At 66.8% G+C, this 57671-nt stretch carries 52 protein-coding genes, 3 rRNA genes and 1 riboswitch (2 of these 56 running past the window's edge); of the genes, 47 read left to right on the top strand and 8 right to left on the bottom strand.

Going from position 1 to position 57671, the window contains the following annotated elements:
* Positions 1-806: the 5' portion of a hypothetical protein gene (locus ACZZZN_RS04120; protein ID WP_463503947.1), read on the bottom strand. The gene continues 412 nt to the left of window position 1, outside the view; 806 of the gene's 1218 nt are visible here — the first part of the coding sequence; the start codon lies at positions 804-806; its stop codon lies off the left edge, out of view.
* A gap of 77 nt (positions 807-883) precedes the next feature.
* A complete protein-coding gene (lexA, locus tag ACZZZN_RS04125) occupies positions 884-1570 on the bottom strand; it encodes a transcriptional repressor LexA (RefSeq protein WP_312172101.1) in 687 nt (228 codons plus the stop codon).
* 280 nt (positions 1571-1850) lie between these two features.
* On the opposite strand from lexA, the gene ACZZZN_RS04130 reads away from it, so the two are divergent.
* The 4 genes from ACZZZN_RS04130 to hisH all read left to right on the top strand — a co-directional run bounded on the left by ACZZZN_RS04130 (position 1851) and on the right by hisH (position 4622).
* A complete protein-coding gene (locus tag ACZZZN_RS04130) occupies positions 1851-2213 on the top strand; it encodes a LysM peptidoglycan-binding domain-containing protein (protein WP_463503948.1) in 363 nt (120 codons plus the stop codon).
* A gap of 71 nt (positions 2214-2284) precedes the next feature.
* Entirely contained in the window at positions 2285-3370 is a 1086-nt protein-coding gene (locus ACZZZN_RS04135) for a histidinol-phosphate transaminase (RefSeq protein WP_463503949.1), read from the top strand.
* Positions 3367-3984, top strand: a complete 618-nt coding sequence (hisB, locus tag ACZZZN_RS04140) for an imidazoleglycerol-phosphate dehydratase HisB (protein WP_463503950.1) — start codon at positions 3367-3369, stop codon at positions 3982-3984. Before ACZZZN_RS04135 ends, hisB begins: the two co-directional genes overlap by 4 nt.
* Positions 3981-4622: an imidazole glycerol phosphate synthase subunit HisH gene (gene hisH, locus ACZZZN_RS04145; RefSeq protein ID WP_463503951.1), complete on the top strand. Its 642-nt coding sequence runs from the start codon at positions 3981-3983 to the stop codon at positions 4620-4622. Before hisB ends, hisH begins: the two co-directional genes overlap by 4 nt.
* A gap of 49 nt (positions 4623-4671) precedes the next feature.
* Here the strand turns inward: hisH and ACZZZN_RS04150 are convergent, their stop codons facing one another.
* Positions 4672-5445 (bottom strand): MinD/ParA family ATP-binding protein, encoded by a 774-nt coding sequence (locus ACZZZN_RS04150; protein WP_463503952.1) that lies wholly within the window; start codon positions 5443-5445, stop codon positions 4672-4674.
* Between the two features lie 9 nt (positions 5446-5454).
* On the opposite strand from ACZZZN_RS04150, the gene ACZZZN_RS04155 reads away from it, so the two are divergent.
* From ACZZZN_RS04155 to ACZZZN_RS04165, 3 genes are all read left to right on the top strand, one after another.
* On the top strand, positions 5455-5577 hold the full coding sequence (locus ACZZZN_RS04155) for a hypothetical protein (protein ID WP_463503953.1): 123 nt from the start codon (positions 5455-5457) through the stop codon (positions 5575-5577).
* A 707-nt stretch (positions 5578-6284) separates the two neighbouring features.
* Complete coding sequence (gene priA, locus ACZZZN_RS04160) at positions 6285-7031, top strand: bifunctional 1-(5-phosphoribosyl)-5-((5-phosphoribosylamino)methylideneamino)imidazole-4-carboxamide isomerase/phosphoribosylanthranilate isomerase PriA (protein ID WP_463503954.1); 747 nt, start codon at positions 6285-6287, stop codon at positions 7029-7031.
* Positions 7015-7839 carry an SseB family protein gene (locus ACZZZN_RS04165; protein WP_463503955.1) on the top strand — a complete coding sequence of 275 codons (825 nt, stop codon included), beginning with the start codon at positions 7015-7017 and terminating at the stop codon, positions 7837-7839. The genes priA and ACZZZN_RS04165 overlap by 17 nt, the downstream gene beginning before the upstream one ends.
* Positions 7840-8021: 182 nt before the next feature.
* Here ACZZZN_RS04165 and ACZZZN_RS04170 read toward each other — a convergent pair whose 3' ends face one another.
* Positions 8022-8420, bottom strand: coding sequence for a DUF1844 domain-containing protein (locus ACZZZN_RS04170; protein ID WP_241796463.1), 399 nt, complete (start codon positions 8418-8420; stop codon positions 8022-8024).
* A gap of 232 nt (positions 8421-8652) precedes the next feature.
* Here ACZZZN_RS04170 and infC point away from each other — a divergent pair, with 232 nt between their 5' ends.
* The 22 genes from infC (at position 8653) to argH (ending at position 32526) form a co-directional block, all read left to right on the top strand.
* On the top strand, positions 8653-9303 hold the full coding sequence (gene infC / locus ACZZZN_RS04175) for a translation initiation factor IF-3 (RefSeq protein WP_463506544.1): 651 nt from the start codon (positions 8653-8655) through the stop codon (positions 9301-9303).
* A gap of 73 nt (positions 9304-9376) precedes the next feature.
* Complete coding sequence (gene rpmI / locus ACZZZN_RS04180) at positions 9377-9571, top strand: 50S ribosomal protein L35 (protein WP_017828564.1); 195 nt, start codon at positions 9377-9379, stop codon at positions 9569-9571.
* A 32-nt stretch (positions 9572-9603) separates the two neighbouring features.
* Positions 9604-9990, top strand: coding sequence for a 50S ribosomal protein L20 (gene rplT, locus ACZZZN_RS04185; RefSeq protein ID WP_045252681.1), 387 nt, complete (start codon positions 9604-9606; stop codon positions 9988-9990).
* A gap of 101 nt (positions 9991-10091) precedes the next feature.
* Positions 10092-10904, top strand: a complete 813-nt coding sequence (locus ACZZZN_RS04190; protein ID WP_463503956.1) for a TrmH family RNA methyltransferase — start codon at positions 10092-10094, stop codon at positions 10902-10904.
* 108 nt (positions 10905-11012) lie between these two features.
* The gene (locus ACZZZN_RS04195; protein ID WP_463503957.1) at positions 11013-11681 is read left to right on the top strand and encodes a response regulator transcription factor; all 669 of its coding nucleotides are present in this window, start codon (positions 11013-11015) and stop codon (positions 11679-11681) included.
* A 7-nt stretch (positions 11682-11688) separates the two neighbouring features.
* Complete coding sequence (locus ACZZZN_RS04200; RefSeq protein ID WP_463503958.1) at positions 11689-13065, top strand: sensor histidine kinase; 1377 nt, start codon at positions 11689-11691, stop codon at positions 13063-13065.
* Positions 13066-13100: 35 nt separating this feature from the next.
* Positions 13101-14039, top strand: a complete 939-nt coding sequence (locus tag ACZZZN_RS04205; protein ID WP_463503959.1) for a TAXI family TRAP transporter solute-binding subunit — start codon at positions 13101-13103, stop codon at positions 14037-14039.
* Positions 14040-14391: 352 nt separating this feature from the next.
* Positions 14392-15141: an amino acid ABC transporter ATP-binding protein gene (locus ACZZZN_RS04210; RefSeq protein WP_463503960.1), complete on the top strand. Its 750-nt coding sequence runs from the start codon at positions 14392-14394 to the stop codon at positions 15139-15141.
* 65 nt (positions 15142-15206) lie between these two features.
* Positions 15207-16112 carry a glutamate ABC transporter substrate-binding protein gene (locus tag ACZZZN_RS04215; RefSeq protein WP_463503961.1) on the top strand — a complete coding sequence of 302 codons (906 nt, stop codon included), beginning with the start codon at positions 15207-15209 and terminating at the stop codon, positions 16110-16112.
* 62 nt (positions 16113-16174) lie between these two features.
* Entirely contained in the window at positions 16175-16822 is a 648-nt protein-coding gene (locus tag ACZZZN_RS04220) for an amino acid ABC transporter permease (RefSeq protein WP_463503962.1), read from the top strand.
* Positions 16819-17796: an amino acid ABC transporter permease gene (locus ACZZZN_RS04225; protein ID WP_463503963.1), complete on the top strand. Its 978-nt coding sequence runs from the start codon at positions 16819-16821 to the stop codon at positions 17794-17796. Before ACZZZN_RS04220 ends, ACZZZN_RS04225 begins: the two co-directional genes overlap by 4 nt.
* Before the next feature lie 49 nt (positions 17797-17845).
* Complete coding sequence (pheS, locus tag ACZZZN_RS04230; RefSeq protein WP_463503964.1) at positions 17846-18886, top strand: phenylalanine--tRNA ligase subunit alpha; 1041 nt, start codon at positions 17846-17848, stop codon at positions 18884-18886.
* A complete protein-coding gene (gene pheT, locus ACZZZN_RS04235) occupies positions 18886-21390 on the top strand; it encodes a phenylalanine--tRNA ligase subunit beta (protein ID WP_463503965.1) in 2505 nt (834 codons plus the stop codon). The genes pheS and pheT overlap by 1 nt, the downstream gene beginning before the upstream one ends.
* 135 nt (positions 21391-21525) lie before the next feature.
* Positions 21526-22491 carry an NAD-dependent epimerase/dehydratase family protein gene (locus tag ACZZZN_RS04240; protein WP_463503966.1) on the top strand — a complete coding sequence of 322 codons (966 nt, stop codon included), beginning with the start codon at positions 21526-21528 and terminating at the stop codon, positions 22489-22491.
* A 23-nt stretch (positions 22492-22514) separates the two neighbouring features.
* Positions 22515-22608, top strand: a riboswitch (TPP riboswitch).
* Entirely contained in the window at positions 22599-23447 is an 849-nt protein-coding gene (gene thiM / locus ACZZZN_RS04245; protein ID WP_463503967.1) for a hydroxyethylthiazole kinase, read from the top strand. Its footprint overlaps the riboswitch before it by 10 nt.
* On the top strand, positions 23444-25594 hold the full coding sequence (thiD, locus tag ACZZZN_RS04250) for a bifunctional hydroxymethylpyrimidine kinase/phosphomethylpyrimidine kinase (RefSeq protein ID WP_463503968.1): 2151 nt from the start codon (positions 23444-23446) through the stop codon (positions 25592-25594). Before thiM ends, thiD begins: the two co-directional genes overlap by 4 nt.
* Positions 25595-25838: 244 nt before the next feature.
* Entirely contained in the window at positions 25839-26891 is a 1053-nt protein-coding gene (gene argC / locus ACZZZN_RS04255; RefSeq protein ID WP_463503969.1) for an N-acetyl-gamma-glutamyl-phosphate reductase, read from the top strand.
* Positions 26888-28045, top strand: a complete 1158-nt coding sequence (gene argJ / locus ACZZZN_RS04260; protein WP_463503970.1) for a bifunctional glutamate N-acetyltransferase/amino-acid acetyltransferase ArgJ — start codon at positions 26888-26890, stop codon at positions 28043-28045. Before argC ends, argJ begins: the two co-directional genes overlap by 4 nt.
* Positions 28042-28962, top strand: a complete 921-nt coding sequence (gene argB, locus ACZZZN_RS04265) for an acetylglutamate kinase (protein WP_463503971.1) — start codon at positions 28042-28044, stop codon at positions 28960-28962. The genes argJ and argB overlap by 4 nt, the downstream gene beginning before the upstream one ends.
* Positions 28959-30170, top strand: coding sequence for an acetylornithine transaminase (locus ACZZZN_RS04270; protein ID WP_463503972.1), 1212 nt, complete (start codon positions 28959-28961; stop codon positions 30168-30170). The genes argB and ACZZZN_RS04270 overlap by 4 nt, the downstream gene beginning before the upstream one ends.
* Entirely contained in the window at positions 30167-31096 is a 930-nt protein-coding gene (argF, locus tag ACZZZN_RS04275) for an ornithine carbamoyltransferase (protein ID WP_463503973.1), read from the top strand. The genes ACZZZN_RS04270 and argF overlap by 4 nt, the downstream gene beginning before the upstream one ends.
* Positions 31096-32526: an argininosuccinate lyase gene (argH, locus tag ACZZZN_RS04280; protein WP_463503974.1), complete on the top strand. Its 1431-nt coding sequence runs from the start codon at positions 31096-31098 to the stop codon at positions 32524-32526. The genes argF and argH overlap by 1 nt, the downstream gene beginning before the upstream one ends.
* A 98-nt stretch (positions 32527-32624) precedes the next feature.
* Here argH and ACZZZN_RS04285 read toward each other — a convergent pair whose 3' ends face one another.
* Both ACZZZN_RS04285 and ACZZZN_RS04290 read right to left on the bottom strand, forming a co-directional pair.
* The gene (locus ACZZZN_RS04285) at positions 32625-33461 is read right to left on the bottom strand and encodes an endonuclease domain-containing protein (protein ID WP_463503975.1); all 837 of its coding nucleotides are present in this window, start codon (positions 33459-33461) and stop codon (positions 32625-32627) included.
* Positions 33462-33658: 197 nt separating this feature from the next.
* Entirely contained in the window at positions 33659-34246 is a 588-nt protein-coding gene (locus ACZZZN_RS04290) for a DUF1349 domain-containing protein (RefSeq protein ID WP_463503976.1), read from the bottom strand.
* Between the two features lie 59 nt (positions 34247-34305).
* Here ACZZZN_RS04290 and ACZZZN_RS04295 point away from each other — a divergent pair, with 59 nt between their 5' ends.
* The 4 genes from ACZZZN_RS04295 to ACZZZN_RS04310 all read left to right on the top strand — a co-directional run bounded on the left by ACZZZN_RS04295 (position 34306) and on the right by ACZZZN_RS04310 (position 38036).
* On the top strand, positions 34306-34950 hold the full coding sequence (locus ACZZZN_RS04295) for a SatD family protein (protein WP_463503977.1): 645 nt from the start codon (positions 34306-34308) through the stop codon (positions 34948-34950).
* Positions 34947-35780 (top strand): hypothetical protein, encoded by an 834-nt coding sequence (locus tag ACZZZN_RS04300; RefSeq protein WP_463503978.1) that lies wholly within the window; start codon positions 34947-34949, stop codon positions 35778-35780. Before ACZZZN_RS04295 ends, ACZZZN_RS04300 begins: the two co-directional genes overlap by 4 nt.
* Before the next feature lie 61 nt (positions 35781-35841).
* Positions 35842-37143, top strand: coding sequence for a tyrosine--tRNA ligase (gene tyrS / locus ACZZZN_RS04305; protein WP_463503979.1), 1302 nt, complete (start codon positions 35842-35844; stop codon positions 37141-37143).
* A gap of 95 nt (positions 37144-37238) precedes the next feature.
* The gene (locus ACZZZN_RS04310) at positions 37239-38036 is read left to right on the top strand and encodes a DUF4184 family protein (protein WP_463503980.1); all 798 of its coding nucleotides are present in this window, start codon (positions 37239-37241) and stop codon (positions 38034-38036) included.
* Here the strand turns inward: ACZZZN_RS04310 and ACZZZN_RS04315 are convergent.
* Positions 38021-39355: a CoA transferase gene (locus ACZZZN_RS04315; protein ID WP_463503981.1), complete on the bottom strand. Its 1335-nt coding sequence runs from the start codon at positions 39353-39355 to the stop codon at positions 38021-38023. The genes ACZZZN_RS04310 and ACZZZN_RS04315 overlap by 16 nt on opposite strands.
* 592 nt (positions 39356-39947) lie before the next feature.
* On the opposite strand from ACZZZN_RS04315, the gene ACZZZN_RS04320 reads away from it, so the two are divergent.
* The 3 genes from ACZZZN_RS04320 (at position 39948) to rrf (ending at position 45207) form a co-directional block, all read left to right on the top strand.
* Positions 39948-41470 (top strand): 16S ribosomal RNA (locus ACZZZN_RS04320).
* A 410-nt stretch (positions 41471-41880) separates the two neighbouring features.
* Positions 41881-44985: ribosomal RNA gene (locus ACZZZN_RS04325) — 23S ribosomal RNA — on the top strand.
* A gap of 105 nt (positions 44986-45090) precedes the next feature.
* Positions 45091-45207 (top strand): 5S ribosomal RNA (gene rrf, locus ACZZZN_RS04330).
* Together the 16S, 23S and 5S rRNA genes form the textbook arrangement of a ribosomal RNA operon.
* Positions 45208-45405: 198 nt before the next feature.
* Here rrf and ACZZZN_RS04335 read toward each other — a convergent pair.
* Entirely contained in the window at positions 45406-46809 is a 1404-nt protein-coding gene (locus ACZZZN_RS04335; RefSeq protein ID WP_463503982.1) for a hypothetical protein, read from the bottom strand.
* 69 nt (positions 46810-46878) lie between these two features.
* Between ACZZZN_RS04335 and ACZZZN_RS04340 the strand changes: the two genes are divergently transcribed.
* From ACZZZN_RS04340 to ACZZZN_RS04390, 11 genes are all read left to right on the top strand, one after another.
* Positions 46879-47718, top strand: coding sequence for a hypothetical protein (locus ACZZZN_RS04340; protein ID WP_463503983.1), 840 nt, complete (start codon positions 46879-46881; stop codon positions 47716-47718).
* Positions 47718-48755, top strand: a complete 1038-nt coding sequence (locus ACZZZN_RS04345; RefSeq protein WP_463503984.1) for an HAD-IIA family hydrolase — start codon at positions 47718-47720, stop codon at positions 48753-48755. Before ACZZZN_RS04340 ends, ACZZZN_RS04345 begins: the two co-directional genes overlap by 1 nt.
* Before the next feature lie 78 nt (positions 48756-48833).
* The gene (locus tag ACZZZN_RS04350) at positions 48834-49010 is read left to right on the top strand and encodes a hypothetical protein (protein ID WP_463503985.1); all 177 of its coding nucleotides are present in this window, start codon (positions 48834-48836) and stop codon (positions 49008-49010) included.
* Positions 49007-49804 (top strand): TlyA family RNA methyltransferase, encoded by a 798-nt coding sequence (locus ACZZZN_RS04355; protein ID WP_463503986.1) that lies wholly within the window; start codon positions 49007-49009, stop codon positions 49802-49804. The genes ACZZZN_RS04350 and ACZZZN_RS04355 overlap by 4 nt, the downstream gene beginning before the upstream one ends.
* Positions 49801-50715, top strand: a complete 915-nt coding sequence (locus ACZZZN_RS04360) for an NAD kinase (RefSeq protein WP_463503987.1) — start codon at positions 49801-49803, stop codon at positions 50713-50715. Before ACZZZN_RS04355 ends, ACZZZN_RS04360 begins: the two co-directional genes overlap by 4 nt.
* Positions 50712-52403, top strand: coding sequence for a DNA repair protein RecN (gene recN, locus ACZZZN_RS04365; RefSeq protein ID WP_463503988.1), 1692 nt, complete (start codon positions 50712-50714; stop codon positions 52401-52403). Before ACZZZN_RS04360 ends, recN begins: the two co-directional genes overlap by 4 nt.
* Positions 52404-52420: 17 nt before the next feature.
* Positions 52421-54118 carry a CTP synthase gene (locus ACZZZN_RS04370; RefSeq protein WP_463503989.1) on the top strand — a complete coding sequence of 566 codons (1698 nt, stop codon included), beginning with the start codon at positions 52421-52423 and terminating at the stop codon, positions 54116-54118.
* Positions 54119-54128: 10 nt separating this feature from the next.
* Positions 54129-54710 (top strand): NUDIX domain-containing protein, encoded by a 582-nt coding sequence (locus tag ACZZZN_RS04375; RefSeq protein ID WP_463503990.1) that lies wholly within the window; start codon positions 54129-54131, stop codon positions 54708-54710.
* Between the two features lies 1 nt (position 54711).
* Positions 54712-55614, top strand: a complete 903-nt coding sequence (xerD, locus tag ACZZZN_RS04380) for a site-specific tyrosine recombinase XerD (RefSeq protein WP_463503991.1) — start codon at positions 54712-54714, stop codon at positions 55612-55614.
* 137 nt (positions 55615-55751) lie between these two features.
* Positions 55752-56768 carry a hypothetical protein gene (locus tag ACZZZN_RS04385; RefSeq protein ID WP_463503992.1) on the top strand — a complete coding sequence of 339 codons (1017 nt, stop codon included), beginning with the start codon at positions 55752-55754 and terminating at the stop codon, positions 56766-56768.
* Position 56769: 1 nt separating this feature from the next.
* A protein-coding gene (locus tag ACZZZN_RS04390; RefSeq protein ID WP_463503993.1) for an efflux RND transporter periplasmic adaptor subunit crosses the window boundary here: on the top strand, positions 56770-57671 show its 5' portion. The gene runs 646 nt beyond the window's last position; only the first 902 of its 1548 coding nucleotides appear in the window; the start codon lies at positions 56770-56772; the stop codon falls past the right edge of the window.

Genomic DNA, 57671 nt, shown 5'->3' on the forward strand with positions numbered 1-57671 from the left:
CGGTTGCCGAGCACCCAGAGCCCATAGCCGGTGTCGGCGGGTGGGTCGGTGAGCACGAGCGCCTCGGCCGGGCGGCGAGCGGTGATCCCGTCCAGTTCCTGTCGGTGCAGCGTCCAGCGCCCCGTGGCGTCGTCGGCATAGTGCAGCTCGTCGTCAGCGGTCCATTCGGGTTGCAGTGCGGCACGCGTCGGCAGCGTCGTCGTGCCGTCACCGTCGGAGACCCTGAGACTCGCGCTCTGCCAGGGCATCCGATCAGCTCGCCACTCGACCCATGCCACGCGGCTTCCGTCAGGCGACAGTGCAGGATGCGCGTAGAAGTCCGGTCCTTCGACGACTGTGAGGAGGCGGTCGGGGTCGTCGCCGGCCGATCCGTCGAGAGGAATCTCGACGATCGCCCGCGCGTGGGGCTCGGATTCGAGATCCTCGCGAACCGCGAACAGTCGGCCGTCGACGAGACGGAGGCCGCCGTAGGCCGGTCCCGACGGGGTCAGCGGCAGCAGGGGGCCTCCCCGCGGCATCCGCCGGACCCTCTGATCCGAGCCGTCGACGAAGTACAGGGTGCCCTCGTCATCCGCTGCCCATGCGCCGCCGCCGTACTCATGCACCCGAGACCGCGCGCTCCACGGACCGGGGAGCATCATCTCGCCGGTCGAACTGCGCACCGTGACACGTCCGCGCTCGTCCGGAATCGACTCGCCCCACCAGATCTCTTCACCGACGAATGCCGCACCGTCGATACGCGGGGACGAGGCGGCGACGGATGCCGGGGAGAACGGTGAGGACCAGGAACCGAAAGGCGACGACATGCTTCGACCCTATGACGAAAGGGACGCTGCGTGACGGCGCCGGTCCTGGCAGGGCGTCCCTGTGCGCGGAACCGAGATCAGACTGCGCGCAGCACGGCGACGATCTTGCCGAGGATGACCGCCTCGTCGCCGAGGATCGGCTCGAACGCCGAGTTGCGGGGCAGCAACCAGGTGTGACCGTCGCGCCGGCGAAGGACCTTCACCGTCGCCTCGCCATCGAGCATCGCGGCGACGATCTCGCCGTTCTCCGCGCTGCCCTGCGAGCGCACGACCACCCAGTCGCCGTCGCAGATCGCTGCGTCGATCATCGACTCGCCGGACACCTTGAGCATGAAGAGGTCGCCCTTGCCGACGAGCTGGCGGGGGAGCGGGAAGATCTCCTCGACCTGCTGATCGGCGGTGATCGGCACGCCGGCGGCGATCCGCCCCACGAGCGGGACCAGCGCGGCATCGCCGACGGGGGTCGCGACATCGGCGGGGTTCTCGCCACTCGTTCCGGGAAGGTCGATGAGCACCTCCATCGCACGCGTCTTGCCCGGATCGCGTCGCAGGTAGCCGCTGAGTTCGAGCTGACCGAGCTGATGGGTCACGCTCGACAGGGACTTGAGCCCGACGGCATCGCCGATCTCCCGCATGCTCGGCGGATAGCCGTAGCGGCTGATCGAGGTCTGGATGACCTCGAGGATCGCCATCTGCTTGGGACTCAGGCTCTTCCGGCGACGGGTGCGCGGAGCCTCGGACTCGGTGGCGGCGTTGTCGCTCATGATGCTCCTCAGGTGTGGACCCGGCGTCTCGGTTCGAATGTCGGTGGCCCGTGATGGGGTGTTGCTATCGAAACCGTATCCGAGAAAAGCGCGGATGGGGAATATCTGTTCGAGCGTGTCTGTTGATTCGCGGTGCGGGTTTCGAAGAACTCTTGACAGATGTTCGAATTCGAAGATACCTTCGGAACGTAGCTTCGCATTCCCGGCTCCCGGCCGAGTCGCGAATGCGAACGCTACGCCAACTTCACCGCCCAGTGCGGAAGTAGCAGAGGAGCACGACATGAGCACCATCACCTTCAGTACTGCAGCGATCGCCCCGGCAATGCCGGCGACCCGCCTTCGGCTGACGGCGCGCGGTCGCCGGGTCGTGCTGGCTCTGGCTGCGGTGCCGCTCGCGGCGGGGATCGCCTTCGGGGCGCTCAGCGGTGGCAGCGCAATGGCTTCCAACGACGCAGCCGCGACCGCTTCCTTCGAGACGGTCACCGTGATGCCGGGGGACACACTGTGGTCGATCGCCGAGAGCGTCGCACCGAAGGCTGACCCGCGCGAGGTCATCGGTGAGATCACCAGGCTCAACGTTCTGCAGGGTGCGGCGCTGCAGATCGGCGACGAGCTGGCCATCCCGGCACAGTTCTCCGAGTGATCAGCGGTCCCGGCATATCTCGGGCGTCACGCTGAGCGACCGTCGTCACCATGCGGCCTACCATGGGAAGGGTGACTGCATCACTCGCCGACCTGCCCCTTCGTGACGACCTCCGTGGACTCACTCCGTATGGCGCACCACAGGCTCCGCTTCCCATCGCGCTGAATGTCAATGAGAACACGCATCCCGTGCCGGATGCCGTGGCAAGCGACATCCTCGACGACATCGCCGTCGCGCTGCGCGATGTGAACCGCTATCCCGACCGGGAGTTCACGACGCTGCGTGAGTCATTCGCGCGCTACCTCGGCCACGGCCTCGCACCCGAGCAGATCTGGGCGGGCAACGGATCGAACGAGGTGCTGCAGCACATCATGCAGGCGTTCGGCGGTCCTGGCCGCACCGCTTTCGGCTTCGCCCCGACCTACTCGATGTACCCACTGATCGCGCAGGGAACGGGGGCACGCTGGATCGCCGGTACCCGCCAGCCCGATTACACGATCACACCGGATGAGGCCGCCGCGCAGGTCACTGACGCAGATCCCGACGTGATCCTGCTCTGCTCGCCGAACAACCCCACGGGCACGCCCCTGGGGCTCGACGTCGTCGAAGCGGTCTATGAGGCGTCTCGGGGCATCGTGATCGTCGACGAGGCGTATCAGGAGTTCGCACCACGAGACGCTGTCTCCGCGCTGACCCTGATCGACGGACGACCTCGTCTCGCGGTGTCGCGCACGATGAGCAAGGCCTTCGCGTTCGCGGGCGCCAGGGTCGGCTATCTCGCTGCCGACCCGGCGTTCATCGACGCGCTGCGTCTGGTGCGCCTGCCGTACCACCTCAGCGCTCTCACTCAGGCGGCGGCGGTCGCTGCGCTGCGCAACTCCGATGTGATGCTGGGAATGGTCGACGAGATCGTCGAGCAGCGCGATCGCATCTCCGCGACCCTCGAGGCGCTCGGATACACCCCGCACGAGTCGTGGTCGAACTTCGTGCTCTTCGGGGGAGTCTCCGACCCGAAGAAGGTGTGGCAGCAGTTGTACGACCGCGGAGTGCTGGTGCGTGACGTCGGCATCCCCGGTCATCTGCGCGTGACGGCGGGAACCGAGGGTGAGACCACCGCGTTCCTCGACGCCCTCGCCTCGATAGGATCGGCTTCATGAGCAGCACCACCCACACCCCGCGCACCGCGTCACGCGTGCGCAGCACGTCGGAGTCCACGGTCGAACTCGAGGTGAACCTCGACGGCACCGGTGCGAGTCACATCGACACCTCGGTGCCGTTCTTCGACCACATGCTGACGGCGTTCGCGAAGCACTCGCTCACCGATCTGACGGTGCGTGCCTCCGGCGACACGCAGATCGACGCGCACCACACCGTCGAAGACATCTCGATCGTGCTCGGCCAGGCGATCCGAGAGGCATTGGGCGACAAATCCGGCATCTCACGCTACGGCGACGCCCTCGTCCCGCTCGACGAGGCTCTGGCGCAAGCCGTCGTCGACATCTCTGGCCGCCCGTACCTCGTGCACACCGGTGAGCCGGTCGGCTTCGAGCACCACCTCATCGGCGGTCACTTCACGGGTTCCCTCGTGCGTCACTCCTTCGAGGCCATCACCTTCAACGCCGGACTCACGGTGCACGTGCGTGTGCTCGGCGGGCGCGACCCGCACCACATCGCCGAGGCCGAGTACAAGGCGTTCGCACGTGCGTTCCGCCAGGCCAAGGCTCTCGACCCGCTGGTCGACGGCATTCCGTCGACCAAGGGTGCACTGTGAGTACAGCTCCTCGGGTAGCCGTCTTCGACTACGAGTCCGGCAACGTCCACTCGGCGGTGAAGGCTCTCGTCGCGGCGGGGGCGGATGCCGTGCTCACGCGCGATCGCAAGGAGGCGCTCGAGGCCGATGGGCTCGTGGTCCCCGGCGTGGGTGCCTTCCAGGCCGTCCGTGATGCGCTGCGCGCGCACGGCGGTGACGAGATCATCGATCGGCGGCTCGCCGGTGGGCGCCCTGTCCTCGGCATCTGCGTCGGAATGCAGGTGCTCTTCACGCATGGCGTCGAGCGCGGCCACGACTCGGAGGGCCTCGGCGAATGGCCGGGAGCGGTCACCGAGCTGAATGCGCCTGTGCTGCCGCACATGGGCTGGAACACCGTCGAACCCGGCGCCGACTCGGTGCTCTTCAAGGGGATCGAGAACGAGCGCTTCTACTTCGTGCACTCCTATGCGGCGCAGTCCTGGGAACTCGACGTCATCCCGCCGTTCCCGCAGCCCGTGCTGACGTGGACGACGTATGGCGATCCGTTCCTCGCGGCCGTCGAGAACGGTCCGCTCTCGGCGACGCAGTTCCATCCGGAGAAGTCCGGTGAGGCCGGCATCCGACTGCTGCGCAACTGGGTCGACAGCCTGCGCGCCTGATCCGACGGGCGTCGCCGCCGCACCATCGCTGCGTGCAACGCGCCCGCTGTCAGAAGCCGCGGGCCACGGCGGCGGCGGCCGAGAGCCATGCCTGCTGCGCAGGCTCTGCGAGCGCGCGCAGTCGCAGGTGTCCGTCGACCATCTCCCGATCGAACGGGATGGGCACGACCTCGCGTGCCAATGAGCTGTACCCGCCGACGACGTCGGCGACGTCGCCGGGAGTCGCCTTCGGATCCGCCTGGCTGACGATCACCACCGACTCCTGGGCGAGTCGCGCCGAGCGCTCGTCGCGATCTTCGAGGGCCTCCAGCAGCAGGGCGCCCGCTTCGGCATGATCGTCGCGCGTCGTGGTGGCCACGACGAGCTGATCGGCGAGGTCGATCATGCGCAGCCACATCGGGTCCGACTCGTCGTTCCCCGAATCGATGATGATCAGGCGGTAGAACTTGGCGGCGACGGCGTGGATCGAATCCACGTCAGCAGGGCTGAGTCGATTCTCGTGCGCCAGCCGGATGGGCTTCGACCGGAGCACGTCGTACTTCTCCTGCGGCTGGTGATGCACGTAGTGGGCGAGATCGGCGGACTGTCCCTGGGCGCCGAGCAGATGCTGCGTCTGGGGCAGCAGCTCCAGCAGGGTTCGATCATGCGCGCCGGTCTCGGTGCGCCAGCCCAGAGTGCCGCGTGTCTGGTTGTTGTCCCAGGCGAGGACGCCCGCTCCTCCGTATTGGGCGAAGACGGCCGAGAGCAGCACCGTGGCGGGGGTCTTTCCCGCGCCGCCCTTGCCGTTGACCACTGCGACCGTGCGCGGTCCCGGCCAGTGCATGCTGACGGCATGCTCATCGTCGCGGATGGCGCGTTCTCGTGCATTCGGGCCGAGCGAGAATCCCACGCGATTGAGGAATCCGCGCCCGCCGCGGCGTGCGGGTTCCTCTCGGCGCTCCTGCTGGAGGAATGACGGGCGTTCGACCCCCTGTTCGCGCTGCAGTCGACGTGACGAGGGCGAGGAAGAAGGCGGGGGAGACGAGACGGCGGGGGGAGACGAGACAGAGGGCGGAGAGACGGAGGGGCGCGGCGAGGGCGCTGGGGTGCGCGCAGTCGAAGACGCGTCAGAAGACGAAGAAGGCGCCATCGAACTGCGCGGTGCTTCGTCGCTCGTCGGGTGCGCGATCGCTGTGGGCGTCGTCTGAGGCAGCGGGGGCAGCAATGACGCGGCCTCGGCGGGGGCCACACCGGCGGGTGGCGGCGGTGTGTCGGGTCGCGGAGGCACCGGCGGAATCGTGCGTGCCGCAGATGCCGCCGCGCGGGTCGTGGGAGCCGGTGGCGTCGCGGGGGTCTGCCTCGGCGACGGGACGGAGTCGCCTCGGTCCGGTGTGAGGTCGGGCGCCGCAGGGAGGACCGAAGCGTCCGGCATCGGCGGCACGGGCGCGACGATCTCCGGAGCCTCGGGAGGCATCGGGTTCCCCCGCCGAAGGGGGCCACCGCCTCGGGGTTCCGCATCGCGCACCATGGGGCATCTCCTCACCGACCGGACAGCTGTGTCTTCGAGGCTACCGCGTGGTGCCCGGTGTTCTCTGCGGTCATCGGTTTGGAGCGGGCGGATGCGCGGGCTAATGTCGACTCTCGTGCCGACGAATCGGCCCTCCCATCTCACCTGAGGACGTCATGAACGACTTCGCGCAGTCTCCCGCTCTCACCCTCCTCCCCGCCGTCGACGTCGCCGGCGGAAAGGCGGTCCGGCTCACCCAGGGTGAGGCGGGAACCGAGACGAACTACGGGGACCCGCTCGACGCGGCCGGCGAGTGGGTCGCGCAGGGCGCGGAGTGGATCCATCTCGTCGACCTCGATGCGGCGTTCGGGCGTGGCAGCAACACCGCGATCCTCCGCAAGGTCATCAAGCAGTTCAAGAACGTGAACGTCGAGCTCTCGGGCGGCATCCGTGACGATGCGACGCTCGAAGCCGCGCTCGAGAGCGGCGCGACGCGCATCAACCTCGGCACTGCTGCGCTCGAGAACCCGGAATGGGCGGCCGATGTGATCGGGCGCTACGGTGAGGCGATCGCCGTGGGCCTCGACGTGCGCGGCACGACACTCGCAGCCCGTGGCTGGACCAAGGACGGCGGCGACCTCTGGGAGGTCCTTGACCGCCTGGAGGATGCCGGGTGCAGCCGATACGTCGTCACCGACGTCACGAAGGACGGCACGCTCAAGGGGCCGAACCTCGAGCTGCTGCGTGAGATGACCTCCCGCACGCCGAAGCCCGTGGTCGCTTCCGGCGGGATCTCGAGCCTCGACGACATCGCCGCCCTGCGCGAACTGGTTCCGCTCGGTGTCGAGGGAGCGATCGTCGGCAAGGCGCTCTACGCCGGCGCGTTCACGCTGGCTGAGGCACTGGATGTCGCAGGGCACTGACGACGCCTGCGGGCACGGCGCCCACGATCGTGGCTCGCACGAATCCGCCGCGGCGAACCACGGTGACTCCGCCGGCGTGCCCTGGGAAGGACGCAGCTTCGACGCGAACCCTCACGCGGGGGACGACGGTTCGGCGGATCCCGCGCTCCTCGACGCTCTTCTCCGGTTCCGGGCGGGTGAGGGCGCTCAGGCCGAGGTCGTGGATGCGTTCCGCACTGCTCGGGTGCTGATCCCGCTCATCGCCGAGAAGGGTGAAGAGGGTGTGGCACCCAGCGGCCTCGCAGTGGACAAGACGCAGGAGCTGTCGATAGTGACGGTGGCTGCTCCCGACGGTCGTCGCGTGCAGCCGGTGTTCTCGTCCGTCGACGCGATGCGGCGATGGGATGCGACAGCTCGCCCGATCCCGGTCGAGGCGCTGCGCGCCGCCCTCGCAGCATCCGCGGAGGACACCGACCTCATCGTGCTCGACCCGACGTCAGACACGGAGTTCGTCTTCCGCCGCCCCGCAGTGTGGGCGATCGCCCAGGGGCTTGCGTGGGAGCCGAGCTTCCTCTCTCCCGAGGTCTTCACCGCTCTGCAGGAGAGCATCGCGCACGAGCTCGCGGTGATCGACGTGGCGGTCGCTGCAGGAGATCCCGATGCGCGACTGCGGGGGCCAGAGCTGATCGTCGTGCTCGAACTCGTCGACGGCCTCGAACGCGAGGTGCTCGACGCGGTGCTCTCGCGTCTGGCTCAGCGCTGGGCGGCCGATGACCGCATCGCCGTGCTCGCCGACTCGCTCACCGTGAAGCTTCGCCGCTCGCCCTGATCCACCCCCCGCTCCACCGCAGAGGTCAACGCGCGGCGACGAAGGCCGGCCCGACGCGAGGGCGCAGGGATGGTCTTCTCGCGCAAATCGGGAGGGGCCCACGAAGTGGGAGGGTCCCCGCTCTTTGCGCGAGAAGACCATCCCGGAGCCCGGACCCAAGTGGGGCCGGGCTCCGAAGCTGTCTAGTTGACCGGCCCCGTCCATTTCTCGCCCGGGCCCTTGCCGATCGGGTCGGGGATGGTGGATGCCTCGCGGAACGCGAGCTGCAGGGAACGGAGTCCGTCGCGGAGCGACCGCGCGTGCATGTCGCTGATCTCGGGCGCTCCGGCGGTGATGAGCCCTGCCAGGGCGTTGATGAGCTTGCGCGCCTCGTCGAGGTCGAGCTGTTCGGCGGCCTTCGGGTCGTCCGCGAGCCCGAGCTTGACCGCTGCGGCGCTCATCAGGTGCACGGCTGCCGTCGTGATCACCTCGACGGCGGGAACATCTGCGATGTCCCTGGTGGCGGACGACGCCGCTTCCTCCTGCCGCGCCCAGCGCTCTTCGCGCTCGCGTGCTGCCTCGTCCGATGCCTGGTTCGTCACTTCGCCTTGCCTTCTGTTAGACTGTGTCGGGCTCCGGAGCGTCATGCTCCGGTACGAAAGAGGATTCACTTCCCACCCGCGCTTGCCGTTCCAGGCTACCGGGTCTTGCACTCCACCGGATCGCGTCGTCAGATGCATCCGGCAGGTAGGGTGCGGAGCCGGCGTCTGACAGCCGGTGGGTGGGGGACGATTCTGATTTCGCCCGGGATGCCGACAGCATCCTGGTGGCTGAATCCCATCGTCTAAGGAGTTACGCATCAGCGATCCCCGCACCAATGAGCGCATCCGCGTCCCCGAGGTCCGCCTCGTCGGCCCCGCGGGTGAGCAGATCGGCGTCGTCCGCATCGAGGCGGCGCTGCGCCTCGCGCAGGAAGCCGACCTCGACCTCGTCGAGGTCGCACCCAACTCGAAGCCGCCCGTGGTCAAGATCATGGACTACGGCAAGTTCAAGTACGAAGCCGCCCAGAAGGAGAAGGAAGCTCGCCGCAACCAGGCGAACACCATTCTCAAAGAGGTCCGCTTCCGCCTGAAGATCGAGGCGCACGACTACACGACGAAGCTCAAGCGCGCCGAGGGCTTCCTCAAGGCCGGCGACAAGGTGAAGGCCATGATCCTGTTCCGCGGTCGCGAGCAGTCGCGTCCTGAGCAGGGCGTTCGTCTGTTGCGCAAGTTCGCAGAAGACGTCGCGGAGCTCGGCACCGTCGAGTCGAACCCGACGATCGACGGTCGCAACATGGTCATGATCGTGGCTCCGCTCAAGAGCAAGTCCGAGGCCAAGCAGGAGCAGAACGCAGTTCGCGACGCGCAGCGCGCAGCGAACAAGCAGGCTGCCCGCGAAGCCAAGAGCGACACGGACGTGCCGGCCGAGGCCGCAGCGGAGTAACTCCCGCCCCACAGACTCCCGCACCGCGGGTTGACACCGTCGCCTGAGAAGGCGCCATACGAAGGAAGAGAAGATGCCGAAGCAGAAGACCCACTCGGGTGCTAAGAAGCGCTTCAAGATCACCGGCAGCGGCAAGCTGAAGAAGCAGCAGGCCGGCATGCGCCACAACCTCGAGCACAAGTCGAGCCGTCGCACCCGCCGCCTCAACCAGGACCAGGTGCTGTCGAAGGCTGACACCAAGGTCGCCAAGAAGCTTCTCGGTCGCTGAGCGCCCGAACGCAGGAATAGGAACACAGGAAAATGGCAAGAGTCAAGCGGGCGGTAAACGCCCACAAGAAGCGTCGGGTCATCCTCGAGCGCGCCTCCGGCTACCGCGGTCAGCGTTCGCGCCTCTACCGCAAGGCCAAGGAACAGGTCATCCACTCCCTGGTCTACTCGTACCGGGACCGTCGCAAGCGCAAGGGTGACTTCCGTCGCCTGTGGATCCAGCGCATCAACGCGGCTGCACGCCAGAACGGCATCACGTACAACCGCTTCATCCAGGGCCTCGGCCTCGCGGGCGTGACTGTCGACCGCCGTATGCTCGCTGACCTCGCGGTCAACGACGCAGCGACGTTCACGACTCTCGTCGAGACGGCGAAGAAGGCTCTGCCCTCTGACGTCAATGCTCCGAAGTCGGCCGCGTAAGCAGCTCTTCACGCAGAGGGCGCTCTCCTTCGGGAGGGCGCCCTCTCGCGTTCCCCCGCCCGGTGCGCAGCAGGACGGCTGCGGAACTCTAGACTGTGATCGTGCTGGAGAACCCCCGCTCCCCCCGAGTCCGTTCCGTCGCCAAGCTGACCAAGCGCAGCGCGCGCGCGGAGACAGGCCTGTACCTTCTCGAAGGTCCGCAGGCAGTACGCGAAGCGCTCACCTACAGTCCTGAGGCGATCGTCGAGCTCTTCGCGACGCCGACCGGCTGGGAGAAGCATCCCGACATCCGAGCCAAGGCGACGGATGCCGCTGTCGACGTCGAGTACGTCACCGAGTACGTGCTCAACGCGATGGCCGACACGGTGACGCCGCAGGGCCTGGTCGCCGTCGTTCGACAGACCCCGACATCGGTGCGCGACATCTTCGCAGCGTCTCCGCGCCTCGTCGCGATCTGCGAGGAGATCAGGGACCCCGGCAATCTCGGCACGATCATCCGTGCCGCCGATGCTGCGGGGGCGGATGCGGTGATCCTCACCGGACGAACCGTCGATCCGTACAACCCCAAGGTCGTGCGTGCCACGACGGGATCACTGTTCCACCTGCCCGTGTCCGTCGGCGCGGAGTTGCCCGACGTCATCGAGAAGGCGCACGCCGCCGGGCTCCGCATCCTCGCAGCCGACGTCAAGGGCGACGACCTGCTGAAGGCGCGGGCCGAAGGAGTGCTCGCCGAGCCCACCGGATGGTTGTTCGGCAACGAGGCCCGTGGTCTCGAGGACGATGCGCTGGAACTCGCCGACCGGGTGCTCAGGCTCCCGATCTTCGGTCGCGCGGAGTCGCTGAACCTCGCCACCGCCGCGAGTGTGTGCCTGTACGAGAGCGCGTTCGCTCAGAGGGCCGCCGCGCAGGGCTGAGTCCGTCGCTCGCCACGACCCGGGCGCTTCGAACCGGGCGGTCCGGTCCGCGGCTTCTGCGCTGGTAGGTTTGTCCCCTGCGCCAGCAGGAGAAGGGGACCGGAGTCGATGCGGATTCTGATCGTGGAAGACGACGAGCGCGTCGCCGCGGCACTCGATGCTTTCCTCGTACGTTCCGGATACGCGACCGCACGCGCCGCAGACGGTTCTGCTGCTCTGCAGATGATCGGCGCTGACACCGAGGTGGTGCTCCTCGACCTCGGTCTTCCCGATGTGGACGGGATCGATCTCTGCCGCCGCATCCGAGGGCGCAGTGACGTGCCGATCGTGATCGTCACCGCGCGGAACCAGGTGACCGAGCGGATCAAGGGCCTGCGCGCGGGTGCCGACGACTTCGTCGTCAAGCCGTATGACGTGCATGAGCTGCTGGCGCGCATCGAGGCGGTGACGCGTCGATCCCGGCCGGTGCGGCCCGAGACCGAGGCGAGTGTGATCCTGCACGGCGGCGCCGTGGAGATCGATCTCGCGGGGCGTCAGGTGCTCGTGGACCGGTCGCCGATCGAGTTGACGCGCAAGGAGTTCGACATCGTGGCCGTGCTCGCACGCTATCCCGGGGTGGCTGTGCCCAAGGAGCGCCTGATCCGTGAGGTGTGGAACACGGACTGGCGAGGATTCGGGCATTCGCTCGAGGTGCACGTCGGGGCGATCCGCAAGAAGACCGGGCAGCGCGGGGTCATCGAGACCGTGCGCGGCGTCGGCTATCGACTGGCGGGATGACACCGTCATGCGCAGGCGCCTGATCGTCGTCTTCCTCGTGCCACTCGTGGCGATCCTCGTGTCGCTGGGTGGCGCCGCGGCATGGAGCGCGACACGCAGCATTCAGCAGGCGTTCTACACACAGCAGCTGGGCGATCTCGGATACTTCGTCACCAGCGCGCGTCAGGCGCTGCGGTCGGGGAGCCCCACCGTCATCGACGCGGAAGTGCAGCGCTTCGGAGAGGTGTACGGCATCGACGTGGTCGTCTTCGACCTCTCGGGTGCGGCCTGGGCGACGGGTGGTGGTGACTCGGAAGTGCTTCTCGACGATCAGGCTGCGCGCGTCGGCCTCGCGCTCTCCGGGCGTCGCGCCGAGCCTCCGGCTCCCGTGCTGCCGTGGAGTGCGACACGGTCCGCCGTCGTCGAACCCGTCTTCGATGACGGAGACGTCATCGGCGCTGTGATGGTGTCGGCCGACGTCGAGGCCCCGAAGACCCAGATCGTCCAGCAGATCCTCCTTCTCTCGTCGGTGGCGATGCTGTCGATCGTCGTCGGCGTCCTGCTGGTCTTCCGCCTGGCACGATGGGTGCTCGCGCCCGTCCGGCGGCTTGACGAGGCGATGGTGGCCATCGAACGCGGCGCGATGGACACGCGTGTGGCGGAGGACACCGGACCGCCGGAACTGCGTCGCATGACACGGGTCTTCAACGGCATGGCCGACGAGATCGAACGGGTCATGACCCGCCAGCAGGAGTTCGCGGTGAACGCCTCGCACGAGCTGCGCAACCCGTTGAACGCACTCCTGCTGCGGGTCGAGCATCTCGCCACCGGGCTGGGGCAGGACTGGACGCACGACATCGAGGAGACACGCGAAGAAGGGCGGCGTATGACACGCATCCTCGAGACGCTGCTCGGTCTCGCTCGAGGCGGTCGCCCCGACTCGACCATCTCGGCCGTCGACCTCACCACGCTCGCTTCCCGTCGGGTGGATGCCTGGCACGAGGTCGCGGCGCAGCAGGGCATCACCATCACGATGAGGGGAAGCGCACCCGTGATGAGCGTGACCGACAGGACGATCGTGGAAAGTGCTGTGGACGCCGTCATCGACAACGCCGTGAAGTACTCGCCGGCCGACTCGGCCATCGAGGTCGAGACCGCCCGCTCCGAATCCCTGTGCCTGCTCAGGGTGAGGGATCAGGGGCCCGGACTCGCGGTGGACGCGGCGGCAGCGGCGACAGGGAGGTTCTGGCGGGGTGACGACGTCTCCGACAAGCCGGGATCGGGACTGGGTCTCGCCATCGCGACGGACCTTCTCGAGGTCATCGGTGGCGGGCTGAGCGTGGATTCCCCCGAGGACGGTGGACTGATCGTCACGCTCGTGCTGCCGGACGGAGCTGCGGAGTGATCGCGGTGAGACGATCGACCCTGTTCAGACGGCTGATGGCGACGATGCTCGCAGCGAGCCTCGCCGCCTCGATGACCGCGTGCGCGACCCGCTCGGACGAGTGGACGGCGGGCGATCACACGGTCGCCGGGGGAGGAGCCGACGGCGTCTACTTCGCATACGGTTCGAGTCTCGCCGACGAGCTTTCGGCGAGAATCGGTGTGCAGGTCTCAGCAGAGGAGACCGCGGGATCGGTCGACAACCTGCTCAGGGTCGACTCGGGGGAGGCACTCGTCGGATTCGCTCAGGGTGACGCGGCAGCGGATGCCGTCGCAGGAGCGGGAGCCTTCGACGAGCCGCTCGCCGTCGAGGCCGTCGCGCGGCTGTACGACGAGTATCTGCACATCGTCGTCCGGGGGGAATCGGACATCCGCGACATCGCCGATCTCTCGGGTCGCGCCGTCTCTCTGGGCGCGGAGAACTCCGGTGTCAACGTGATCGCCGGTCGAGTGCTGGAGGCGGCAGATGTCGACGTCGCCTCCCTCGATGACCGGAGGCTGGATCTCGCCGAGTCGATCGACGCTCTGGAACGGTCCGAGATCGATGCGTTCTTCTGGGTCGGAGGAATCCCGACCCCCGGCATCGCGACTCTCTCTGAGGAGGTGCCAGTGCGGTTGCTCCCCGTCGAACAGAGCTGGGTCGACGAGGTCAACCGGCGACACTCCGATGCGTATCGTTCGTCAGACCTTCCCATCGGACTCTATGGGCTGGGGGAATCGGTGACCACGCTGGCGGTGCCGAACTATCTCGTGACCTCGGCGGCGACTCCTCGGGGAGTGGTCAGAGATGTCGTGGCAGGTCTGTTCGACGCGCGCACCAGCATCGCGCAGAGCGTGCCGATGGCTGCGCTGCTCGATCGAACGCAGGCGATCTTCACCGGTCCTGTCCCTCTTCACCCCGGAGCCGTCGACTACTACCGCGATCAACGGGACTGACCGCTCAAGAAATCCTCAAGAAGCTCTCGCTGCGGCCGCGCGCTCTGCCAATGTGGGGATCGATCGCAGAAGATTCGACGGAGAATTCAGATGCCACAGAGCTCGCGCCCTTCATGCAGGCGAGTGCTCGGCTCTTCGCTCGGCTCGGACGGCGATCGCATCCGATCGGAGGCTTGTCGTCCCGTATCCCTCGGGGGAGGAGCGAGACGGCAGGAACGCCCCCACGGTTCGCGGGGGCGGACCGTGGGGCACTCCCTTTTCGGACGCCACCCTCTTGTACCCGCCATTACGAACGTGTAAATCTCGAAGAGTCTGCCTGGAGGCGATCCGATCGCCTGGGTAGTTTGGAGCAATGATGACCTCTGGTGAACCCCTCGTCGTGGTGGACAACGTGCAGAAGCACTACGGCGACTTCCAGGCGCTGACCGATATCGACCTGACGGTCAACGCGGGGGAGGTGGTCGTCGTGATCGGCCCGTCGGGCTCGGGCAAGTCGACCCTCTGCCGCACGATCAACCGTCTCGAGACGATCACGAGCGGCACGATCAGCATCGACGGCAAGGCGCTTCCGGCCGAGGGCAAGGGGCTCGCGCACCTTCGTGCCGACGTCGGGATGGTCTTCCAGTCGTTCAACCTCTTCGCGCACCTCACGATCCTCGAGAACATCACACTCGGTCCGATCAAGGTACGAGGGCTGAAGAAGGCGGATGCCGAGAAGGAGGCGATGCTGCTCCTCGATCGCGTCGGCGTCGCCCAGCAGGCCTCGAAGCTGCCCGCCCAGCTCTCCGGAGGGCAGCAGCAGCGTGTGGCCATCGCCCGCGCTCTCGCCATGCAGCCCAAGGTGATGCTCTTCGACGAGCCCACCAGCGCGCTCGACCCGGAGATGATCAACGAGGTCCTCGACGTGATGGTCGAGCTCGCGCGAGACGGCATGACGATGATCGTCGTCACCCATGAGATGGGCTTCGCGCGAAAGGCAGCCAACCGCGTCGTCTTCATGGCCGACGGACGCATCGTCGAGGAGGCGACTCCCGAGGAGTTCTTCACGAACCCGAAGAGCGACCGCGCCAAGGACTTCCTCTCGAAGCTGCTCACGCACTGACAGAGGGATCGCCCTCCCCACGACTCATACAGACCTTGCACACACAGCACACGAAGGAGACGCACATGCGACGCACACGGACACTGGCAGGAATCGGGATCGCAACAGCAGCGCTGCTCGCCCTGACCGCCTGCAACAGCGGAAGCCCGTCCAACCCCGGCGGAGGCACCGGCGGCGACGAGGGCGGCGAGGACTCGACGTGGTTCGAGGTCGCCAGCGACGTGGAGCTCGAGGGCAGCCCGACGTTCGACACCATCCAGGATCGCGACAAGGTGATCATCGGCGTCAAGGAGGACCAGCCGGGTCTCGGCTACCTCGACGTCACGACCGACGAGCGCACCGGCTTCGACGTCGACATCGCGCGCTGGATCGCAGCCTCGCTCGGCTACGACGAGGACAAGATCGAGTTCAAGGCGATCGCCTCGGCCAACCGCGAGCAGGCGATCGTGAACGGCGACATCGACTACTACGTCGGCACGTACTCGATCACCGACAAGCGCAAGGAGCAGATCGCGTTCGCCGGCCCGTACTTCATCACGGGTCAGGGACTGCTCGTGGGCACCGACAGCGAGATCGAGAGCGAGGCCGACCTCGGCCCCGACACCACGGTGTGCTCGGCCACCGGCTCAACACCGATCCAGAACATCCGGACCAACTACCCGGAGGTTCCCACCAAGGAATTCGACCTCTACTCGGCCTGTGTCGAGGCGCTGCTCTCGGGTGAGGTCCAGGCGGTCACCACCGACCAGGCGATCCTGATCGGCTACGCAGCTCAGGACCCCGACAACCTCATGGTCGTCGGAGAGCCCTTCACGGAGGAGCGCTATGGCGTCGGCCTCGCGAAGGACGACGCCGCGCTGCAGGAGCACATCAACACGCTGTTCACCGACGGCGGTGACATCTGGCAGGCGATCTTCGACGCGAACCTCGGATCGTCGGGCATCGAAGTCAGCCAGCCCGCAGTCGACTGATCTACCCGAGGGGGCGGCCCATCCGAGCCGCCCCCTCCTCACACCATGAAGGGGAGGGCGGCGTGGACGTCATCTTCGGCAACACCGATCTCTGGGGAAGAGCGCTCGGGAACACCCTGATGATCTTCTTCGGCGGCGCGGTGCTCGCGCTCGTCATCGGGATCATCGTCGGGGCCATGCGCGTCTCGCCCATCCCCATCGCCCGCGGCGTGGGCACGGTCTACGTCAACCTGATCCGCAACACCCCGCTGACCCTCGTCTTCTTCTTCTTCATCTTCGGTTACCCCCAGCTCGGGATGCCGAAGTTGAGCACCACGGTGCTCGGCATCCTCGCGATCGGCATCTACACGGCCACCTATGTCGCTGAAGTCCTCCGGGCCGGCATCAACACGGTCCCGGTCGGACAGGCCGAGGCGGCCCGTGCCATCGGGCTGCCGTTCGGCCAGGTGATGACCCTCGTCGTGCTTCCACAGGCGTTCCGATCGGTCGTGCCGCCGATGATGAGCGTGTTCATCGCGTTGCTCAAGAACACCACCGTCGCCGCAGGCTTCTCGATCCTCGAGCTCGGCGCCATCCGCTCCTACCTCAGCGAGCGCGGGGAGAACGCCCTCGTGGTCCTGCTGTGGGTGGCCGCCATCTTCGTCGCCCTGGTCCTGCTGCTCAGCTGGCTGCAGCGATATCTCGAGAACAAGTGGAGGATCGCGCGATGACTTCCGTCCTGTACGACGTCCCCGGCCCCAAGGCGATCCTGCGCAACCGATTCCTCGGTGTGGGGACGGTCGTCGTGGTGCTCCTTCTGCTCGGATTCATCGGCTACCGGTTCTACGAGAGCGGCCAGTTCGACGCCTCTCGGTGGTACGTGTTCACCTTCAGCGCCGTCTGGGAGCAGATCCTCGAGGCGCTCGGGCGCACTCTCGCCGCGTTCGCGGCAGCCGGTCTGCTCAGCCTGATCGTCGGGTTCGTCCTCGCGATCGGCCGCCTGTCGGACCACGCCTGGGTGCGGGTTCCCGTGACGGTCATCACCGAGGTCTTCCGTGCCGTTCCGGTGCTGGTGCTGATGATGCTGCTGTACTACGGTCTGCCGGTCATCGGGGTCAAGATGGATCCGTACTGGGCCGTCGTCCTCGCGCTGATGGCCTACAACGGTTCCGTGCTCGCCGAGGTGCTGCGCGCCGGCGTCGAATCGCTGCCCCGCGGTCAGAAGGAGGCGGGCTACGCGATCGGTCTGCGCAAGAGCGGAGTGATGAGCCTGATCCTGCTGCCGCAGGCGATCAGAGCGATGCTTCCCGTGATCGTGGCGCAGCTCGTCGTCACCCTCAAGGACACCGCGCTCGGGTTCATCATCACGTACCCCGAGCTGCTCTACTTCGCGAAGCAGCTCACCTCGCAGCAGGGACGCCCGGTGCTGCAGTCGGCGTTCGTGATCGGCGGCATCTACATCATCATGTGCCTGATCCTCTCGGGGATCGCGCGCTACGTCGAGATCAGCACGAGGCGCTCGCCCAAGGTCCAGGCGATCCGCGGCGCCGGGGACCCCCGCCAGCACGGCGACGGCACCGACACCGAGCTCATCACCCTGCAGCGCGGCGGTAGCGGTCTCAGCGGCGGTATCGGAGGCGGTGGCCTCGCGGACGGCACCGGCGCGGGTGGCACCGGCGGCGGAGACGGATCGGGCACGAACTGATGTCTGACCGGCGCGGGGCGACAGCCTCGCGCCGGTAGACTCCTTTCTCGTGTCTGAGTCACTCGAAATCACCCCCGAAGCGGTCGAAGCCGCTGTCGCTGCGGCGCTCGACGCCATCGCCGCGGCACGCGACACCGCTGAGTTGAAGACGGCCCGCGCCGCGCATGTTGCGGAGGGATCGCCGTTGGCGGTCCTCAACGCGTCGATGCGTCAGGTGGCGCCCGAGAACAAAGCGGCCTTCGGCAAGCTGGTCGGGCAGGGTCGCGGTCAGGTGACCAAGGCGCTGGCGACCAAAGAGGCTGAACTCGCTGCAGCGGAGGTCGAAGCCCGCCTCGAAGCCGAGCGTGTCGACATCACCGCTGTCCCGTCCCGCACGCGCGTCGGCGCCCGGCATCCGCTCACCCTGCTCAGCGAGCAGATCTCCGACATCTTCGTCGGCATGGGGTGGGAGATCGCCGAGGGGCCCGAGCTCGAGCACGAGTGGTTCAACTTCGACGCGTTGAACTTCGACGTCGATCACCCCGCTCGTCAGGAGCAGGACACCTTCTACGTCGACCCGGCATCACGCCACCTCGTGATGCGCACGCACACGAGCCCCGTCCAGGTGCGCTCCATGCTCGACCGCGAGCTTCCGATCTACGTGCTCTGCCCGGGGCGCGTCTATCGCACCGATGAGTTCGACGCCACGCACCTGCCGGTGTTCACACAGTTCGAGGGACTGGTGATCGACAAGGGCATCTCGATGGCGCACCTCAAGGGCACCCTCGACCATGTCGCCCGTCAGCTCTTCGGGCCCGAGGCGAAGACGCGTTTCCGCACGAACTTCTTCCCCTTCACCGAGCCGTCGGCCGAACTCGACCTGTGGCACCCGACCTTCAAGGGCGGCGCGCGCTGGATCGAGTGGGGTGGCTGCGGCATGGTCAACCCCAACGTCCTGCGGGCAGCGGGCATCGACCCCGATGTCTACAGCGGGTTCGCCTTCGGCATGGGCGTCGAGCGCGCGCTCATGTTCCGCAGCGATGTCCAGGACATGCGCGACATGGCCGAGGGCGATGTCCGATTCAGCGAGCAGTACGGGATGGTGGTGTGATGCGCGTCCCGCTTTCGTGGTTGCGTGAATACGTGGATCTGGCGGCCGACGCGTCGCCCGAAGACGTCTTCGAGGCGATGGTCTCCGTCGGCTTCGAGGAGGAGGACCTCCACGGCTTCGAGGTCGAAGGTCCCGTAGTGGTGGGCCAGGTCGTCTCCCTCGAGCCGGAGCCCCAGTCGAACGGCAAGACCATCAACTGGTGCCAGGTCGACGTCGGCGAGGAGCATGGGGGTGTCCGCGGCATCGTCTGCGGTGCCCACAACTTCGTCGTGGGCGACAAGGTCGTCGTCACTCTGCCCGGTGCCGTGCTGCCCGGACCCTTCCCGATCGCGGCCCGCAAGACCTATGGGCACGTGTCCGACGGCATGATCGCCTCTGCGCGTGAACTCGGTCTCGGCGACGAGCACAACGGCATCCTGGTCCTGTCGCAGCTGGGGATCGACGCCCCCGTGGGAACCGACGCGATCGCCCTGCTCGGCCTCGACGACGTGGCCGTCGAGATCAACGTCACGCCCGACCGCGGCTACGCGTTCTCGCTGCGCGGCGTGGCTCGCGAGTACTCGCACGCCACGGGCGCGACCTTCCGTGACCCCGCCGAGCGCGACTTCGCCGAACTGCAGCCCGGATCCGGCCACACGGCGATCGTCGACGACTCAGCACCCGTCCGTGGCCGGATTGGCGCGAGCGAGTTCGTCACCCGCGTCGTGCGCGGGGTCGATCCCGCGCGTCCGACCCCGCCGTGGATGATCGCACGACTCTCGCTCGCCGGCATGCGCTCGCTCGGCATCCTGATCGACATCACGAACTATGTGATGCTCGAACTCGGGCAGCCGCTGCACGGATACGACCTCGACCGGCTCACCGGCGGCATCACGGTGCGACGGGCGACTCCCGGAGAGAAGATGACGACCCTCGACGGACAGGAGCGCACGCTCCACGTCGAGGACCTGCTCATCACCGACGACTCGGGTCCGATCGGCCTCGCCGGTGTCATGGGCGGCGGCACGACCGAGATGAGCGAGACGACGAGGAACGTGCTGATCGAGGCGGCGACATTCGATCCCGTGACGATCGCCCGCACCGCTCGCCGTCACAAGCTTCCCAGCGAGGCGTCCAAGCGGTTCGAGCGTGGCGTCGACCCGCTCATCCCCTTCGTCGCGGCGCGTCGCGCGGCCGACCTGATGGTCGAGCTCGCAGGCGGCGCACTCACCGACGAGGGTGGTGCGCTGTTCACCGAAGTCTTCGTCGCCGACATCGAGCTGCCGAGCGGCTTCGTCCAGGGACTCATCGGCGTCGATTACACGGACGCCGAGATCGAGAGCGCGCTCACGATGATCGGAGCCGATGTCGCGGAGACGGATGCCGGCTGGACCGTGATCCCGCCGACCTGGCGTCCCGACCTCACCGACAGGTGGTCGCTCGCCGAGGAGGTCGCCCGCATCCACGGACTCGACCGCATCCCCTCGGTGCTGCCGACCCCGCCGTCAGGGCGCGGTCTGACGCCGCACCAGCAGGGGCGCCGCCGCGTCGCGAACGCTCTCGCAGCCGCCGGCTTCGTCGAGACGCCGTCCTTCCCGTTCACGACCGAGGCTGAGAACGATCGTCATGGTTCGGCATCGGGCGAGCACCTGCCGAGCATCCGCCTCGCCAACGCGCTCGACGGATCCGCGCCTTTCCTCCGTCGCTCGCTGATCCCGGGTCTGCTGCAGATCGCGCACCGCAACATCTCGCGAGGGCTCACCGATCTGGCGCTGTTCGAGACCGGAGTGGTCTTCCTGCCGGAGCCCGGGGTCGAGTACGGCACCGACGATGTCCCTCCGCTCGGCGTCCGACCGTCCGATGAGACTCTCGCCGAGCTGAACGCGTCGATCCCGCCGCAGAACCGCCACGTCGCGGCGCTGCTGACGGGAAATGTGAGCTCCCGTCAGCCTGGCCGTGACGCCGAGCCTTCCGGACTCTCCGAGGCGCTCGACGCGGTGCGTGTGATCGGAGCGGCCGCGGGCGTCGACATCGATATCGCACAGGGGGAGCGCTCTGCACTGCATCCGGGACGCACCGGTGTGCTCAGCGTCGGCGAGGTCGAGGTCGGGTACCTCGGCGAACTGCATCCTGACGTCGCAGCCGGTGCGGACCTGCCCGGTCGCGCCACGGTGATCGAGGTCGACCTCGACGGCATCCTCGCGCTGGCCGGTCAGCGTGCGGTCGCCGCATCGCTGTCGACGTTCCCGGCGGCCACGCAGGACGTGTCGCTGGTGCTCGGCGCCGATGTGCCCGCGGGCGACGTCCGCGCCGCTCTCGAGGAGGGATCCGGCGCGCTGCTCGAGGCCGTCCGTCTGGTCGACGACTATCGCGGTGAGGGCGTCGCAGACGGCGAGAAGAGCCTCACCTTCGCGCTTCGATTCCGTGCCGATGATCGCACGCTCACCGCGGCGGAGGCCACCGCGGCGAAGCTTGCCGGAGTCGCCGTCGCCGCGGAGCGCTTCGGCGCGACACTGCGCGACTGATCCACCCGCACGCGAGCCGCATCCCGGGCTGGGATGCGGTTCGCGGACGCGAGTTCTGGACCGTCCCGGGGAGGCCCTCCTCCGCCGTAAGCGGAACGCCTTCCCGTTTCACGCCGATGCTGATGGCATGGGCGCATGACTGATGTGTTGATCCTCGGCGGAACGGGCTGGTTGTCGGGACGTATCGCTCGCAGGATGTTGCTGAACGGTGCCACCGTGATGTGCCTCGCGCGCGGCGAACGCCCCTCGCCCGAGGGCGCCAGCCTGGTGCTGTCTGATCGTGATGATCCGCGCGCCTACGACGCGGTGGCGGAGCGCGACTGGGATCACGTGATCGATGTCTCATCGAACTCCGGGCACGTCGAGGCAGCGGTGGCCGCGCTCGGCGCGAGGGCCGCTCGATGGACCTTCGTCTCGTCGGTGTCGGTGTATTCCGACGATGCGACGATCGGCGCCGACGAGACGGCTCCTCTGCATGCGCCGGCGCGACCGGGTGACGAGTATGACTACGGTGCGCAGAAGGTGGCCGCGGAGCATGCGGTGCGCACGCTCGGTGACCGAGCGCTGATCGTGCGACCGGGGTTGATCGTCGGCGGCGGAGACCCGAGCGATCGATTCGGCTACTGGGCGGCGGCCTTTCTGCGCGCAGAGGATGCTCGCGTGCTGCTCCCGCGCACCGAGGGGCGCAGCGTGCAGGTGATCGACGTCGACGATCTGGCGGAGTTCATCGTCACGACGTCTGCGACCGGCGTGATCGACGCGATCGGCGACCGATACCCTTTCGACGAGGTTCTCGCGACCGTCCGGCGGAGCGTCGGGCACCGCGGCGACACGGTGACGGCCGACGACGCGTGGCTGGTCGAGAACGGCGTCGCGTACTGGGCGGGGGAGCGCTCGCTGCCCCTCTGGCTGCCCGCTGAGATGACCGGCTTCATGACTCGTGCCAACGCGCGCTACCGCAACGCAGGGGGCGCGCTGCGAACGCTCGACGACATCGTCGCGAGCGTCGTGCTGGACGAACAGGACCGAGGCGTCGATCGTGACCGTCGAGCGGGTCTGACCCGCGCCGACGAACTCGCGCTGCTTCAGCTGCTCGGCTGAGAGACGGTCGTCGCTAGACTGCGAGCAGTGACACGGGGTGCCGCATCCGCGGCTGAGAACAGACCCGTCGAACCTGATCTAGTTCGTACTAGCGAAGGGATGTCGCATTGAGCGATCGTCTGCGTCCAGAATCCGAATCGACCCTGGTGGCCTCGGCCGCCGAGCTGCTGTCCGCGCTCCGTGAGTCACCACCGCTGACCCACTGCATCACCAACACCGTCGTCACGGGCTTCACGGCCAACGTGCTGCTCGCTCTCGGGGCAGCGCCCGCGATGGTCGACATCGTCGACGAGGCGGGTCTCTTCGCGGGCGTCGCGTCCGGAGTGCTGATCAACCTCGGGACTCCGACGCCCGAGCAGCGGGCCGCGAGTCTCGAAGCCGTCGCCGGTGCCACCGCGGCAGGCACTCCCTGGGTGCTCGATCCGGTCGCGATCGGGTCGCTGCCCGTGCGCACGGCGCTCGCGGACGATCTCGTCGTGTCGCGCCCCACGGCGATCCGCGGCAACGCCTCCGAGATCCTCGCACTCGCAGGGGTCACCGCCGGAGGGCGCGGGGTCGATGCCACCGACACCACGGATGCCGCCTCCGACGCCGCTCTGGCACTCGCGGCCCGTCACGGCTCGGTCGTCGCCGTCTCGGGCCCCGTGGACCTGATCACCGACGGGCGGCGCGTCGTACGGGTCGCGAACGGCGACGAACTCCTCACCAGGGTCACCGGCGGAGGGTGTGCACTGGGCGCCGTCATGGCAGCCTTCCTCGGGACCGCCCGCACGGCCGGGACCGATCCGCTGACCGCCGTCGCGGCGGCGAGCCTGGTGTACACGATCGCCGCGGAGCGCGCCGCCGCACGGGCCTCGGGTCCCGGCAGCTTCGCGGTCGAGCTTCTCGATGCGCTCGCGTCGGTGCAGCCGCACGACCTCGCCGCTGCGGCCCGCGTCGAGGAGCGTGCGCTGTGATCGCGGACCTCTCGCTGTACCTGGTCACCGACCCGGATCTCTGCGGGGAACGCGGTGTGGTCGAGACCGTCCGCCGTGCCGTCGACGGGGGAGTGCGGATCGTGCAGCTGCGGGATAAGACGGCGACGGATGCCGAGATCACGGCGCAGCTCGTCGAGCTCTCCCGCGTGATCGACGGTCGAGCGCTGCTGGTCGTGAACGACCGGCTGGACGCTGCCCTCGCCGCGCGTGAGCAGGGCGCGCGGGTCGACGGCGTGCATCTCGGGCAGGGGGATGCCTCGGTGCTGCGCGCGCGAGAGGCTCTGGGCGTCGAGGCGCTCATCGGCCTCACGGCGAACAGTCGAGAGCACTTCGAGGCCGTGCGCGCGCTGCCGCCCGGCACGGTCGACTACCTGGGCGTCGGCGTCATCCGCCCCACCAGCACCAAGCCCGACCATCCGCCGGCCCTCGGCGTCGAGGGATTCCGAGCACTCGTCGAGACGACCACGCTCCCGTGCGTGGCGATCGGAGGCGTGGCGATCGACGACACCGAGCGGCTGCGGACTGCGGGGGCGGCCGGGCTCGCCGTGGTCTCGGCGCTGTGCGCGGCCGCGGACCCGGCCGAGACCGCAGCGATATTCGTGCGTCGTTGGCGCGCGGCCGGAACGCCGCGCGTGCTCAGCATCGCCGGGAGCGACCCGTCCGGTGGAGCGGGCATCCAGGCCGATCTCAAGTCGATCGCCGCGAACGGCGGTTACGGCATGGCGGCGCTCACCGCGCTGACCGCTCAGAACACCACCGGTGTGCAGGGTGTTCACGTGCCGCCTGCGACCTTCTTGCGCGAGCAGCTCGACGCGATCTCCGACGACATCGTCATCGACGCGGTCAAGATCGGGATGCTCGCGAACGCCGACGTCATCCGCACGGTCGCCGACTGGCTCGATGCGGTTCAGCCGCCCATCGTCGTGCTCGATCCGGTCATGGTCGCCACCAGCGGCGACAGGCTGCTCGATCAGGATGCCGAGGCGGCGTTGCGCGAGCTCCTTCGGCGTGCACACGTCGTGACGCCCAATCTCGGTGAGCTCGCCGTGCTGGCCGGGCGGACGATCTCGGGGTGGGACGATGCGCTCGCCGCAGCGGGGGATCTGTCGACGGCGATCGGGGTGGCAGTTCTCGTCAAGGGCGGTCACCTCGCCGGAGAGGACGTCCCCGATGCGCTCGTGGACGCCGCCGGGGGAGTGCGGCGGGAGTACCAGGGCAGTCGGATCCGCACCGCGAACACCCACGGCACCGGGTGCTCGCTCTCGTCCGCGCTGGCCACTCGCCTCGCTCGTGGCGAGACGGCCGTCGACGCCGTCGCCTCGACTCGGGCGTGGCTTCGCGAGTCACTGCGCGAGAGCGAGCCACTGCACGTCGGACGCGGCCACGGACCGGTCAGCCATTTCGCAGGGCTGTGGGAGCGCGGTGGGCTCGAGACGAGACCGACGCCGGAGCAGATCCGGGCCGCGTGGTGGGCGCACACAGCCGACGTGAGGGCGGGGATCGACGACCTCCCCTTCATCCGCGGACTGGCCGACGGCACTCTCGCTCGGGAGCCGTTCCTGTTCTACCTCGCGCAGGACGCGCTGTACCTCCGCGAGTACGCCCGTGTGCTCGCCGAAGCCTCACGCCTCGCTCCCACGCCGCACGAGCAGGCGTTCTGGGCGCGCTCGGCCGAGGGGGCGATCATCGGCGAGCTCGAGCTGCATGCGTCGTGGCTGACTCCGGGGGAGGGCGTGGATGCGGCGATGTTCTCGGTCGCTCCCGCTCCGGCGACCGTCGCCTACCTCGACCACCTGCGCTCCGTGGCGTTCGGCGGTGACTACGCCGAACTCGTCGCGGCGGTGCTGCCGTGCTTCTGGCTCTACACCGACCTCGGGCAGCGCCTGCACGCCGGGGATTTCGGCGACTATGCGCGGGATCCCCGGCATCCGTACGCCTCCTGGCTCGCCACCTACGCGGACCCGGCGTTCGAGGACGCCACTGATCAGGCGATCGCCCTTGCCTCGGCCGCAGCGGCGACCGCCTCCCCGGCCATACGGGCTCGGATGCTCAGAGCGTTCGAGGTGTCGAGTGCCCACGAGCTCGCCTTCTTCGCCGCACCGTTGCCCTCTGCCGCCTCTGCGTGACGGAGCGGATTTGCGCATGCCGCGACGAGCGCGCTATCGTCGCGGCATGCCTTCGGCCGCCACCGCAACTCTGACGCTCGCTCCGAGCGTCATCGCCGTGCGCCGACGCCGCAGCGGCCGCCGACTCTAGGCGACCCTGCGCTTCTGCCTGCTCACGCACGGCGGTCGAGTGCCGGTGTCGCCGCCCCGGTTCCCGACACTGCGCCCCGAGTTCGATGCGGGGCATGACCGTTAAGGTAGAAGCATGACGTACTCCGTCGCCGTCTCCGGCGCATCCGGCTATGCGGGCGGCGAGATCCTGCGCCTCCTCGCGTCGCATCCCGACATCGAGATCCGCACCGTCACGGCGCACTCGAATGCCGGTCAGCCGCTCGTGCAGCATCAGCCGCACCTGCGGTCGCTCGCACACCTCACCCTGCAGGACACGACGCCCGAGACACTCGCAGGTCACGACATCGTCTTCCTCGCTCTGCCGCACGGGCAATCCGGTCAGTACACGGACGCGCTCGGCGACACCCCGCTGGTGATCGATGCCGGAGCCGACCATCGACTGACGTCGCAGGATTCCTGGGATTCTTTCTACGGCGGCGACTTCCACGAGCCATGGACCTATGGCGTGCCCGAGCTGCTGGTGGGCGGCGTCAAGCAGCGGGAGACACTGCGCGGCGCGACACGGATCGCTGCCCCGGGCTGCAACGCCTCGACCGTGAGCCTGAGTCTCGCACCCGGCGTCGCCGCAGGAGTGATCGACGCGGGGGACATCGTCTCCGTTCTCGCGGTCGGTCCTTCGGGGGCGGGTAAGAGCCTCAAGACGAACCTGCTCGCGAGCGAGATCCTGGGCAGCGCCAACCCCTACGCGGTCGGCGGCACCCATCGGCACATCCCCGAGATCCGCCAGGCGCTCGCCGCGGCGTCCGGGACCGCGCCCGACGGCATCCGCATCTCCTTCACACCCGTGCTCGTGCCGATGTCGCGGGGGATCCTCGCCACGTCGACCGCACCGATCGTCGGCGACGTCAGCGACGCGGAGATCCGTGCGGCGTGGGAAGACGCCTACGGCGACGAGACCTTCGTGCAGCTCCTGCCGGCCGGTCAGTTCCCACGCACGGCCGACGTGGTGGGTGCGAACACCGCCCTGATCGGTCTCGCGATCGATCGCGCGGCGAACAGAGTGACCGTGGTGACCGCGGTCGACAATCTCGTCAAGGGCACCGCAGGCGCTGCCATCCAGTCCATGAACCTCGCGCTGGGGCTGCCCGAGTCCCGCGCCCTCTCAGTGAACGGAGTCGCGCCGTGAGCGTCACCGCCCCCGCAGGATTCGAGGCGGCCGGAGTCGCCGCCGGCCTCAAGTCGACCGGCAAACCCGACGTCGCCGTCGTCGTCAACCGTGGCCCCCGCAAGGTCGGTGCCGCGGTCTTCACCAGCAACCGTGCCAAGGCCAACCCGATCATCTGGTCGCAGCAGGCAGTCGCCGATCGCGTGGTCGAGGCGGTCGTGTTGAACTCGGGGGGAGCGAACTGCTTCACCGGCAGCTTCGGCTTCCAGACCACGCACCAGACCGCCGAGAAGGCCGCCGAGCTCCTCGGCGTCAGCGCCGGCGACGTGCTCATCTGCTCGACCGGTCTCATCGGCGTCGGTGACGAGGTCTTCCGCGGCAAGGTGCTCGCGGGCACCGAGCAGGCCATCGCCGAACTGTCGACAGACGGCGGCGAGGGTGCGGCCGAGGCCATCATGACCACCGACAGCGTCTCGAAGACCGCGGTCGTAAGCCGCGAGGGCTGGACGATCGGAGGCATGGCGAAGGGTGCGGGCATGCTCGCCCCCGGGCTCGCGACCATGCTCGTCGTCATCACGACGGATGCCGTGCTCGAGCCGCTCGAGGCCGATGCCGCGCTGCGCTTCGCGACCGGCACCACGTTCGACCGTCTCGACTCCGACGGCTGCATGTCGACCAACGACCAGGTCACGCTGCTCGCCAACGGCGCCTCCGGGATCGCGCCGGATCTCAAGGACTTCTCGACGGCGCTCGCCGAGCTGTGTCAGGAACTCGCGGTCAAGCTGCAGGGCGACGCCGAAGGTGCGAGCCACGACATCACCATCGAGGTGCAGCACGCGGTCTCCGAGGGTGAGGCCGTCGAGGTCGGCCGATCGGTCGCGCGGAACAACCTCTTCAAGGCGGCGATCTTCGGCAACGATCCGAACTGGGGGCGAGTGCTCGCAGCCATCGGAACGACGAGCGCCCAGTTCGATCCGTATGACGTCGACGTCTGGATGAACGGCGTGCGCGTGTGCAGCGAGGGCGGTCCCGACCGTCCGCGCGAAGAGGTCGACCTGACCCCGCGCGCGACGCACCTCGTGATCGACCTGAAGGTCGGCGAGGCCACGGCCACCATCCTCACCAACGACCTCACTCACGATTACGTGCACGAGAACAGCGCCTACGCCTCATGACCACAGACATCCAGGACACGACGCCCGATGTCGCCGCCGTCAAGGCCGCGACGCTCATCGAGTCACTCCCGTGGCTGAAGAAGTTCCGCGACCAGATCGTCGTCGTCAAGTACGGCGGAAACGCGATGGTCTCGGACGAGCTGCAGGAGGCGTTCGCGCAGGACATCGCGTATCTGCGTTACGTGGGCGTGCAGCCGGTCGTCGTGCACGGCGGCGGGCCCCAGATCTCCGACATGCTGCAACGGCTCGAGATCCCGAGCGAGTTCAAGGGCGGTTACCGCGTCACCAACACCGAGGCGATCAGTGTCGTGCGCATGGTGCTCACCGGTCAGGTGAACCCGCAGCTGGTCTCCAAGATCAACTCCCACGGTCCGATCGCGACCGGGCTCAGCGGTGAAGACGCCGGGCTCTTCGGCGGACGTCGCCGAGGCGTGGTCATCGACGGTGAGGAGATCGATCTCGGACGTGTCGGCGATGTCGTCGAGGTCGACCCGACTCCCGTGCTCGACCATCTCGCGGCGGGTCGGGTGCCGGTCGTGTCGAGCATCGCGCCCGACCTCGATCACCCCGGTCAGTCGTTGAACGTGAACGCAGATGCTGCGGCCGCCGCCCTCGCCGTGGCACTCAAGGCGCGCAAGCTCGTCATCCTCACAGATGTGCCCGGGCTCTACGCCGACTGGCCCAACCGCGACTCGCTCGTCTCGCACCTCACCTCGGAAGCGCTCATCGAGATGCTGCCGTCACTCGAATCCGGCATGATCCCGAAGATGAAGGCCTGCCTGGATGCGATCCAAGGGGGCGTCGACGCCGCCGCCATCATCGACGGACGTGTGCCGCACTCGGTGCTCGTCGAACTCTTCACCAGCAAGGGAATCGGAACAGAAGTGGTCATGGGAAGCGCAGGGACGAACGCATGAGCAATTGGCAGGATGACGCAGCGAGCCATCTGGTCCTCAACGCGGGGCCGCGACTGGCCATGCTCACCCGCGGTGAGGGGTCGTACCTCTGGGACTCCGAGGGCAAGCGCCATCTCGACTTCCTCGCCGGCATCGCGGTGACCTCACTCGGGCACGCGCACCCGGTGTTCGTCGAGGCCGTCTCACGGCAGGCGGCGACTCTCGCGCACGTGTCGAACTACTTCGCCACCCCGTCGCAGCTCGCGCTCGCCGCTCGGCTGAAGCGCCTCGCGGGTGCCGGGATCGACGGCCGCGTGTTCTTCTCGAACTCGGGCGCCGAGGCCAACGAGGCGGCGTTCAAGCTCGCCCGCCTGCACGGCGGCACGGAGAAGCCGCGCATCATCGCTCTCGAGAACGGCTTCCACGGGCGCACGATGGGCTCGCTCGCCCTGACGGCCAAGGCCGCCATGCGGGCACCGTTCGAGCCCATGCCCGGGGGAGTCGAGCACATTCCCGCGACGATCGAGGCTCTCGAAGCAGCGATCGACGGTCGGGTCGCCGCCGTGATCGTGGAGCCCATCCAGGGCGAAGCCGGCGTGGTCGAGCTGCCGGAGGGCTACCTGCAGGCGGCGCGGTCGTTGACCCTGAAGCATGGTGCACTGCTCATCGTCGACGAGATCCAGACGGGCGCCGGGCGCACCGGAGCGTGGTTCGGATTCAGTCACGAGGGCATCACTCCCGACGCCATCACGCTCGCGAAGGGCATCGGCGGCGGCTTCCCGATCGGCGCGCTCGTGACCTACGGTGCGGCGAGCTCACTCTTCACCCCCGGCTCGCACGGCTCGACGTTCGGCGGCAACCCGCTCGCGACCGCCGTGGCAGACGCGGTACTCACCGAGATCGAGGATGCCGGGCTCGTCGACAACGCCGCGCGTCGGGGCGAGGAACTCCGTGAGATCATCACCGGGCTCGACTCGCCTCTCGTCACCGGCATCCGAGGTCGCGGACTCCTCATCGGCGTGGCGCTCAGCGCGCCCGTCGCGAACGAGGTCGTCGCCGCTGCCCAGGAGCGCGGGCTCATCGTGAACGCCGCGAACCCCGAGACCGTGCGCATCGCGCCCGCACTCACCATCGGAGATCCTGAGCTCGCCGAGTTCCGCGAGCTCTTCGCCGCATCGCTCGCCGATGTCCAGGCATCCCTCACCGAATCCGGAAAGGCCCTCGCATGACCCGCCACCTTCTGCGTGACGACGATCTGACCCCCGCAGAACAGGCGGAGATCCTCGATCTCGCCATCGAGCTGAAGAAGGATCGCTGGGCGAACAAGGCGCTCGCGGGTCCCCAGACGGTCGCGGTGATCTTCGACAAGTCCTCGACCCGCACCCGCGTCTCCTTCGCCGTGGGCATCGCGGACCTGGGTGGCTCGCCGCTGATCATCTCGACCGCCAGCAGCCAGCTGGGCGGCAAAGAGACCCCGTCCGACACGGCTCGTGTTCTCGAGCGTCAGGTCGCCGCGATCGTCTGGCGCACCTATGCGCAGGCCGGGCTCGAAGAGATGGCGGAGGGCACCACCGTGCCGGTCGTCAACGCGCTCTCCGACGACTTCCACCCATGCCAGCTGCTCGCCGATCTGCTCACGATCCGCGAGCACAAGGGAGATCTCACGGGGCTGACCCTGACCTTCTTCGGTGACGGTCAGAGCAACATGGCGCACTCGTACGCGCTGGCAGGCGTCACCGCCGGCATGCACGTGCGCATCGCGTCGCCCGCCGACTACGCACCCCGGGCCGACGTCGTCGAGGCGGCCGACCGCCGCGCCTCCGAGACCGGTGGGTCCATCACCCTCTACACCGACGCCGTCGAAGCCGCAGCCGGTGCCGACGTCGTGGTCACCGACACCTGGGTGTCGATGGGCAAGGAGGAGGAGAAGCTCGCGCGCATCCGCGACCTCGGCGGCTACAAGGTGACGCCCGAGACGATGCAGATCGCTGATTCCGAGGCCATCTTCATCCACTGCCTGCCCGCCGACCGCGGCTACGAGGTCGACTCCGAGGTGATCGACGGCCCGCAGAGCGTCGTCTGGGACGAGGCCGAGAACCGTCTGCACGCGCAGAAGGCGCTGCTCGTCTGGCTGCTCGGCAAGAAGGACGCGTGATGGTCGACTCGAAGAACGAAGGCACCAACGAAGGCGCGCTGTGGGGAGCTCGTTTCGCGAGCGGACCCTCACCCGAGCTGGTCGAGCTCAGCCGCTCGACGCACTTCGACTGGGTGCTCGCGCCCTACGACATCGCAGGCTCCCAGGCCCACGCGACCGCCCTCGCGGCGGCAGGATATCTCGAGCCAGACGAGGCGGCCCGGATGCACGAGGGCCTGGACGCCGTCGCGCGCAAGGTCGCCGACGGCACCCTGCTGCCGGTCCCGTCCGATGAAGACGTGCATGGTGCTCTCGAGCAGGCGCTCATCGCCGAGCTCGGACCGGAGCTGGGCGGGCGCCTGCGCGCCGGCCGCAGCCGCAACGACCAGATCGCCACGCTCGTGCGGATGTATCTGATCGACCATGCCCGAGTGATCGCCCGCGATCTGCTCCGTGTCATCGACGCTCTGGTCGCCCAGGCGGAGGCGCACCCCGACGCGATCCTTCCCGGACGCACCCACTTGCAGCATGCGCAGCCCGTGCTGCTCGCGCATCACCTGCAGGCGCACGGCTGGCCGCTCGTGCGTGAGCTCGAGCGTCTCGTCGACTGGCGTCGTCGTGCCGGTGTCTCGCCGTACGGTGGGGGAGCGCTCGCGGGGTCGACCCTCGGGCTCGATCCCGCCCTCGTCGCGACCGAGCTCGGTCTCGATCGCCCGGCCGAGAACTCGCTCGACGGCACGGCCGCACGCGATGTGGTGGCGGAGTTCGCCTTCATCGCGGCTATGACCGGCGTCGACCTGTCGCGTCTGAGCGAAGAGATCATCCTCTGGAACACACGTGAGTTCGGGTTCGTCACGCTGCATGACAGCTACTCGACCGGGTCGAGCATCATGCCGCAGAAGAAGAACCCCGACATCGCCGAGCTCGCGCGCGGAAAGTCCGGGCGCCTGATCGGTAACCTGTCCGGGCTCATGGCCACGCTCAAGGGACTCCCGCTCGCGTACAACCGCGACCTGCAGGAGGACAAGGAGCCGGTCTTCGACTCGGTCCAGACGCTCGAGGTCGTCCTGCCCGCATTCGCCGGCATGATCGCGACGCTGCGCTTCGACACCGAGCGGATGGCGGCGCTCGCGCCCGAGGGGTTCTCGCTCGCGACAGACGTCGCGGAGTGGCTCGTGAAGCGCCGGGTTCCGTTCCGCGATGCGCACGAGATCTCAGGCGCCCTCGTCCGTGCCTGCGAGGAGGCGGGGATCGGTCTCGAAGATGCCTCCGACGAACTGCTGCTGTCGGTCTCGCCTCACCTGGTTCCGGAGGTCCGCGAGGTCCTCACGATCGAGGGTTCGGTGGCATCGCGCACCGGTGCCGGGGGAACCGCTCCCGTGCGGGTGGCGGAGCAGCGCGCAGAACTCGTGGCGCGCGCTCAGGCGGCCGCGCACGCGCTCGGCCTCTAGCCGGCATCCCTGCACGACGGACGGATCCCGGATCACCGGACGGATCGCGGAGGCGCTGACCCAGCTTCTCCGTGATCCGTCCGAACCTCCGTTGAGCGTCAGTCGCCCTGGTCCTCGAGCCGCTCCAGAGCTCCTGAGATCGCGGCGTGCACGGTCGGCCAGTCATGCACGATCTGGGCGTAGTCGAACCGCAGCGTCTCGAAGCCGAGGCGTGACGCGGCGGCATCCCGGACGAGGTCTTTGTGTCGGAGCCCGCCCTCGTGGTTGCCTTTGCCGTCTGCCTCGATGATCAGGCGTCCGCCCACGACGAAGTCGACCTTTCCCACGCCGCGAATGATGACCTGACAATCGAGTCGGATGCCGAGCAGATGCATTCGGAGCCGCAGCAGAGACTCCAGCCCGCTGTCGGCATCCGATCGTGCGAGATCGACGAGCCAGCGAGCCCTGCGTGGCAGCATCGCCCTCACTCGTTTCCGCTGCCGGGTTGCGAGCTTGCCGAGGTTCCAGGCGGACTCGAATGCCGCGAAGAATGCTTCATCTCCGGCGCACCTGTACAGGTGCGCGAGGGCGATCTCGATGCTGGCGGTGCCGATCGACGGGTCTCCGGAGTAGTAGTGGGAGGTGCAGGTACAGCCGGGGTGCGCGAGCGCATGCTGACTCGGTGAGAGCCACACGTGAATCCCGTCTGCGCGCGGGAGCACCCAGACCCCCGCCGCGCGGAGAGCGCTCGCACAGGTCAGGGCTCCACCGTGCTCGACAGCCTGCCGCACTGGCGAGGGCACAGGCATGGCGGCGAACACTCCTGGCCGGAGGCGGACGATCGCTCCGGCCTGCACGTCCCTCGAAAGACTCTGTCGAGTGAATCCGAACCTCTGAAGTTGCGTGCCGCGCGCGTAGCCGCCGAGGCTGACGATGGTGTCCTTCGCAGAGAGCATCCGCCCACCGTGCCGCATTCCGAGACTCTCAGTCGGGCACCTCGCGTCGATTGTGGAGGAACGTGCTCGGCGGTCGGGTGTGGAGAAGCGACTGCTCCGCGACGATCAGCGGAGGCCCGGACGAAGCGCGGAGAGTCTGCGACAGATCCTCCGTATATCGACCGGGTCTCCGTCGATCGTCTGTCGGCGGAATCGGGTCAGTGCAGCGCGGCGTCGGCGGCTGAGCGCGTCCAGCGGGTGAAACGCACGACGAGACCGGAACGCGTGGGGCCGGCGAGGAAAGGACCGGCGGATGCGGCGGCGTCGCCGTCGAACGGAGCCACCCGCACGAGTCGCCATTCGCCGTCACCCGCACGCGCACGCACGATCACGGCATCCGGCCACCGGCTCACGCGGACGGTGATCTCGCTGCCGTGCCAGTCGTCGACGTACCCGACCGACCAGTCGGAGCGGACGTCGGTCACGACGGCTCCGAGGCCGAGGTGCTCGTCGGCGTATTCGATGCCCGCCTTGATCCAGTGCTCGTCGTCGATGCGCACGAAGACGCCGGCCTGATCGAACTGGCCGTCCCACGGTGCGCGGAAGGTGACGTCCATCGCTTCTCCCACCGCCAGGGGAGCGAGAAGCGCATGCTCGGTGTCGTGCACGAAGCCGTAGGCGGTGTGCCGCCAGGCATCGCTGCCCTCGACAGCGGTCACATCGAGGATCTCGCCTTCTGAGGAGAGAGCCGCAGGTTCGTGGGTCCAGGAGCCTTCGGCCCAGGGGATGATGTCTGATTCAGGCATGTTCCGAGACTATAGCCAAATAGGGCATAAATGGAAGTTATTCGTGATACGGTTATCACATGGTCATCGCCGTACTCGCCGATATCGTGGGCTCACGTCAGCTCGACGATCGGTCGTCGGCGCAGCGCATCCTCGATGACACCATCAGGCGGGTGGAGGAGTATCTGCCCCTCGCGCACCAGCCGCTGACGCCCACGGTAGGGGACGAGCAGCAGGGCGTCTACCTCGCACTCGAAGACGCGATGGTCTCGCTTCTGATGATCCAGCTCGCACTTCCCGACGGCATCGCCTTCCGCTTCGGGATCGGCATCGGCGACGTGCGCGCGGTCGACTCCGTGCACGGCGATCTCGCCGACGGCCCCGGCTGGTACGCCGCGCGTACCGCGATCGATACCGTGCATGGCAGGGAGAGTCGCACCGTGCCGCGCACGCGCACGTGGATTGTCGGTGCTCCCGGGCAGGATGAGGTCATGGACAGCGTGATCGCCGCATCGAACGCCTACCTCCTCGTCCGCGACGAGCTGGTCGTCGCGATGACCGAGCGTGAGCGCCGCCTCACCTACGGGCGCCTGATCGGCAGGTCGCAGCATGAGCTGGCGGCCGAGGAGGGCATCTCGCAGCCGAGCGTCTCGAAGTCACTGCGCAGCGCGGGGAGCGCCGCCATCATCGAGGGCGTGGTCGCGTTGAGAGGATCGAACGCATGATCCTCGCCGGATTCCTGCTGCTGGCCGTGGGAGCCGCCGATCTCGTGCGGCAGTTCGCGCCGCGTCGGTGGATCGGCTACCTCGTGGTGGCCGTGATCCTGTTGTTGCTCGGCAGCGTGAGCGATGCGCTGCTGCCGATGCTGGCAGGTCTGGTCGTCGGTGCCCTGTGGGTCTGGTGCATGCCGTCGGAGCGACCGGCGCCGCTCGGATTCTGGCCGGCCGTGCTGCTCGGAGTGCTGAGTATCGGTGCCGTGGTGTGGCTCGGTGCTCGGGCGGATGCCGGTCTGATCGGTTCGGTGTGGACCCTGCGTTCTCCCTTCGGCGACATCCCGTTCGATCTCGCGATCCTCACCCTGGGCGCGGCTGTCTTCCTTCTCGAGTCCTCGAACCTCGTGGTCCGTGCCGCGCTCGACGGCGAGCACACCTGGCGGCCCGCCGAACTGCGGCTCATTGCGACCGATACCGCGGTCGAGGACCCCGCTGCCGCAGGCGGCGCAGCTGCCGAACAGGGCCAGGATGCCGGCGTGGCAGTATCTCCGGTCGAGGAGGGCGTGACCGCCAGTATCCCGGCATCCGATCCTCGGGCAGGATTCAAGGGCGGACGCCTGATCGGGCCGCTCGAACGCATCCTGGTGATGATCCTCACACTGGCCGCCGCCTACCCGATCCTCGCAGCGATGCTCGCCGCCAAGGGCATCGTGCGATTCCCCGAGATCTCGCGCGACGGCGAGACCGGGGCGCGGGCCGAGTACTTCCTGGTGGGAAGCCTCGTGAGCTGGGTGATCGGGCTGGGCGCGGCGTTCCTGGTGTGGTGGGCAGCCCACAGCTGACAGCACGAGCCGCCTGTGCGGCGGCGAATGGTGGACACCCACCGCTGATAGCCTGGAGCGCGTGTCGAATACCGATCTGACGACCGCCCCGCCGGCGATCGACCCCACGTTCGAGAACGTGTGGGACGAACTGCTGTGGCGCGGCCTCGTCCATGTGTCCACTGACCAGGAGGCGCTGCGCGCCCTTCTCGCCGGGGACCCGATCACGTATTACTGCGGGTTCGACCCGACTGCTCCCAGTCTGCATCTCGGCAACCTGGTGCAGCTGCTGACCCTGCGTCGCATCCAGCTCGCCGGGCACAAGCCGCTGGGCCTGGTCGGCGGCTCGACCGGTCTCATCGGAGACCCGCGGCCGACCGCCGAACGTACGCTCAACACGCGTGAGACCGTCGAAGAGTGGGTCGGTCGCCTGCGGACGCAGGTCGAGCGCTACCTCAGCTTCGAGGGTGACAACGCCGCCCGCATCGTGAACAATCTCGACTGGACGGCGCCACTGTCGGCGATCGACTTCCTGCGCGAGATCGGCAAGCACTACCGTGTCGGCACGATGCTGAAGAAGGACGCGGTCGCTGCGCGCCTGAACTCCGACGAGGGCATCAGCTACACCGAGTTCAGCTACCAGATCCTGCAGGGCATGGACTTCCTCGAGCTGTACCGCCAGTACGACTGCGTCCTGCAGACCGGCGGTTCGGACCAGTGGGGCAACCTCACCAGCGGCACCGACCTCATCCGTCGGTCCGAGGGCGTCGCCGCGCACGCGATCGGCACGCCGCTGATCACGAACAGTGACGGCACCAAGTTCGGCAAGAGCGAGGGCAACGCGGTCTGGTTGGATCCGGAGATGTGCAGCCCGTACCGGATGTACCAGTTCTGGCTCAGCACGGCGGATGCCGACGTCATCGAGCGGCTCAAGGTGTTCACGTTCCTCACCCGCGCCGAGATCGAGGAATACGAGGCGCTCGTCGAGTCCGAGCCCTTCCGGCGAGCCGCGCAGAAGCGTCTGGCGCTCGAGGTCGTCGCCACCGTGCACGGCATCGATGCGACGGCCGCCGTGATCGCAGCATCCGAGGCGCTGTTCGGCCAAGGCGACCTGACCGCACTGGATGCATCGACGCTGCGCACCGCGTTGGAGGAGCTCCCGAACGCCACGGTCGACGCGGGTTCATCCGTCGTCGACGCGCTCGTCGCGACGGGGTTGGTCTCGAGTCTGTCCGAGGCTCGCCGTGCGATCGGCCAGGGTGGTGTGTCCCTCGACGGCGAACGCGTCGACGACGAGGCGGCCACCGTGCAGGGAGACCTTCCCGGTGGTGTCTCGGTGCTCCGTCGCGGCAAGAAGACGCTTGCGGGAGTCTTCCTCGCCTGATGACCGACCTCTGATCGCGAGACGGCGGTCACCTGGGCTGTTCTCAGGTGGCCGCCGTCACGCTTCTCACCAGCCGGATCGACAGGAGACATCGGATGCCGTTCACCCCGAGCCACGCGCTGGTCGCCCTGCCCTTCATGCGCACGCCGCTGGTGCCGGCGGCGATCGCGATCGGCGCGATGACCCCCGATCTCCCGTTGTTCCTGCGCGGCGTCGGCCTCGACTACTCGTTCACGCACACGTTCGGCAACGTGGTGTGGACGGCACTGGTCGCTTTCGTGCTGTTCGTCATCTGGCGGGTCGTCCTGCGTCCCGCTGTGGGTGAGCTCGCACCGCTCTGGCTGGCGAAGCGGATTCCGGCCGAGTGGTCCCAGTCGGGAATGCAGGCGGCACGACTCGCTGCGGGTGACGGATCGACGCGCCCGCTCTACCCGGTGCTGCTCGCCGTCTCACTGATCCTGGGTGTGCTGTCGCACATCCTCTGGGATCTCTTCACGCACGAGCGGCGTTGGGGCGTCGAGGTTCTCCCTGCGCTCGACGAGATGTGGGGTCCTCTGACCGGATACAAGTGGCTCCAGCATGGGTCGAGCGTGATCGGGCTGCTCGGTATCGGGCTGTGGGCGCTGCTTCGACTGCGCCGAGCCGAACCCCGGGGCGACGCTTTTCAGGTGACGCCTTCGGCGATCCGGATCGCGTGGTGGTTGTCGCTTCCGGTGATGCTGGTGACGGCCACGGTCATCGGGTACCTGGCTTACGGCCCGTTCACCGAGGAGTTCACGTACCAGCACCTGGCATATCGGATGCTGCCTCCGGCCTGCGCGTTGTGGGGTGCGGTGACTCTGGCGTTGTGCCTTGCCCTGCCGCTCTTCCGCCGGGGTCACCAGCGCGGCTGATCCGAACCCCACCGATGCGGAGCAGCGAACGCGAGTCCGGGAAGTGCGGGTTTCGCGGTCGTGACCTTCCGTCCGGCGACGTCGAAGGTCGTGCAGTGAGCTCGGGTGTCGAACTCACGCGCAGTTTCCGGTTCATCGGTGCGTGGCATTCCGAGCAGCTCGGCGGCCACCCGACGTAGTGACGTGCGCAGGGTCCAGCTGCCGCCTTCGCTCACACGCCGCTTCAGCACCGCGATGACGCCGGTCGCGAGCAGGTACCCGGCGCTGTGGTCGAGTGCCTGGGCAGGGAGTGCTCCTGGCCGCTCGCCGTCGGGCGACTCGATGAGCGAGATCCCCGATTCGGCCTGCACCAGGCTGTCGAAACCGGCGCGCTGCGGCTCGTCCATGCCCCAGGCGCTGAGCTGGGCGATCACCAGGCCAGGATGCCGGTCGATCAGTGCGGATGGCGACAGGCCGAGGCGGTCGAGGGATGACGGCCGGTAGCCGAGCACGACGACATCCGCGGCGGCGAGGAGTTCGTGGAAGCGCTCGCTTCTCGCCTCGAGCAGCGTCGTTCGCTTGCCGTGGCCGGTGTCGAGGTGCTGCCACTCGGGCTCTGCGAGATCGGGTGGATCCACTCGGAGCACGTCCGCGCCGAGGAGCGCGAGAGTCCGGGTGCACACGGGGCCCGCGATCACGCGTGTGAGATCGAGGACCCGAATACCGGCGAGCGGTGCATCACGGTCCTGCGCGAGCGGATCGCGGCGGGAGAGGATGCGGGATCCCGCGGCATCCCGTCTCGTGACCTCGAGCAGGGGAGTGGAGCGCCACCGTGTCTCGAGGTCAGGATCCTCGCGGAGCACGGGGACGGCGAGGCCATGCGTGGCCGTGATGAGTTCGACCGCTTCGGCTGTCGTGCACCCCAGGATCGCCGCACGCACCTCGTCACCGCTCGCGCCGCGGTCGAGTCCGAGCCCGGTGAGGAGCCGGTGGGCGTGGTGCGGGTAGTTGCCGTGAGTGCGCACCCACCCGTCGGCCGAGCGCCAGAACCCCGAGTACGCCGACCACACGTCGGGTGCGATGCCATCGATCGCGAGAACGCGATCGCTCCTGTAGGCGGCGGAGATGCGATCCGGATCGGGAAGATCGCGGATGCCGGCCGCCAGGCTGACTGCGCGCACGCTCGCCCACGCGAGATCTGCGGTGGCCAGACGGGAGGGGAGGGGGACGGGACGCGGTGGGACTGCGCCGAAATCCACGGTGCGGTCCGTCATGCCGAGCTCGGAGAACACCTGTTCCACCAGGGCAGCGGAAGGGGAGGGAATCGAGGGCGCGGTCACGCTGCGATCGTACTCGTGACGCCGATCCAAGGCGATAACCCGCCCTGGACAGGGGAAATCATCGAGAGGGCTGCGAGCGACACGCCCGGGGGTGATGCCTCGATTTGCCAGAACCCCAGAACCCACGTAACTTATTACTTGTTCGCCCCACAGGGAAGCGGAGGAGCCAAGAGCTTCACCCCCCTCAAGCGGAGAACCACCTCCCAATCCACTCACTTGTGAGAACAGGCGTCTGCGTCTAGGATGGGAGATCCACCCCTTCTGCGGCTGTCACAGGCTGCGCAGCGGATCCAAGATCTGTACGGCGCGCTGATTTGACAAGCGGGACGGGATGGCTAAGATAGAGAAGTTGCCCTTCGGGCCTGGTTGTGATGACTCGGTCGTGGGAGCATCCGATCCTTGAGAACTCAACAGCGTGCACTTGTCAAATGCCAAATAACCTCGATTCAGCTTCGGCTGGATGAGATTCCTTTGGATCAAAGACCAACCTCCTTGTGGGGTTGGCAACGGATAAAGTCAGCAATGATTTGTCTCTTTGGTCAGCATCAAACTCGCTGCGTCACCGTTTTCCCGGTGTCGTATGCATTTCTTTTTTACGGAGAGTTTGATCCTGGCTCAGGATGAACGCTGGCGGCGTGCTTAACACATGCAAGTCGAACGGTGAAGCCCAGCTTGCTGGGTGGATCAGTGGCGAACGGGTGAGTAACACGTGAGCAACCTGCCCCTGACTCTGGGATAAGCGCTGGAAACGGCGTCTAATACTGGATACGAACCACGAAGGCATCTTCAGTGGTTGGAAAGATTTATTGGTTGGGGATGGGCTCGCGGCCTATCAGCTTGTTGGTGAGGTAATGGCTCACCAAGGCGTCGACGGGTAGCCGGCCTGAGAGGGTGACCGGCCACACTGGGACTGAGACACGGCCCAGACTCCTACGGGAGGCAGCAGTGGGGAATATTGCACAATGGGCGCAAGCCTGATGCAGCAACGCCGCGTGAGGGATGACGGCCTTCGGGTTGTAAACCTCTTTTAGCAGGGAAGAAGCGAAAGTGACGGTACCTGCAGAAAAAGCGCCGGCTAACTACGTGCCAGCAGCCGCGGTAATACGTAGGGCGCAAGCGTTATCCGGAATTATTGGGCGTAAAGAGCTCGTAGGCGGTTTGTCGCGTCTGCTGTGAAATCCGGAGGCTCAACCTCCGGCCTGCAGTGGGTACGGGCAGACTAGAGTGCGGTAGGGGAGATTGGAATTCCTGGTGTAGCGGTGGAATGCGCAGATATCAGGAGGAACACCGATGGCGAAGGCAGATCTCTGGGCCGTAACTGACGCTGAGGAGCGAAAGGGTGGGGAGCAAACAGGCTTAGATACCCTGGTAGTCCACCCCGTAAACGTTGGGAACTAGTTGTGGGGTCCATTCCACGGATTCCGTGACGCAGCTAACGCATTAAGTTCCCCGCCTGGGGAGTACGGCCGCAAGGCTAAAACTCAAAGGAATTGACGGGGACCCGCACAAGCGGCGGAGCATGCGGATTAATTCGATGCAACGCGAAGAACCTTACCAAGGCTTGACATATACGAGAACGGGCCAGAAATGGTCAACTCTTTGGACACTCGTAAACAGGTGGTGCATGGTTGTCGTCAGCTCGTGTCGTGAGATGTTGGGTTAAGTCCCGCAACGAGCGCAACCCTCGTTCTATGTTGCCAGCACGTAATGGTGGGAACTCATGGGATACTGCCGGGGTCAACTCGGAGGAAGGTGGGGATGACGTCAAATCATCATGCCCCTTATGTCTTGGGCTTCACGCATGCTACAATGGCCGGTACAAAGGGCTGCAATACCGCGAGGTGGAGCGAATCCCAAAAAGCCGGTCCCAGTTCGGATTGAGGTCTGCAACTCGACCTCATGAAGTCGGAGTCGCTAGTAATCGCAGATCAGCAACGCTGCGGTGAATACGTTCCCGGGTCTTGTACACACCGCCCGTCAAGTCATGAAAGTCGGTAACACCTGAAGCCGGTGGCCTAACCCTTGTGGAGGGAGCCGTCGAAGGTGGGATCGGTAATTAGGACTAAGTCGTAACAAGGTAGCCGTACCGGAAGGTGCGGCTGGATCACCTCCTTTCTAAGGAGCATCTGACTCTTCGGAGTCCAGAACCCAGTTCGAAGGCATACGTTCTTCGCTGGGAGCTCATGGGTGGAACATTTGACATGACATCGAGATCTGATCTTGGAGCTAGTACGCAACTTCGGTTGTTGGAATGGTCTGGGGTTGGGGGCCGGTGTCTGCACGCTGTTGGGTCCTGAGGGACCGGATGCGAATCCTTTGGATTCGTTTCTGTACCTCTGGGCCTCTTGTTGTTTCCCCCGTGTGGGGTTGCGAGAAGGGGTACCGCCCGTACTTTGAGAACTACACAGTGGACGCGAGCATCTTGCAGCCGGCTTCGGTCGGTTGCACAAGATGATCTTAAAGATCATTAGTCAATTTCATGCCAGGCTTCGGCCTGGTGTCGATTCTGATTCAAACTCATGTGATTTCAAGTCTTTAAGAGCAAACGGTGGATGCCTTGGCATCTGGAGCCGAAGAAGGACGTAGCAATCTGCGATAAGCCTCGGGGAACTGATAAGCAAGTTTTGATCCGAGGGTGTCCGAATGGGGAAACCCCGCTGGGCGGCGTGCCGACCTAGTGACTCCCGCCTGAATATATAGGGCGGGTAGAGGGAACGTGGGGAAGTGAAACATCTCAGTACCCACAGGAAGAGAAAGCAACCGCGATTCCGTTAGTAGTGGCGAGCGAAACCGGAACAGGCTAAACCTAGCGTGTGTGATAGCCGGCAGGCGTTGCACGTTGGGGGTTGTGGGACTTTTCAGTCATCTCTGCCGAGATGGCGGCGTTACACGATGGTATAGACGAACGGTCTTGAAAGGCCGGTCATAGAGGGTGCCAACCCCGTAGTCGAAATGCCAACCGTGGCGCGAAGAGTATCCCAAGTAGCACGGGGCCCGTGAAATCCCGTGTGAATCTGTCAGGACCACCTGATAAGCCTAAATACTCCCAGATGACCGATAGCGGACAAGTACCGTGAGGGAAAGGTGAAAAGTACCCCGGGAGGGGAGTGAAATAGTACCTGAAACCGTTTGCTTACAAACCGTTGGAGCAGCCTTAGTAGCTGTGACAGCGTGCCTTTTGAAGAATGAGCCTGCGAGTTAGCGATATGTGGCGAGGTTAACCCGTGTGGGGTAGCCGTAGCGAAAGCGAGTCTGAATAGGGCGATTCAGTCGCATGTCCTAGACCCGAAGCGAAGTGATCTATCCATGGCCAGGTTGAAGCGACGGTAAGACGTCGTGGAGGACCGAACCCACTTAGGTTGAAAACTGAGGGGATGAGCTGTGGATAGGGGTGAAAGGCCAATCAAACTTCGTGATAGCTGGTTCTCTCCGAAATGCATTTAGGTGCAGCGTTGCGTGTTTCTTGCCGGAGGTAGAGCTACTGGATGGCCGATGGGCCCTACAAGGTTACTGACGTCAGCCAAACTCCGAATGCCGGTAAGTGAGAGCGCAGCAGTGAGACTGTGGGGGATAAGCTTCATAGTCGAGAGGGAAACAACCCAGACCACCAACTAAGGTCCCAAAGCGCGTGCTAAGTGGGAAAGGATGTGGAGTTGCCTTGACAACCAGGAGGTTGGCTTAGAAGCAGCCACCCTTGAAAGAGTGCGTAATAGCTCACTGGTCAAGTGATTCCGCGCCGACAATGTAACGGGGCTCAAGCACGCCACCGAAGTTGTGGCATTGACATTATTGGTAGGCCTTCGTGGTCCAGCCGTGTTGATGGGTAGGAGAGCGTCGTGTGGCCAGCGAAGCGGCGGTGTAAACCAGCCGTGGAGGCTACACGAGTGAGAATGCAGGCATGAGTAGCGAAAGACGTGTGAGAAACACGTCCTCCGAAAGACCAAGGGTTCCAGGGTCAAGCTAATCTTCCCTGGGTAAGTCGGGACCTAAGGCGAGGCCGACAGGCGTAGTCGATGGACAACGGGTTGATATTCCCGTACCGGCGAAGAACCGCCCAAGCTAATCCAGTAGTGCTAAGTGTCTGAATCCCACTGACTGATCCCTTCGGGGTGACGCGGTGGGCCTAGCGCACGACCCCATTCTGGTGCGGTTAGCGTATTAACAGGTGTGACGCAGGAAGGTAGCCCAAGCCAGGCGATGGTTGTCCTGGTGCAAGTGCGTAGGCCGAACGGTAGGCAAATCCGCCGTTCACATAGGCTGAGACACGATGCGGATAAAAAGTGGGTGATCCTATGCTGCCAAGAAAAGCATCGACGCGAGGTTCTAGCCGCCCGTACCCCAAACCGACTCAGGTGGTCAGGTAGAGAATACCAAGGAGATCGAGAGAATCGTGGTTAAGGAACTCGGCAAAATGCCCCCGTAACTTCGGGAGAAGGGGGGCCATCCACTTATACGGACTTGCTCCGAAAAGGGTGTGGTGGCCGCAGAGACTAGTGGGTAGCGACTGTTTACTAAAAACACAGGTCCGTGCCAAGTCGCAAGACGATGTATACGGACTGACGCCTGCCCGGTGCTGGAAGGTTAAGAGGACCGGTTAGCCGCAAGGCGAAGCTGAGAATTTAAGCCCCAGTAAACGGCGGTGGTAACTATAACCATCCTAAGGTAGCGAAATTCCTTGTCGGGTAAGTTCCGACCTGCACGAATGGCGTAACGACTTCCCAACTGTCTCAACCGCGAACTCGGCGAAATTGCATTACGAGTAAAGATGCTCGTTACGCGCAGCAGGACGGAAAGACCCCGTGACCTTTACTACAGCTTGGTATTGGTGTTCGGTGTGGCTTGTGTAGGATAGGTGGGAGACTGTGAAGCATGGACGCCAGTTCATGTGGAGTCATTGTTGAAATACCACTCTGGTCACTCTGGATATCTAACTTCGAACCGTAATCCGGTTCAGGGACAGTGCCTGGTGGGTAGTTTAACTGGGGCGGTTGCCTCCCAAAAAGTAACGGAGGCGCCCAAAGGTTCCCTCAACCTGGTTGGCAATCAGGTGTCGAGTGTAAGTGCACAAGGGAGCTTGACTGTGAGACTGACAGGTCGAGCAGGGACGAAAGTCGGGACTAGTGATCCGGCAGTGGCTTGTGGAAGCGCTGTCGCTCAACGGATAAAAGGTACCTCGGGGATAACAGGCTGATCTTGCCCAAGAGTCCATATCGACGGCATGGTTTGGCACCTCGATGTCGGCTCGTCGCATCCTGGGGCTGGAGTAGGTCCCAAGGGTTGGGCTGTTCGCCCATTAAAGCGGTACGCGAGCTGGGTTTAGAACGTCGTGAGACAGTTCGGTCCCTATCCGCTGCGCGCGTAGGAAATTTGAGAGGATCTGACCCTAGTACGAGAGGACCGGGTTGGACGAACCTCTGGTGTGTCAGTTGTTCCGCCAGGAGCACCGCTGATTAGCTACGTTCGGGATGGATAACCGCTGAAAGCATCTAAGCGGGAAGCCGGCCTCAAGATGAGATTTCCATACCTTCGGGTGAGAGGCTCCCAGCCAGACTACTGGGTTGATAGGCCAGATGTGGAAGTGCAGCAATGCATGCAGCTGACTGGTACTAATAAGCCGATGACTTGATAACACACCGTTTGTTGGTGCTACGCGTCCACTGAGTGGTTCTCGATGTACGGTCGAGAACCGCATGACAATGACTTTGTTATGTGTTTGATTGAAACATCAATAGTGTTTCGGCGGCCATAGCGTGAGGGAAACGCCCGGTTACATTCCGAACCCGGAAGCTAAGCCTCACAGCGCCGATGGTACTGCAGGGGGGACCCTGTGGGAGAGTAGGACACCGCCGGACTTCTTTTAAGCAAATGGCCACCCATCGTTGGGTGGCCATTTTGCGTTAACAACATCTAGAACAGGGAGCATCATGCCGGAAGACCAAGAGCGCCGTCCGCGTCGCAACGACGACACTGGATCGCGCGGTCACCGTCCTTCCGGTGGACGCCCCGACCAGAGTCGCAGCAGCGGGCCGCGTCGCGACGACGCACCCCGTTCAGGCGGCTACAACCGCGACAATCGTGATGGTGGAGCCCCTCGCACCGGCGGGTACAACCGCGATAGCCGTGATGGCGGTGCACCTCGTTCGGGTGGGTACAACCGCGACAACCGCGATGGTGGCGCTCCGCGTTCGGGTGGTTACAGCCGTGACGGCGGCGCACCGCGATCCGGCGGGTACAGCCGGGACAACCGTGATGGTGGCGCTCCTCGCACGGGTGGCGACAACCGCGACAACCGCGATGGTGGCGCGCCACGCACGGGCGGCTACAACCGTGACGGCGGCGCCCCGCGCACCGGCGGCTACAACCGTGATGGTGGAGCCCCGCGTTCCGGCGGCTACAACCGTGACAACCGTGATGGTGGCGGTCCTCGCACGGGTGGCTACAACCGTGACAACCGTGATGGTGGCGCTCCTCGCACGGGTGGCTACAACCGTGACAACCGTGATGGTGGCGCTCCTCGCACGGGTGGCTACAACCGTGACAACCGTGATGGTGGCGCTCCTCGCACGGGTGGCTACAACCGTGACAACCGTGACGGTGGAGCTCCGCGTTCGGGTAGCTACAACCGGGACAACCGTGACGGTGGCGCCCCTCGCACGGGTGGGTACAACCGGGATAGCCGTGATGGTGGTGCTCCGCGTTCGGGTGGCTACAACCGCGATAGCCGTGATGGTGGTGCTCCGCGTTCGGGTGGCTACAACCGCGATAGCCGTGACGGTGGTGCTCCGCGTTCGGGTGGCTACAACCGCGATAGCCGTGACGGTGGTGCTCCGCGTTCGGGTGGCTACAACCGCGATAGCCGTGACGGTGGTGCTCCGCGTTCGGGTGGCTACAACCGCGATAGCCGTGACGGTGGTGCTCCGCGTTCGGGTGGCTACAACCGCGATAGCCGTGATGGTGGCGCTCCTCGCACGGGTGGCTACAACCGGGACAACCGTGATGGTGGCGCTCCTCGCACGGGTGGCTACAACCGGGACAACCGTGATGGTGGCGCTCCTCGCACGGGTGGCTACAACCGGGACAACCGTGATGGTGGCGCTCCTCGCACGGGTGGCTACAACCGCGACAACCGTGATGGTGGCGCTCCTCGCACGGGTGGCTACAACCGCGACAACCGTGATGGTGGCGCTCCTCGCACGGGTGGCTACAACCGCGACAACCGTGACGGTGGCGCTCCTCGCACGGGCGGCTACAACCGCGACAACCGCGAAGGTGGAGCCCCTCGTTCCGGTGGGTACAACCGCGACGACCGCGCGCCCCGCCAGGACCGCGACTCGTCTCGCTCGTACCCGCAGCGCGGGGGAGTCGGTCGCGAACGTCCGGTACAGGCCGACGGTGACCGTCCGCGGTTCAACGACCCGCACATTCCCGATGACGTCACTGCGCGCGATCTGCACACCTCTGCTCGCAACGAGCTCAAGACGCTGAGCAAGGAGAACGCCGACCTCGTCGCTCGTCACCTGGCCATGGCATCTCGTCTCATCGATGAGGATCCCGCGCTCGCCCACGAGCACGCTCTCGCGGCTTCCCGTCGCGCAGGTCGTATCGCGATCGTCCGCGAGACGCTCGGCATCACTGCCTATGCGACCGAGGATTTCGCTCTCGCACTCCGCGAACTGCGCACCTACCGTCGCATCTCCGGCAAGGACGATCAGATCGCCCTCATGGTCGACAGCGAGCGTGGGATCGGCCGCCCCGATCGTGCCCTCGAGACCGGCCGCGCCATCGACCGTGCCGCTCTCGCCACACCTGTCCGGGTGTCGCTGGCAATCGCCATGTCGGGTGCACGTCTCGACCAGGGCGATCTGGAACTCGCGCTCGGTGAGCTCGAGATCCCGGAGCTCGACCCCGACCGCGCGTTCGAGTGGAGCCCCGCGCTCTTCGCCGCCCGCGCTGCCGTGCTCGAGGACCTGGGACGCACCGACGAGGCCGAGTTCTGGGCACACCGTGCCGAGGTCGCCGCTGAAGCACTCGGTGTCGACGAAGCCGGCGACGAGGAGATCATCATCGAGGACGGCCTCATCGAGGGCGACTTCGACGACGAGGACCACGCCGAGCAGCCTGTCGCCGAGGACTCTGACGCTGAGGACTCGGACGCTGAGGACTCTGAGGCTGAAGACGCCACAGAGGCTGAAGACGCTGAAGATGATGCAGATGAGGACATCGAGCCCGAGCCGTCGATCGACGATGAGGTGCGCGAACTTCTCGGCGAGGACGAGGACGAGGACGAGGACGAGGATGACGAGTCCGACTCCGCATCTGTTAATGAGAAGCGCTCCGCATCCGACTCCTCCGAGGAGGCGTAGTGGGATTGTTCTCCAAGAAGCCCGCGCTTCGGACGCCCCTCGACGGGGTCGATGCCGTGCTGGCCGACCTCGACGGGGTCGTCTACGCGGGCCCTGGTGCACTTCCGCACGCGGTGGAGAGCCTCAACGCCGCCGCGGCGTCTGCACGACTCGGGTACATCACGAACAACGCGTCGCGCACCGATGCCTCGGTCGCTGAGCACCTGAGCAGCCTCGGCCTCGATGTCGCTCCGGCCGATGTGATCACGAGCCCTCAGGCGGCGATGCGCCTGCTCGCCGGGATCGTCCCGCCTCCGGCGATGCTGCTGATCGTCGGGGGAGCAGGGCTCGTCGACGAGGCGGAGAAGGCCGGCTACACGGTGACCCGCAGCGCGGAGGATGCTCCGGATGCTGTCGTGCAGGGCTTCGCTCCCGAAGTGGCCTGGACGGATCTTGCTGAGGCCGCCTTCGCACTGAAGGTGCCCGAGGAGGATGGCGGCATCCCCTGGATCGCCACGAACACCGACTGGACGATCCCGCGTGAGCGTGGTGTCGCCCCCGGGAACGGCACGCTCGTGTCTGCGGTGCACACGGCCATCGGTCGCCTCGCGACGGTCGCGGGAAAGCCCGAGACTCCGATCTTCGAAGAGGCGACCGAGCGTTTCGGCGCGACGAAGCCGCTGTTCATCGGCGACCGCCTCGACACCGACATCCTCGGTGCTGTCCGCGCAGGCATCGACTCCGCGCTCGTTCTCACGGGTATCGACCGCCCGAAGCACGTGCTCGCGGCGCCTGAGGGATCTCGGCCGACCTACATCCTCAGCGACCTCCGCGAACTGCACGAGCCGTATCCCGAGACCACGTCGAAGGACGGAATCCACTCGGTCAACGGTGCATCCGTGCGCGTCGCCGGCGCTGACGTGGAGATCGTCGCCGAGGGCGACTCGCAGATCGATCTGCTCCGCGCCGGCGCAGCCGCGATCTGGGCGTCCGGAACCCCGGTGTTCGTGCTTCGCGTGCCCGAGCGTCTCTACGACGATCCGTTCCACCGCCCCTGATCGACGTCGGCGTGAACCGGGTGGCTCCCGCCGCCGTGGCTCCGCCGACGTGTCGGCCGCGCCGCGTACAGTAGAAGCGTGAGCGAAGAGACGACGAATGCACCGACCGATGGTCTGTGGAGTCGCCTGCGCCTGATCGAGGGGCAGCCTCTCGCTGCCCGCGCGGGCGCATACTCCGGGCTGCATGACGAACTCTCCCGCCGCCTCGACAGCGGCGCGAAGCTCGATCAGCGCCACGCACCGGGCGACCGATGACGCGACTCGACGCCGCCCTCGCCGCGCGAGGTCTCGCCCGTTCGCGCACCCATGCCGCCACTCTCATCTCTGAGGGCCTGGTGAGCATCGACGGTCGTCCGGTCGTGAAGGCTTCGACCCCCGTCGCCGACGCCGCCGAGATCACGGTGGCAGGCACGGACCACTACGTCGGGCGCGGGGCGCACAAGCTGATCGCCGCCCTCGACGGCTTCGACATCTCGGTTGAGGGACGACTGGCGCTCGACATGGGCGCCTCCACCGGTGGGTTCACGCAGGTTCTCCGCGAGCGCGGGGCGCGCCGCGTCCTCGCGGTCGATGTGGGGCATGACCAGATGGCACCCTCGGTGTCCTCCGATTCCGGGGTGGTTCTGGTCGAGGGCTACAACGTGCGCCACATGACACCCGAGAACCTGCAGAGCTCCACGGGTGAGCCCGCGGCCCCCGACCTCATCGTGGGAGATCTCTCCTTCATCTCGCTCGAGCTCGTGCTGCCCGCTGTCGCAGGCGTCGCCGCTGCCGACGCAGACATCGTCCTGCTCGTGAAACCGCAGTTCGAGGTGGGTCGAACGGCGGTTCGCGGCGGTCTGGTGACCGACCCGGCGACACGGTCCGATGCGGTCGCGCGTACCGCGTGGAGCGCGTGGGATGCGGGGCTCGGGATGCTGGGCATCCTGCCGTCTCCGATCCTCGGGACGCACGGCAACTCGGAGTATCTTCTGCACCTCGCTCCGGGGCGCGGAAGCGATCCGTCAGAATGGTCGGACCGCATCAACGAACTGGCAGGGAGACGATGAACGAGCGCAACATCCTGGTCGTCGCGCATGCCGGGCGCGACGACACCGTGGCGGCCGCGCGCCGAGTGGTGGATGCTCTGCGCGGCGCCGGTGCGCGCCCGGTGCTCGCCGCAGACGACAGCCTCGACCTCCGCGCAGTCGACTCGCATTTCGCCGACGTCGATGTGCTCGGCGACACGGTGAAGCAGGATGATCTCGAACTCGCCATCGTCCTCGGCGGTGACGGAACGATCCTGCGCGCGGCCGAGCTGGTGCGCGGCTGTTCTGCGCCGGTTCTGGGCATCAACATGGGGCACGTCGGGTTCCTCGCCGAGATCGACCGCGACGACATGGACGCCGCGATGCGCCGCGTGATCGACCGCGACTACGAGGTCGAAGAGCGCCTGGCCCTCTCTGTGCGCGTCAAGGACGTCGACGGCGAGGTCGTCTACGAGACCTTCGCGCTCAATGAGGCGACGGTCGAGAAGGCCAGCCGCGAGCGCATGATCGAGGTCGTGCTCGAGATCGACGGTCGACCGCTGTCGAGCTTCGGCTGCGACGGCATGGTGATCTCCACCCCCACCGGTTCGACCGCGTACAACTTCTCCGCGGGCGGTCCGGTGATCTGGCCGAGCGTCGAAGCCATCGCGGTCATCCCGCTGTCGGCCCATGCCCTGTTCGCGAAGCCTCTGGTGGTGAGTCCCGACGCGGCTGTGGCGATCGAGATGCTCGAAGGCACCTCAGGGTCAGGCATCCTCTGGTGCGACGGACGTCGTTCCCACGATCTTCCCCCCGGTGCGCGAGTGGTGGTCAGACGATCGTCGCGACCGGTGCGCCTCGCGCGCCTGCATCCGACGGAATTCACGGATCGGCTCGTACGCAAGTTCCAGTTGCCGGTCGCGGGCTGGCGCGGTCAGGGGGTGACGGCATGATCGAGGAGATGCGGATGCAGGGCCTCGGCGTGATCGCCGATGCCGTGCTGCCTCTCGGCGCCGGATTCACCGCGATCACCGGTGAGACCGGCGCGGGCAAGACCATGGTCGTGACCGGACTCGGGCTGCTGCTCGGACAGCGAGCGGACTCCGGCGCCGTGCGCGCGGGATCTGCGCAGGCATCGGTCGCAGGGGTGTGGGTGGTGCCGGAAACAGGCGACGTCGCCGACATCGTGACGGACGCCGGTGGCGAACTCGAACCGGCAGGCGCCGGCCTCGCGGAACTCTACGTCTCACGCACGTTGAACGCCGAGGGCCGCAGCAGAGCGAGTGTCGGCGGACGCGCGGCACCTGCGGGCGTGCTCTCGGCCCTCGCGGAGGAGCTGGTCGTGGTGCACGGTCAGTCCGAGCAGCTGCGGCTGAAGTCCTCGGCCGCGCAGCGCGACGCGCTCGACCGCTTCGGCGGCGCACCGATCGCTGCGGCTCTCGACTCCTACGCGCAGGCCTTCGCCTCGTGGCGGGAGCTCGACGCAGAGATCACCGACATCACCGAGAATCGCGACCGCAGAGCCGACGAGGCGGGACGTCTGCGTGACGCGCTCGCACTCATCGAGGCGACTGCCCCCGAGCCGGGGGAGGACGCTGAGCTCACTGCCCGCGCCGAGCGACTCGCGAACGCTGAAGAGCTGCGGATCGCCGCGTCGCACGCGCACGGTGCCCTGTCGAACGAAGAGGGCGAGCCCGATGTCACCGCGCTCCTCGCCGAAGCGCGTCGGGTGCTCGAGCGTGCCTCCGATGCCACCCTCACCGACATCGCGGGCGCACTCGCAGACATCGGCTACCGGATCACCGACCTCGCGGGCCAGCTGTCCGCCTACCTCGCCGACCTCGACGAGACGGGGCCGCACGAACTCGCCGCCGTCGAAGAGCGTCGCGCTGCGCTCGGAGTCCTGATCCGTGCGCACGGCTCGCTCGAGGAGGCTCTCGACCTCTGGCAGAGCGGCTCGGCACGACTGGCCGAGCTCGACGACGATGGAGAGCGGCTCGAACGGCTGCAGGCTGAACGCGACGTCGCCCGCGCCGAGCTCGACGAGCGGGCTGACGCGCTGACGGCGGCGCGCACTTCTTCGGCGGTCAGGCTCGGCGCTGCCGTGAGCGACGAGCTCCACGCACTCGCGATGCCCGATGCCCGCCTCGAGGTCGCCGTCACGCCGGGACACGAGGCCGCGCACGGCCGTGACGACGTGGCGATCCTGCTCGCACCCCACCCGGGTGCCGAACCCCGCTCGGTGGCCAAGGGCGCGTCCGGGGGCGAACTCTCGCGGGTGATGCTCGCGATCGAGGTCGTCATCGCCGGGACCGATCCCGTGCCGACCTTCGTGTTCGACGAGGTCGATGCGGGTATCGGAGGAGCAGCCGCCATCGAGGTCGGGCGACGACTCGCCCGACTCGCGGAGAAGTCCCAGGTCATCGCCGTCACGCACCTGGCTCAGGTGGCCGCCTTCGCCGGCAACCACCTCACGGTCGTCAAATCGAACGACGGCGCAGTCACCGCCTCGAGTGTGCGCCGTCTCGACGGGGCGGAGCGCGAGGCCGAGATGGCCAGACTGCTCTCCGGACTGACCGATTCCGACGCCGCGCTCACCCATGCCAGGGAACTTCTCACCCTCGGCGCCTCCACCGACTGATAGGATCGAAGCCCGTGATGAACTCTTCTTCTGCGGGGCCCAAGAACGACACGACCAAGCACATCTTCGTGACTGGTGGTGTCGTTTCGTCTTTGGGCAAGGGGCTCACTGCCGCAAGCCTCGGCAACCTGCTCACCGCCCGCGGACTCCGCGTCGTGATGCAGAAGCTCGACCCGTATCTGAACGTCGATCCCGGAACGATGAACCCGTTCCAGCACGGCGAGGTCTTCGTGACCGATGACGGTGCCGAGACCGATCTCGACATCGGCCACTACGAGCGATTCCTCGACATCAACCTGTCCGAGGCCGCCAACGTCACGACCGGTCAGATCTATTCGCAGGTCATCGCCCGCGAGCGGCGCGGCGAGTACCTCGGCGACACCGTGCAGGTCATCCCGCACATCACCGATGAGATCAAGCGGCGTATGCGTCTGCAGGCGACGGAGGACCCGCGCCCCGACGTCATCATCACCGAGGTCGGCGGAACGGTGGGTGACATCGAGTCGCAGCCTTTCCTCGAGTCGGCCCGTCAGCTGCGTCACGAGCTCGGACGCGACAGCGTCTTCTTCGTGCACGTGTCGCTCGTGCCCTTCATGGGCGCGTCGGGTGAGCAGAAGACCAAGCCCACGCAGCATTCCGTGGCTGCGCTCCGTCAGGTCGGCATCCAGCCCGACGCGCTGGTGCTCCGCAGCGACCGTCCGGTCAGCGAGAGCAACCGCAACAAGATCGCGCTCATGTGCGACGTCGACGCCGAGGGCGTCATCAACACGGTCGACCTGCCGAGCATCTACGACATCCCCTCGACGCTGAACGACCAGGGTCTCGACTCGTACATCGTGCGCCGCCTCGGCCTCGACCAGAAGGCCGCCGACGAGGTCGACTGGTCGCGCTGGAGCAAGGTGCTGCATGCGGTGCACAACCCGAAGCACGAGGTGACCATCGGCCTGGTCGGCAAGTACATCGACCTTCCCGACGCCTACCTGTCGGTGACCGAGGCGCTCAAGGCCGGTGGCTTCGCCCAGGAGACCAAGGTCAACATCCGCTGGATCCCGTCCGATCTCTGCGAGACACCGGAGGGCGCGAAGGAGCAGTTGGGTGCGCTCGACGGAATCTGCGTGCCGGGTGGATTCGGCATCCGCGGCATCGAAGGCAAGCTGGGCGCGCTGAAGTTCGCGCGCGAGCAGGGCATCCCGACCCTCGGACTATGCCTCGGCCTGCAGTGCATGGTGATCGAATATGCGCGCGACGTCGCCGGCATCACGGATGCGTCGTCGAGCGAGTTCGATCCCGAGACCACCGAGCCCGTGATCGCGACGATGGCCGAGCAGATCGAGATCCTCGACGGCGGCGATCTGGGCGGCACCATGCGTCTCGGTCTCTACCAGGCAGCTCTCGCCGAGGGATCCCTGGCGCGTGAGCTGTACGGGACTCCGGAGGCATCCGAGCGTCACCGTCATCGCTACGAGGTCAACAACGCCTACCGCACGCGTCTCTCCGACGCGGGACTGGTGTTCTCAGGACTCAACCCCGACCTCGACCTCGTCGAGTTCGTGGAGCTGCCTCGCGACGTGCACCCGTACTACATCGCCACCCAGGCGCACCCGGAGCTGCGCTCGCGTCCCACCGACCCGCACCCGCTTTTCCGCGGCCTGGTCGGTGCGGCGATCGAGCGCAATCGGTCGAGCGAGCTGTTCGACGTCGACGCCGATGCCTGATCCGACGCCCATGCCTGATCCGACGGAGAGTCTTCGCGACGAGCCCTTCGATCCCGAAGTGCTCTCCAGCGACCTCGCCTATCGCGGCGCGGTCTGGAACGTTCGCGACGACCTCGTCCGTTACGGCGAGGGGGAGATCCGCAGGCAGTACGTCGAGCACACCGGCGCCGTGGCGATCCTCGCTCTCGACGACGAGGATCGGGTGCTGCTGATCCAGCAGTACCGGCATCCGATCCGCCACCGCGATTGGGAGCTGCCTGCAGGTCTGCTCGACATCGCGGGGGAGGAGCCGCTCGAGGCCGCCAAGCGCGAGCTCGCTGAGGAAGCAGACCTGGTCGCCGAGCGCTGGGAGCCGCTCGTGTCGTCGTGGACGACGCCCGGCGGCAACGACGAGGTCATCCACCTCTTCCTCGCCACCGGCATCTCGTCGGCGCCGGCCGTGCACGCGCGCGAAGACGAAGAGGCCGACATCCGCGTCGAGTGGGTCCCCCTCGACGACGTCGTCGACGCGGTGCTCGACGGGCGTATGCGCAACGGCATCCTGACGATCGGAGTGCTCGCGACCTCGCAGCGACGGCGCGACCGGAGCTGACGTGCGGATCGACCGGGCGCTGGACTCGTACCTGCGCCACGTCACGATCGAGCGCGGCCTGAGCGAACACACCGTGTCGGCGTATCGCCGCGACCTCGGCGGGTATCAGGAGTGGTTGCTGGCGTCGGGCATCACCGACACGGCCGAGATCACCCCCACCGTGATCGGTCGCTTCATCGCAGAGCGGTCGGGGGCGGACCCAGCCCCGGCCGCGACGAGTCTCGCCCGGTTGCAGTCGTCGGTGCGCGGGTGGCACAGGTTCCTCGCGCGGGAGGGGATCGAGGACGACGACCCCAGCGGGCGCCTCCGCCCGCCGAAGGCACCGCAGCGTCTGCCCAAGGCACTCACGATCGATCAGGTCGAGCGCCTGCTGAACGCCCCGTCCGCGGAGGAGCCGACCGGCATCCGTGATCGTGCGCTGCTCGAACTGCTCTATGCCACGGGCGCGCGCGTGTCGGAGGCGGTCGGGCTCGATGTCGACGACCTGGCCCACGGCGATGTGCTGCGTCTGCGAGGCAAGGGGGCGAAGGAGCGCATCGTCCCCATCGGCTCGTATGCTCGAAGCGCTCTCGACGCATACCTGACACGAGTACGCCCGCAGCTCGCGGCGAAGGGGCGAGCGTCCGCGCGGCTCTTCCTGGGGGCGAGGGGGGCACCACTGTCCCGGCAGAGCGCGTGGCTCGTGATCCGCGCAGCCGCCGAGCGAGCGCAGATCACCTCCGAGGTGTCTCCTCACACACTCAGGCACTCCTTCGCGACCCACCTGCTGCAGGGAGGTGCCGATGTGCGCGTGGTGCAGGAACTGCTCGGCCACGCCTCCGTCGCGACGACCCAGATCTACACGCACGTCTCGGCCGACACCCTGCGAGACGTCTACGCGACGTCGCATCCACGAGCACGATAGCGGTACGCGGACCCCTTCGCCGTCATCCTTCGGAGGTATCTTCGTCCGCCATTTGGGGGACGCGGCGATCGTCGCGTTCACCCTAGGGTTGCTCGTGAGCGTCGATCTCTGTGCATCGACGATGAATGGAGTAAGTCATGCGTACCACCGGTCCTCTTGCTGCGCTCGCCGCAACCGCTCTGGTGTTCACACTCGCCGGATGCTCCGGCGCAGCCGACGGTGAGCTCACGTACGAGGATTCGCCTCTGAACGAGTATCTCTCCGCCGCATACGGCGGGGATCTCTCTCCCGAGGAGCAGCAGAAGCAGTTCGAGGAACGGCAGCTGCAGACCGAGGAGCTCATGGCGGAGTGCATGGCCGAGGAGGGGTTCGAGTACACGCCGAACACGCAGAACGGGGGGATGGTCTTCTCCGACGATGAGGTCGAGTGGGAGCCGGAGAAGAAGGACTGGGTCGAGAAGTACGGGTACGGGATCGTGAACAACCCCTACAACGAGGTCATGCAGGAAGGGGGGTCGGAGGAGTACGTCGACCCGAATTCGGAGTATGTCGAGTCGCTCTCCGAGTCCGAGCAGGCCGCGTACTACGAGGTCGCCTACGGCGTTCCGCCCGAGGAGGAGGAGCTCGCCGAGGACGGCAGCTACGAGTACAGCTGGGAGGACGCCGGATGCCAGGGGTGGGCGCAGCACGAGCTCGAAGGGGAGGACCCGTGGCAGTCCGATGAGTTCGCCGACCTGCGCGAGAAGATGAACGAGGTCTTCACCGAGGCCCAGGAGTCGCCGGAGCTGAAGGACCTGAACGCGGAATGGGCCGCGTGCATGGATGACGCCGGTGAGCCCGGCTTCGGATCTCCGATGGAGGCCCAGCAGTCGATCTCCGACGAGCAGAGCGCGCTCTTCGACGCCGCCTACGGCGACGGCACCACCGAGGTCGACGTCGAGTCGCCCGACTTCGTCGATCCCTCGGAGAGCCCCGAGATGGCGGAGCTCGGTGAGCGGGAGCTCGAGCTCGCGGTCGCCGATCTCGAGTGCCGCACGTCGCTGTCGTACATGAAGAAGTCGCTCGAGATCCAGTTCGCGATCGAGGAGAAGTTCATCGCCGACAACAAGGCGGACCTCGAGGCCTTCAAGGCTGCCGCCGAGCAGAACAGCTGACATGAAGGACGACGAGACCCAGACGACTGAACTTCCCGCTGAACTCCTCCCCGACCAGGCAGAGGAGGTCGACACCTCGCGCGTGAGCGGGTGGCGGCGGATCCTCCGAGGCAACCGGACGCTGTGGATCGTGGCGGCGTGTGCCGTGGTCAGCCTGGTCGCAGGCCTTCTGGTCGGTCGGTTCCTCATCTCTCCTGCAGAGGCGAGCGAGACGCCGGAAGCCGGGCTGGTCACGGTGCCGGTCGAGTTCGGCCCGCTGAGCAACGATGTGACTCTGCGCGCCGACGTCGGATACGCGGATGCCGTCGAGGTGACGATCGACACCACGGGCGGCGGCAGCGTCGTGACGGGATCGGTTCCCGAGGTAGGCGCCACACTGAACCCGCTGTCGATAGCGCTCGAAGTCGAGGGTCGTCCGGTGATCGTGCTTCCCGGCGAACTTCCCGCCTACCGCACGCTGCGCGTGGGCGTCTCCGGCCCCGATGTCATCCAGCTGAAGCAGGCGCTGGTGAGCATCGGGATCGACGCCGGCGATGTGGCATCCAATCTCTTCGATCAGGCCACCGCGAACGCGGTCGGTCAGCTCTATTCGCAGGCCGGGTACCCTCTGCCGTCCCCCGAGGAGGGGGCGGACGACACGGTGCGCGCTGCGGAAGAAGGCGTGCGGGCCGCGCAGAGCGGTGTCGCTCAGGCGGAACAGGCGCTGGCGGCCGCAGGAGCCGGGCCGTCGAGCCTCGAGACGTGGCAGGCGGACGTGCGTGTCGCGCAGGCGGAGCAGGCCCTCGCTGCCGCGAAGAGCGGCGCCGAGGGGACGAGCGTCCAGCAGGCGGAGTGGGATCTGCAGACGGCTCGCCTGGAGAGGGACCAGCTGTGGGCCGCCCGCGACACGGGGGCGGAGCGTGC

The organism is Microbacterium sp. AC145 (assembly GCF_979258505.1).

What these genes read in the sequence shown, in the direction of transcription:
- lexA (WP_312172101.1), bottom strand. Translation starts at nt 1,570, where the DNA reads ATGAGCGACAACGCCGCCACCGAGTCCGAGGCTCCGCGCACCCGTCGC.
- ACZZZN_RS04130 (WP_463503948.1), top strand. Translation starts at nt 1,851, where the DNA reads ATGAGCACCATCACCTTCAGTACTGCAGCGATCGCCCCGGCAATGCCG.
- hisB (WP_463503950.1), top strand. Translation starts at nt 3,367, where the DNA reads ATGAGCAGCACCACCCACACCCCGCGCACCGCGTCACGCGTGCGCAGC.
- ACZZZN_RS04150 (WP_463503952.1), bottom strand. Translation starts at nt 5,445, where the DNA reads ATGCACTGGCCGGGACCGCGCACGGTCGCAGTGGTCAACGGCAAGGGC.
- ACZZZN_RS04155 (WP_463503953.1), top strand. Translation starts at nt 5,455, where the DNA reads ATGCTCATCGTCGCGGATGGCGCGTTCTCGTGCATTCGGGCCGAGCGA.
- priA (WP_463503954.1), top strand. Translation starts at nt 6,285, where the DNA reads ATGAACGACTTCGCGCAGTCTCCCGCTCTCACCCTCCTCCCCGCCGTC.
- ACZZZN_RS04165 (WP_463503955.1), top strand. Translation starts at nt 7,015, where the DNA reads ATGTCGCAGGGCACTGACGACGCCTGCGGGCACGGCGCCCACGATCGT.
- rpmI (WP_017828564.1), top strand. Translation starts at nt 9,377, where the DNA reads ATGCCGAAGCAGAAGACCCACTCGGGTGCTAAGAAGCGCTTCAAGATC.
- rplT (WP_045252681.1), top strand. Translation starts at nt 9,604, where the DNA reads ATGGCAAGAGTCAAGCGGGCGGTAAACGCCCACAAGAAGCGTCGGGTC.
- ACZZZN_RS04195 (WP_463503957.1), top strand. Translation starts at nt 11,013, where the DNA reads ATGCGGATTCTGATCGTGGAAGACGACGAGCGCGTCGCCGCGGCACTC.
- ACZZZN_RS04200 (WP_463503958.1), top strand. Translation starts at nt 11,689, where the DNA reads ATGCGCAGGCGCCTGATCGTCGTCTTCCTCGTGCCACTCGTGGCGATC.
- ACZZZN_RS04205 (WP_463503959.1), top strand. Translation starts at nt 13,101, where the DNA reads ATGGCGACGATGCTCGCAGCGAGCCTCGCCGCCTCGATGACCGCGTGC.
- ACZZZN_RS04210 (WP_463503960.1), top strand. Translation starts at nt 14,392, where the DNA reads ATGATGACCTCTGGTGAACCCCTCGTCGTGGTGGACAACGTGCAGAAG.
- ACZZZN_RS04215 (WP_463503961.1), top strand. Translation starts at nt 15,207, where the DNA reads ATGCGACGCACACGGACACTGGCAGGAATCGGGATCGCAACAGCAGCG.
- ACZZZN_RS04225 (WP_463503963.1), top strand. Translation starts at nt 16,819, where the DNA reads ATGACTTCCGTCCTGTACGACGTCCCCGGCCCCAAGGCGATCCTGCGC.
- pheT (WP_463503965.1), top strand. Translation starts at nt 18,886, where the DNA reads ATGCGCGTCCCGCTTTCGTGGTTGCGTGAATACGTGGATCTGGCGGCC.
- ACZZZN_RS04240 (WP_463503966.1), top strand. Translation starts at nt 21,526, where the DNA reads ATGACTGATGTGTTGATCCTCGGCGGAACGGGCTGGTTGTCGGGACGT.
- argC (WP_463503969.1), top strand. Translation starts at nt 25,839, where the DNA reads ATGACGTACTCCGTCGCCGTCTCCGGCGCATCCGGCTATGCGGGCGGC.
- argB (WP_463503971.1), top strand. Translation starts at nt 28,042, where the DNA reads ATGACCACAGACATCCAGGACACGACGCCCGATGTCGCCGCCGTCAAG.
- ACZZZN_RS04270 (WP_463503972.1), top strand. Translation starts at nt 28,959, where the DNA reads ATGAGCAATTGGCAGGATGACGCAGCGAGCCATCTGGTCCTCAACGCG.
- argF (WP_463503973.1), top strand. Translation starts at nt 30,167, where the DNA reads ATGACCCGCCACCTTCTGCGTGACGACGATCTGACCCCCGCAGAACAG.
- argH (WP_463503974.1), top strand. Translation starts at nt 31,096, where the DNA reads ATGGTCGACTCGAAGAACGAAGGCACCAACGAAGGCGCGCTGTGGGGA.
- ACZZZN_RS04285 (WP_463503975.1), bottom strand. Translation starts at nt 33,461, where the DNA reads ATGCTCTCTGCGAAGGACACCATCGTCAGCCTCGGCGGCTACGCGCGC.
- ACZZZN_RS04290 (WP_463503976.1), bottom strand. Translation starts at nt 34,246, where the DNA reads ATGCCTGAATCAGACATCATCCCCTGGGCCGAAGGCTCCTGGACCCAC.
- ACZZZN_RS04295 (WP_463503977.1), top strand. Translation starts at nt 34,306, where the DNA reads ATGGTCATCGCCGTACTCGCCGATATCGTGGGCTCACGTCAGCTCGAC.
- ACZZZN_RS04300 (WP_463503978.1), top strand. Translation starts at nt 34,947, where the DNA reads ATGATCCTCGCCGGATTCCTGCTGCTGGCCGTGGGAGCCGCCGATCTC.
- ACZZZN_RS04310 (WP_463503980.1), top strand. Translation starts at nt 37,239, where the DNA reads ATGCCGTTCACCCCGAGCCACGCGCTGGTCGCCCTGCCCTTCATGCGC.
- ACZZZN_RS04340 (WP_463503983.1), top strand. Translation starts at nt 46,879, where the DNA reads ATGGCATCTCGTCTCATCGATGAGGATCCCGCGCTCGCCCACGAGCAC.
- ACZZZN_RS04355 (WP_463503986.1), top strand. Translation starts at nt 49,007, where the DNA reads ATGACGCGACTCGACGCCGCCCTCGCCGCGCGAGGTCTCGCCCGTTCG.
- ACZZZN_RS04360 (WP_463503987.1), top strand. Translation starts at nt 49,801, where the DNA reads ATGAACGAGCGCAACATCCTGGTCGTCGCGCATGCCGGGCGCGACGAC.
- recN (WP_463503988.1), top strand. Translation starts at nt 50,712, where the DNA reads ATGATCGAGGAGATGCGGATGCAGGGCCTCGGCGTGATCGCCGATGCC.
- ACZZZN_RS04370 (WP_463503989.1), top strand. Translation starts at nt 52,421, where the DNA reads ATGAACTCTTCTTCTGCGGGGCCCAAGAACGACACGACCAAGCACATC.
- ACZZZN_RS04375 (WP_463503990.1), top strand. Translation starts at nt 54,129, where the DNA reads ATGCCTGATCCGACGGAGAGTCTTCGCGACGAGCCCTTCGATCCCGAA.
- ACZZZN_RS04385 (WP_463503992.1), top strand. Translation starts at nt 55,752, where the DNA reads ATGCGTACCACCGGTCCTCTTGCTGCGCTCGCCGCAACCGCTCTGGTG.